Origin of the sequence: Salinivibrio sp. EAGSL, from assembly GCF_013366455.1 — a bacterium.
GTDB lineage: Bacteria > Pseudomonadota > Gammaproteobacteria > Enterobacterales > Vibrionaceae > Salinivibrio > Salinivibrio costicola.
Genome location: NZ_JABWMG010000001.1, coordinates 225,299 through 282,969, shown reverse-complemented (window position 1 = coordinate 282,969; position 57,671 = coordinate 225,299). Strand labels below are relative to the sequence as shown.

Annotated in this window: 44 protein-coding genes, 1 pseudogene and 1 riboswitch (1 of these 46 cut by a window edge); of the genes and pseudogenes, 27 read left to right on the top strand and 18 right to left on the bottom strand. The window is 49.8% G+C overall.

Going from position 1 to position 57,671, the window contains the following annotated elements; translation table 11 throughout:
* Positions 1 to 263, top strand: partial view of a DEAD/DEAH box helicase gene (locus tag HLG76_RS01235; RefSeq protein WP_175992926.1) — the 3' portion only. Its footprint begins 1,063 nt before the window's first position; 263 of the gene's 1,326 nt are visible here — the last part of the coding sequence; the start codon falls outside the window, past its left edge; its stop codon occupies positions 261 to 263.
* Between the two features lie 126 nt (positions 264 to 389).
* Here the strand turns inward: HLG76_RS01235 and HLG76_RS01230 are convergent, their stop codons facing one another.
* From HLG76_RS01230 to HLG76_RS01220, 3 genes are all read right to left on the bottom strand, one after another.
* The gene (locus tag HLG76_RS01230) at positions 390 to 1,262 is read right to left on the bottom strand and encodes a peptidoglycan binding protein CsiV (protein ID WP_175992925.1); all 873 of its coding nucleotides are present in this window, start codon (positions 1,260 to 1,262) and stop codon (positions 390 to 392) included.
* Between the two features lie 64 nt (positions 1,263 to 1,326).
* Positions 1,327 to 4,791, bottom strand: a complete 3,465-nt coding sequence (gene mfd / locus HLG76_RS01225; RefSeq protein WP_175992924.1) for a transcription-repair coupling factor — start codon at positions 4,789 to 4,791, stop codon at positions 1,327 to 1,329.
* Between the two features lie 4 nt (positions 4,792 to 4,795).
* Positions 4,796 to 5,389 (bottom strand): hypothetical protein, encoded by a 594-nt coding sequence (locus HLG76_RS01220; protein ID WP_021022817.1) that lies wholly within the window; start codon positions 5,387 to 5,389, stop codon positions 4,796 to 4,798.
* Positions 5,390 to 5,584: 195 nt separating this feature from the next.
* Between HLG76_RS01220 and HLG76_RS01215 the strand changes: the two genes are divergently transcribed.
* From HLG76_RS01215 to lolE, 3 genes are read left to right on the top strand one after another with little or no spacing between them, the layout of a single operon-like run.
* Positions 5,585 to 6,772, top strand: a complete 1,188-nt coding sequence (locus HLG76_RS01215) for a lipoprotein-releasing ABC transporter permease subunit (protein WP_175992923.1) — start codon at positions 5,585 to 5,587, stop codon at positions 6,770 to 6,772.
* The gene (gene lolD, locus HLG76_RS01210) at positions 6,765 to 7,454 is read left to right on the top strand and encodes a lipoprotein-releasing ABC transporter ATP-binding protein LolD (protein WP_021022815.1); all 690 of its coding nucleotides are present in this window, start codon (positions 6,765 to 6,767) and stop codon (positions 7,452 to 7,454) included. The genes HLG76_RS01215 and lolD overlap by 8 nt, the downstream gene beginning before the upstream one ends.
* Positions 7,448 to 8,689: a lipoprotein-releasing ABC transporter permease subunit LolE gene (gene lolE, locus HLG76_RS01205; protein ID WP_025744329.1), complete on the top strand. Its 1,242-nt coding sequence runs from the start codon at positions 7,448 to 7,450 to the stop codon at positions 8,687 to 8,689. The genes lolD and lolE overlap by 7 nt, the downstream gene beginning before the upstream one ends.
* A 249-nt stretch (positions 8,690 to 8,938) precedes the next feature.
* Here lolE and HLG76_RS01200 read toward each other — a convergent pair whose 3' ends face one another.
* On the bottom strand, positions 8,939 to 9,499 hold the full coding sequence (locus HLG76_RS01200; RefSeq protein ID WP_021022813.1) for a DUF2062 domain-containing protein: 561 nt from the start codon (positions 9,497 to 9,499) through the stop codon (positions 8,939 to 8,941).
* A gap of 29 nt (positions 9,500 to 9,528) precedes the next feature.
* Between HLG76_RS01200 and HLG76_RS01195 the strand changes: the two genes are divergently transcribed.
* The 5 genes from HLG76_RS01195 to kdsB are packed head-to-tail and all read left to right on the top strand — an operon-like array spanning position 9,529 to position 15,581.
* The gene (locus tag HLG76_RS01195) at positions 9,529 to 11,826 is read left to right on the top strand and encodes a DNA internalization-related competence protein ComEC/Rec2 (RefSeq protein WP_175992922.1); all 2,298 of its coding nucleotides are present in this window, start codon (positions 9,529 to 9,531) and stop codon (positions 11,824 to 11,826) included.
* Between the two features lie 43 nt (positions 11,827 to 11,869).
* A complete protein-coding gene (gene msbA / locus HLG76_RS01190) occupies positions 11,870 to 13,624 on the top strand; it encodes a lipid A ABC transporter ATP-binding protein/permease MsbA (protein ID WP_077460627.1) in 1,755 nt (584 codons plus the stop codon).
* Between the two features lie 2 nt (positions 13,625 to 13,626).
* On the top strand, positions 13,627 to 14,619 hold the full coding sequence (gene lpxK / locus HLG76_RS01185; protein WP_175992921.1) for a tetraacyldisaccharide 4'-kinase: 993 nt from the start codon (positions 13,627 to 13,629) through the stop codon (positions 14,617 to 14,619).
* A 12-nt stretch (positions 14,620 to 14,631) separates the two neighbouring features.
* Positions 14,632 to 14,814 carry a Trm112 family protein gene (locus HLG76_RS01180; protein WP_077460625.1) on the top strand — a complete coding sequence of 61 codons (183 nt, stop codon included), beginning with the start codon at positions 14,632 to 14,634 and terminating at the stop codon, positions 14,812 to 14,814.
* Positions 14,811 to 15,581: a 3-deoxy-manno-octulosonate cytidylyltransferase gene (kdsB, locus tag HLG76_RS01175; protein WP_021022809.1), complete on the top strand. Its 771-nt coding sequence runs from the start codon at positions 14,811 to 14,813 to the stop codon at positions 15,579 to 15,581. The genes HLG76_RS01180 and kdsB overlap by 4 nt, the downstream gene beginning before the upstream one ends.
* A 130-nt stretch (positions 15,582 to 15,711) precedes the next feature.
* Here the strand turns inward: kdsB and elyC are convergent, their stop codons facing one another.
* Positions 15,712 to 16,488 carry an envelope biogenesis factor ElyC gene (gene elyC, locus HLG76_RS01170; protein ID WP_021022808.1) on the bottom strand — a complete coding sequence of 259 codons (777 nt, stop codon included), beginning with the start codon at positions 16,486 to 16,488 and terminating at the stop codon, positions 15,712 to 15,714.
* 115 nt (positions 16,489 to 16,603) lie between these two features.
* On the opposite strand from elyC, the gene cmoM reads away from it, so the two are divergent.
* The 5 genes and pseudogenes from cmoM to HLG76_RS01145 all read left to right on the top strand — a co-directional run bounded on the left by cmoM (position 16,604) and on the right by HLG76_RS01145 (position 26,815).
* Positions 16,604 to 17,413, top strand: coding sequence for a tRNA uridine 5-oxyacetic acid(34) methyltransferase CmoM (gene cmoM, locus HLG76_RS01165; RefSeq protein ID WP_025744930.1), 810 nt, complete (start codon positions 16,604 to 16,606; stop codon positions 17,411 to 17,413).
* Positions 17,410 to 18,774 carry a chromosome partition protein MukF gene (mukF, locus tag HLG76_RS01160; RefSeq protein WP_175992920.1) on the top strand — a complete coding sequence of 455 codons (1,365 nt, stop codon included), beginning with the start codon at positions 17,410 to 17,412 and terminating at the stop codon, positions 18,772 to 18,774. Before cmoM ends, mukF begins: the two co-directional genes overlap by 4 nt.
* Positions 18,755 to 19,486, top strand: coding sequence for a chromosome partition protein MukE (mukE, locus tag HLG76_RS01155; RefSeq protein WP_175992919.1), 732 nt, complete (start codon positions 18,755 to 18,757; stop codon positions 19,484 to 19,486). The genes mukF and mukE overlap by 20 nt, the downstream gene beginning before the upstream one ends.
* Entirely contained in the window at positions 19,483 to 23,934 is a 4,452-nt protein-coding gene (gene mukB / locus HLG76_RS01150; RefSeq protein ID WP_175992918.1) for a chromosome partition protein MukB, read from the top strand. The genes mukE and mukB overlap by 4 nt, the downstream gene beginning before the upstream one ends.
* A 319-nt stretch (positions 23,935 to 24,253) precedes the next feature.
* Positions 24,254 to 26,815, top strand: a pseudogene (locus tag HLG76_RS01145) (LysM peptidoglycan-binding domain-containing protein).
* 1,314 nt (positions 26,816 to 28,129) lie between these two features.
* On the opposite strand, the gene HLG76_RS01140 reads toward HLG76_RS01145, so the two are convergent.
* Together HLG76_RS01140 and HLG76_RS01135 are read right to left on the bottom strand one after the other, a co-directional pair.
* The gene (locus HLG76_RS01140; protein ID WP_021023625.1) at positions 28,130 to 30,445 is read right to left on the bottom strand and encodes a methyl-accepting chemotaxis protein; all 2,316 of its coding nucleotides are present in this window, start codon (positions 30,443 to 30,445) and stop codon (positions 28,130 to 28,132) included.
* Positions 30,446 to 30,546: 101 nt separating this feature from the next.
* Entirely contained in the window at positions 30,547 to 31,044 is a 498-nt protein-coding gene (locus HLG76_RS01135) for a GNAT family N-acetyltransferase (RefSeq protein WP_175992917.1), read from the bottom strand.
* A gap of 280 nt (positions 31,045 to 31,324) precedes the next feature.
* Here HLG76_RS01135 and HLG76_RS01130 point away from each other — a divergent pair, with 280 nt between their 5' ends.
* Positions 31,325 to 32,185 carry an aldo/keto reductase family oxidoreductase gene (locus HLG76_RS01130; protein WP_077460668.1) on the top strand — a complete coding sequence of 287 codons (861 nt, stop codon included), beginning with the start codon at positions 31,325 to 31,327 and terminating at the stop codon, positions 32,183 to 32,185.
* Between the two features lie 183 nt (positions 32,186 to 32,368).
* On the opposite strand, the gene HLG76_RS01125 is transcribed toward HLG76_RS01130, so the two are convergent.
* Positions 32,369 to 32,866 (bottom strand): MarR family winged helix-turn-helix transcriptional regulator, encoded by a 498-nt coding sequence (locus tag HLG76_RS01125; protein ID WP_021023622.1) that lies wholly within the window; start codon positions 32,864 to 32,866, stop codon positions 32,369 to 32,371.
* Between the two features lie 412 nt (positions 32,867 to 33,278).
* On the opposite strand from HLG76_RS01125, the gene HLG76_RS01120 reads away from it, so the two are divergent.
* The 5 genes from HLG76_RS01120 (at position 33,279) to HLG76_RS01100 (ending at position 40,043) form a co-directional block, all read left to right on the top strand.
* Positions 33,279 to 34,535 carry an imelysin family protein gene (locus tag HLG76_RS01120; protein WP_077660802.1) on the top strand — a complete coding sequence of 419 codons (1,257 nt, stop codon included), beginning with the start codon at positions 33,279 to 33,281 and terminating at the stop codon, positions 34,533 to 34,535.
* A 95-nt stretch (positions 34,536 to 34,630) separates the two neighbouring features.
* Positions 34,631 to 35,992: a di-heme oxidoredictase family protein gene (locus HLG76_RS01115; protein WP_175992916.1), complete on the top strand. Its 1,362-nt coding sequence runs from the start codon at positions 34,631 to 34,633 to the stop codon at positions 35,990 to 35,992.
* Positions 35,993 to 36,032: 40 nt separating this feature from the next.
* Positions 36,033 to 37,046: an imelysin family protein gene (locus HLG76_RS01110; RefSeq protein ID WP_175992915.1), complete on the top strand. Its 1,014-nt coding sequence runs from the start codon at positions 36,033 to 36,035 to the stop codon at positions 37,044 to 37,046.
* Positions 37,036 to 38,133 (top strand): DUF1513 domain-containing protein, encoded by a 1,098-nt coding sequence (locus HLG76_RS01105; protein ID WP_175992951.1) that lies wholly within the window; start codon positions 37,036 to 37,038, stop codon positions 38,131 to 38,133. The genes HLG76_RS01110 and HLG76_RS01105 overlap by 11 nt, the downstream gene beginning before the upstream one ends.
* A gap of 149 nt (positions 38,134 to 38,282) precedes the next feature.
* A complete protein-coding gene (locus tag HLG76_RS01100; RefSeq protein WP_077676930.1) occupies positions 38,283 to 40,043 on the top strand; it encodes a murein L,D-transpeptidase in 1,761 nt (586 codons plus the stop codon).
* A gap of 132 nt (positions 40,044 to 40,175) precedes the next feature.
* Here the strand turns inward: HLG76_RS01100 and HLG76_RS01095 are convergent, their stop codons facing one another.
* A complete protein-coding gene (locus HLG76_RS01095) occupies positions 40,176 to 41,921 on the bottom strand; it encodes a GNAT family N-acyltransferase (protein ID WP_175992914.1) in 1,746 nt (581 codons plus the stop codon).
* A 185-nt stretch (positions 41,922 to 42,106) separates the two neighbouring features.
* Here HLG76_RS01095 and HLG76_RS01090 point away from each other — a divergent pair, with 185 nt between their 5' ends.
* The gene (locus HLG76_RS01090; RefSeq protein WP_077460613.1) at positions 42,107 to 42,751 is read left to right on the top strand and encodes an MBL fold metallo-hydrolase; all 645 of its coding nucleotides are present in this window, start codon (positions 42,107 to 42,109) and stop codon (positions 42,749 to 42,751) included.
* 143 nt (positions 42,752 to 42,894) lie between these two features.
* Here the strand turns inward: HLG76_RS01090 and HLG76_RS01085 are convergent, their stop codons facing one another.
* The gene (locus HLG76_RS01085; RefSeq protein ID WP_241827360.1) at positions 42,895 to 43,578 is read right to left on the bottom strand and encodes a DUF2982 domain-containing protein; all 684 of its coding nucleotides are present in this window, start codon (positions 43,576 to 43,578) and stop codon (positions 42,895 to 42,897) included.
* A gap of 266 nt (positions 43,579 to 43,844) precedes the next feature.
* Between HLG76_RS01085 and HLG76_RS01080 the strand changes: the two genes are divergently transcribed.
* Positions 43,845 to 44,210: a hypothetical protein gene (locus tag HLG76_RS01080; protein ID WP_021023613.1), complete on the top strand. Its 366-nt coding sequence runs from the start codon at positions 43,845 to 43,847 to the stop codon at positions 44,208 to 44,210.
* 276 nt (positions 44,211 to 44,486) lie between these two features.
* A complete protein-coding gene (locus HLG76_RS01075; protein WP_077676928.1) occupies positions 44,487 to 44,921 on the top strand; it encodes a hypothetical protein in 435 nt (144 codons plus the stop codon).
* Positions 44,922 to 44,929: 8 nt separating this feature from the next.
* Here the strand turns inward: HLG76_RS01075 and HLG76_RS01070 are convergent, their stop codons facing one another.
* Complete coding sequence (locus HLG76_RS01070; RefSeq protein WP_077460610.1) at positions 44,930 to 45,346, bottom strand: hypothetical protein; 417 nt, start codon at positions 45,344 to 45,346, stop codon at positions 44,930 to 44,932.
* Positions 45,347 to 45,534: 188 nt separating this feature from the next.
* On the opposite strand from HLG76_RS01070, the gene HLG76_RS01065 reads away from it, so the two are divergent.
* A complete protein-coding gene (locus HLG76_RS01065; protein WP_077660811.1) occupies positions 45,535 to 46,152 on the top strand; it encodes a thiopurine S-methyltransferase in 618 nt (205 codons plus the stop codon).
* Between the two features lie 43 nt (positions 46,153 to 46,195).
* Here HLG76_RS01065 and HLG76_RS01060 read toward each other — a convergent pair whose 3' ends face one another.
* From HLG76_RS01060 to HLG76_RS01040, 5 genes are all read right to left on the bottom strand, one after another.
* A complete protein-coding gene (locus HLG76_RS01060) occupies positions 46,196 to 47,095 on the bottom strand; it encodes a DMT family transporter (protein ID WP_174566346.1) in 900 nt (299 codons plus the stop codon).
* Between the two features lie 95 nt (positions 47,096 to 47,190).
* On the bottom strand, positions 47,191 to 48,087 hold the full coding sequence (cdd, locus tag HLG76_RS01055) for a cytidine deaminase (RefSeq protein ID WP_021023608.1): 897 nt from the start codon (positions 48,085 to 48,087) through the stop codon (positions 47,191 to 47,193).
* A 309-nt stretch (positions 48,088 to 48,396) separates the two neighbouring features.
* The gene (locus tag HLG76_RS01050) at positions 48,397 to 48,897 is read right to left on the bottom strand and encodes a hypothetical protein (RefSeq protein ID WP_021023606.1); all 501 of its coding nucleotides are present in this window, start codon (positions 48,895 to 48,897) and stop codon (positions 48,397 to 48,399) included.
* Between the two features lie 213 nt (positions 48,898 to 49,110).
* Entirely contained in the window at positions 49,111 to 50,532 is a 1,422-nt protein-coding gene (gene sbcB / locus HLG76_RS01045; protein WP_175992913.1) for an exodeoxyribonuclease I, read from the bottom strand.
* Positions 50,533 to 50,700: 168 nt separating this feature from the next.
* Positions 50,701 to 51,285: an FMN-dependent NADH-azoreductase gene (locus HLG76_RS01040; RefSeq protein ID WP_077660813.1), complete on the bottom strand. Its 585-nt coding sequence runs from the start codon at positions 51,283 to 51,285 to the stop codon at positions 50,701 to 50,703.
* Between the two features lie 307 nt (positions 51,286 to 51,592).
* On the opposite strand from HLG76_RS01040, the gene HLG76_RS01035 reads away from it, so the two are divergent.
* Entirely contained in the window at positions 51,593 to 52,267 is a 675-nt protein-coding gene (locus tag HLG76_RS01035; RefSeq protein WP_021024213.1) for an HAD family hydrolase, read from the top strand.
* Between the two features lie 79 nt (positions 52,268 to 52,346).
* Here HLG76_RS01035 and HLG76_RS01030 read toward each other — a convergent pair whose 3' ends face one another.
* On the bottom strand, positions 52,347 to 53,750 hold the full coding sequence (locus HLG76_RS01030) for a sodium:alanine symporter family protein (protein ID WP_077679610.1): 1,404 nt from the start codon (positions 53,748 to 53,750) through the stop codon (positions 52,347 to 52,349).
* A gap of 72 nt (positions 53,751 to 53,822) precedes the next feature.
* Positions 53,823 to 53,916: riboswitch (glycine riboswitch) on the bottom strand.
* A 358-nt stretch (positions 53,917 to 54,274) separates the two neighbouring features.
* Between HLG76_RS01030 and HLG76_RS01025 the strand changes: the two genes are divergently transcribed.
* The gene (locus tag HLG76_RS01025; RefSeq protein ID WP_175992912.1) at positions 54,275 to 55,444 is read left to right on the top strand and encodes a J domain-containing protein; all 1,170 of its coding nucleotides are present in this window, start codon (positions 54,275 to 54,277) and stop codon (positions 55,442 to 55,444) included.
* Between the two features lie 126 nt (positions 55,445 to 55,570).
* Positions 55,571 to 56,734 carry an amidase family protein gene (locus HLG76_RS01020; RefSeq protein WP_175992911.1) on the top strand — a complete coding sequence of 388 codons (1,164 nt, stop codon included), beginning with the start codon at positions 55,571 to 55,573 and terminating at the stop codon, positions 56,732 to 56,734.
* A gap of 333 nt (positions 56,735 to 57,067) precedes the next feature.
* On the opposite strand, the gene HLG76_RS01015 is transcribed toward HLG76_RS01020, so the two are convergent.
* Positions 57,068 to 57,337 carry a TIGR03643 family protein gene (locus tag HLG76_RS01015; protein ID WP_021023599.1) on the bottom strand — a complete coding sequence of 90 codons (270 nt, stop codon included), beginning with the start codon at positions 57,335 to 57,337 and terminating at the stop codon, positions 57,068 to 57,070.
* Between the last annotated feature and the right edge of the window lie 334 nt (positions 57,338 to 57,671).

The window sequence follows — 57,671 nt, the reverse complement described above, 5'->3', positions numbered from 1 at the left end:
TGTTTGCCATTGAGCGTCTGACTAAACAAGTGTTGCCGCGTCTGAGCCTCGAAGGCTTCCCCGTGGCAAATCCATTGCCGGAGTCACGATTAGATACGCGTCCATTGAAGCCGAAAAAACCGAAGAAGCCAAAGCAGTATCAAGATGGCCAACGTTCGGGTGAAAAAGCGCGTGGGCATAAGCCGATGAGCAAAAACCGTCGTCATACCGACGCAAGTAAGCCAAGCCACCAAGCACGTGGCGCGAAACCGTCATCGTCATAGCTTGATGACACGCTGAGAGTAGGGTGTCAGTCATGATAAAAAAAGCCGGCTTGATGTGCCGGCTTTTTAATGCGATTTTTTCGGTGAGCGGCTTTCAATGAACTGCTTTCAATGAGCGCCTGTCGACTAACCGTTATTGACTTTACGCACCTGAATAATCATTCCCATCATGGGGTTATCCAAATAATGCGTTTCACCACTACGCATACGGCGTTTGTGGGTAAAAGCAAACGGCTGCAAGTAACGTTCAACATGGTATTGTTTTTCGACTTTTTGCAGCCCTGCCACTTGTACATCGTTATTTTGATTTGCGGCAGCGTCGGTGCGCTGCAATGGCATATCAATGATGTCTTCAACCAAAGCGCGACGTTCAGTCGGCTCGCGTAACACCATGTCGGCCTCAACATATAAGTAATGCTGAACATAGACACGTAGTGTGCCGTCAAGTTCATACAATCCTTGCGGTGTCGCGGGCTCGGAGACGCTTTGCTCGTCCCAGTCTTTGCGGCTTAAGCCATCGGTAGAGGCGTCAGCGGCCTTCGGCTCAGGTGCTGCTTTGATCGGCGTACCGTCGGGGTTAAAACTTGCGCGATAGTCTTTTCCCGCCATCACTCGTAGTAAAGGCAGTGCCGCTCGACCACTGTCATCTTGGCGCCATGCCACATGAACCATGGGCGTAAAGCCTGCATGGTTTTTTAATTTGTTGTAGGCATCGTTAAGTTGCCATTGGTTCCGTGACAATGGCGTTAACCCGGCGTCTTGCAACGCGCGTTGATTAGTGACTGGCACGCCGCGGCTCACATTGCTCTCGCTGTCTTGCGATGGCCAGTTTTCTTCTACACTTGCAGGATCTTGGTTGCGCTTAAAAACGATTAATTCGACATCATAAAGCCGTTTAGCCCAGACGGGTTGGCTTAATGACAACAGTAATAACACCACGAGTCCTTTTAGGCCTGCGGCTGAGCGCCAATCTTTCGCGGGACGTTGATGATTTCTCACTGGTTACTCCATTGGTAATGAGAGGCGACGTTGTCAGCCGCCTTTCATTGGGTTTGTTGACGCGCTAGGCGACTAACTGATGGCTCGCAAATTGAGTCAACAGCTCATCAATAAAGTTCATCCGCTCGCGTCGGTCGGTGAGCGTTTCGACAAACTTGATCTTAGTTGGCCCGTCAAACTTAAACTTATCTGGGCGAGATTGTAACAGTCCCACTAAAAATCCGGGATCAATTTGCGCGTTTTCATGAAACTCCACTAAGCCACCCCGTTCACTGGCCTCGATCTTTTTCACGCCTAGGCTCGCGGCACGTATTTTCAGTTGCTGAATGTGGAGGAGATTCTTCGCCGCATCGGGCAGTAATCCAAAGCGGTCAATCAGCTCGACTTGCAGCTCGTTCATGTCGTCGTTGGACTTGGCGCTGGCAATGCGTTTATACATCGATAGGCGCATATTAATGTCCGGAATATAGTCATCGGGTAACAGGGCAGGTAGCCGTAATTCAATGTCGGTCTGTTCATTGAGCAGGGCATCGAGGCTTGGCTCTTTGCCCTCTTTTAAGGCTTCAACCGCTTGCTCTAACATATCCATGTAGAGGGTAAAGCCAATTGATTGAATTTGGCCGCTCTGCTCATCGCCCAATAACTCGCCCGCCCCACGAATTTCCAAATCTTGCGTTGCGAGGGTAAAACCGGCCCCCAAATCTTCCAGCGCGGCGATGGCGTCGAGGCGTTTGACTGCATCTTTGGTCATGCGTTTTGGGTGTGGCGTGAGCAGATAGGCATAGGCTTGGTGGTGTGAGCGTCCAACACGGCCACGCAACTGATGAAGCTGCGCCAAGCCAAAGTGATCGGCGCGATCAATAATAATGGTGTTGGCTGAGGGAATATCGATGCCGGTTTCGATGATGGTGGTACACACCAATACATTGTACTTTTGGTGATAGAAATCACTCATGATTTTTTCTAGCTCACGCTCGCGCATTTGCCCATGCGCCACGGTCACGCGAGCTTCAGGGATCATGTCACTGATTTCATTCGCAGTTTTTTCTATTGTCTCGATATCGTTGTGCAAAAAGTACACTTGCCCCCCGCGCATGATTTCGCGTAAGAGCGATTCTTTGATCAAGTTGTCTTCGCGCTCGCGGACAAAAGTCTTCACCGCTAAGCGTCGTGAGGGCGGGGTCGCAATAATCGACAGATCACGCATGCCACTCATGGCCATATTGAGTGTCCGGGGAATCGGTGTGGCGGTGAGCGTGAGAATATCAACATTGGCACGCATGGCTTTGATTTTCTCTTTTTGACGTACCCCAAAGCGGTGTTCTTCGTCGACAATCAGTAAGCCTAAATCCCGTACTTTGACATCGGATTGCAGTAGCTTATGGGTGCCGATCAGTATGTCGACTTTGCCGGCTTCGCAATCGGCCATGATCGCTTTTTGCTCTTTGGCGGATTTAAAACGTGAGAGCACTTCAACCCGCACTGGCAGGTTAGCGAATCGATCGCGGAAGTTTTCAAAGTGCTGTTGCGCGAGCAAGGTGGTTGGCACTAATACAGCAACTTGCTTACTGTTGTTTACGGCGAGGAACGTCGCCCGCATTGCCACTTCCGTTTTGCCGAAGCCAACATCGCCGCAGACCAGGCGATCCATGGCGATCGGGCGGCACATGTCGGATAACACCGCATTAATCGCTTGAGACTGATCTGCGGTCTCTTCAAACGGGAAGGTGGCCCGAAACGTTTGATAGGCCTCTTTGTCGTGAGTAAAGGTAAAGCCTGGCTTAGTTTCGCGTTTGGCATAGACATCCAAAAGCTCTGCGGCGACATCACGGACTTTTTCGGCCGCACGGCGACGGGCTTTTTCCCACGCTTCGCCGCCTAATTTATGGATAGGTGCGGTGTCTTCCGCTCCGCCAGAGTAACGGCTAATTAAATGCAATGCGCCGACAGGCACATACAGTTTGGCTCCTTGCTGGTATTCGAGCGTCATGTATTCGGTTTTTAAGCCGCCGGCCTCTAAGGTCTGCAAACCTTGATAGCGGCCAATACCGTGCTCAAGGTGAACCACTGCTTGTCCCGGTTTGAGCTCTGCCAAGCTGCGGATCACCGCATCATTACTGACGGTTTGTTTGCGTTTTTCGCGTCGGCGTTGTTGCACGGCGCGCTCGCCGAACATGTCACTTTCGCAGATTAGGGCAAATTGGCGCGGGTTATCAATAAAGCCTTGGTCTACCGGACCGATGATTAAACCAAAACGACCGGGTTGTGATAGGGCTTCGGATAAGCCATCTGCGACCATAGGACGGATTTTCGCTTGGCTAAGTAAATCCAACAATGCTTCGCGTCGACCTTCCGATTCGACCGAGAAAATCACCTTACCGCTATACACTTCGCTGAATTGACGCAATGCGGCCAACGGCTCTTTCGCTTGGTGGTTAACGGTCAGTGACGGCAGTGGCGAGATGTCCAGATTCTCGCGTCCGGCTTTTTCTGTGACGCTGTCACTTTCAAGCTTAAGCCGAGGGTACTGTTTGAGTGTCGCAAACAGGGTGTCTTTGCTCAGCCATAGTGCATCGGGAGGAAGCAGTGGACGCAGCGGATCAACACGGCGTTGATCATAGCGGTTGGCGACATCTGCTTCAAAGTGGCTGATCGCCGCATCGATATCGCCGACCGATAAGATAAGTGTGTTGTCAGGCAAATAATCGAACAAGGTTTCGGTTTGCTCGAAAAATAGCGGCAGCCAATACTCGATCCCCGCTGGCCAGGTTTTTTTGCTGACTTGCTGATAAATCGACTCAGGCTCTCGGCGCGCTTCAAAGTGTTCACGAAAACGGCCGCGAAAGTATTCGACGGCGGCATCATCAGTAGGAAACTCATGAGCCGGCAGTAATTGGATCTGAGTCAGTTCGCCGGTTGAGCGCTGGTTTTCCGGATCAAATTGACGAATGGTATCGACTTCATCATCAAAAAAGTCAATGCGATAGGGTTCGTCACTGCCCATTGGGAATAAATCAAGAATGGAGCCGCGGCTGGCGAATTCACCATGTTCCATCACCTGATCAACATGGCGGTAGCCGGCATCGGTGAGTTGGTCACGCAGCTTTTCAAGCGAAAGAATATCGCCTTTTTTCACCATCAACGCATGTTGGTGCAAAAACTGTCTTGGTGTGACGCGTTGCAGTGCCGTACTGGCCGGTGCGATTAATACTCCCGTTTTCTGGTGCGGCAGTTGATACAAGCAAGATAGGCGTGCCGAGATAATGTCTTGGTGGGGCGAAAAACTGTCGTACGGCAGCGTTTCCCAATCCGGAAAAAGATCGCACTCACCTTGGGTGAACTGGCGAATGGCCGGCTGTAATCGCACCGCGGTTTGGTTATCCGGGACCAATAGAAAAACCGGGCCCGCATGCTGTTGGGTTAAGGTTGCAATCGCTAGCGGAAGCGCGGCCCCTGCTAGGTTACCAAGGTGTTTAACGTCGCCGGGGCCCGTGGGCAGAGTGAAAGCGTAGAGCGGTTGTTGGGTCATGAGTTTAACTGCTTGATTGTTTTCGGTCGCGTGCGCGTTTTTTTAAGAGTTTTTGCTGATGATACAACGCGGCACGAATGAGAGTGTCTTGGTCTTCTTCCAATAACCGTGTGTACTGGATTTGGATCAAATAGTGAGGCTGATTGCCATCGTCTTCTTGGTGATGCTCGCAATCGGTCACCACGCCGTAGCAATAAATGGCTGTGGGTGGATGATCAAGGAACAGCTTGACGCGTGCATGTACCCCAAGTGCTAACGGCGATGGACTCAGGTACGAAAAACGACTCGCCCCAAAGGTATGGGTGATAAAGCGGTGAGAAGGCTGATCTTCATGGCTGAGCATGTAGCCCATCATCAGTGTGAGCTTTTCGTTTTGAGTCTGCAAAATGCGGAACAATGCTGACGCGTCATTAGGGTCAATCGACTGTAAATCCTTTTCCACGTCAGCATCAAGCTGGCCGCATTGGCTCGCCAAGCGAAATGGCGCGGGGATCTCCGCGATGAAGCCATCCGCGTCCGGTTGCGGTTGATTGTCGGCGAGAGGCTCCACATTTATCCGCATGGCCGCTCGCACAGAGAAGTATTCGTCTTGGCTCATCACTGTGCCTTTACATTGCTGTTGTATTCATGATTATCACGCACCCTTACCGAGAGGTAAAGGTTAGCGATACTTTCTCGCCCTAAAGGCATGGATTTGTATCATCCAGAGGGGGTTAAATGCGGCGGATAACTTGGCGAGCCTGACTTGGACAGGTATGCTTGCAGCGAATCAAAACAATAAGCTAGGTGTGCTATGTATCAACCTTTGTCGGTGTTTATTGGCCTGCGCTATTTGCGTGGCCGTTCAGCCGACCGCTTTGGGCGTTTTGTCTCGTCGATGTCTACCGCGGGGATCGCGATCGGTGTATTGGCGTTGATTACGGTGTCATCGGTGATGAATGGATTTGAAGCCCAACTCAAAGGCCGTATTTTAGGGGTGTTGCCCCATGCGATTATCGCCAATGGCCAGTTAGGATCGACACCATCGACCATAGAGCAGTGGCCGCATGTGGTCGATACCGCGCCGATAAAAACCACCGATGCGGTGATTCAAAGCCGTAATGGCCTTAGTGCCGGTTTACTTGAAGGGATTGATCCGAAGGCGACAGAGCCGCTGGCGTCCCACCTTTTGCAAGGTGAGATGTCGGCACTGCGTCCGGGACGCTATCAAGTGATGATAGGGCGCGCGATGGCATCTGAGTTGCAATTACGGGTCGGAGATTCGGTCCGAGTCATGGTCACCAGTGCTAGTCGTTTTACGCCCATCGGTCGGATCCCTGCGCAACGTTTATTTACCGTAGGTGGGATTTTTCATACTGGCACGGATGTCGATAACCAGTTGATGCTGGCCAACATTGAAGATGTCGCAAAACTGAGTGGTATTTCCCCAAACCAAGCGAGCGACTTACGGTTATTTTTAGATGATCCATTTGCGATTACCCAGCTTAAACCCAAGGCCGATCCTGCCACCTGGACCGATTGGCGACGTTGGCGTGGTGAGCTCTTTCAAGCGGTGAAAATGGAAAAAAACATGATGAGTTTGATGCTGAGTCTGATCATTGTGGTGGCGGCATTTAACATCATTTCCGCGCTGATCATGGTGGTGATGGAAAAACAATCCGAGGTCGCGATTTTAAAAACACTGGGCATGAAAGATAGAGACATTGTGGCTGTCTTTATCGCTCAAGGCAGTTTAAGTGGTCTGGTTGGTGCTGCCATTGGGGGCGTGCTTGGTGTATTGATTGCATCATCCATCAACGAAATCATGGCGATATTCGGCGTGAGTCTATTGGGTAACGGCTTAGCGTTGCCTGTGGTTGTTAATCCGTTTCAAGTTGCCATGATACTCGGCTTAGCCGTTGTGCTAAGCGTGTTGGCAACCTTATTCCCTGCATTTAAAGCGGCATCTGTTCACCCTGCTGAGGCACTGCGTTATGAGTAAATCTTTGTTGTCCTGCCACCGTGTCAGTAAAACCTATCAAGAAGGTGGGCAATCAACCTGTGTGTTAAACCAGGTATCAATGACAATAGCCCCGGGCGAGCTGGTGGCGATTGTAGGGTCATCCGGCTCGGGGAAAAGTACGCTATTGCACACGCTTGGCACGCTTGATGCGCCGAGCGAGGGCGATGTTTGGATTGAGGATGCATTGGTGAGTGCGATGTCGGCGTCACAACAGGCGACACTGCGCAATCAAACCTTAGGATTTGTTTATCAGTTTCATCATTTGTTGGCCGACTTCACCGCGCTCGAAAACGTGATGATGCCTTTGCTGATCAACAAAGTTAGTCACAAAGCGGCAGCAAAACAAGCCACTGCGATCTTGAACGCGGTTGGGGTTGGGCATCGACTCAAACATCGGCCCTCGGAGTTATCGGGGGGGGAGCGCCAACGTGTGGCGATTGCACGTGCCTTAGTCAATGAGCCGAAGTTGGTATTGGCCGACGAACCGACAGGCAATTTGGATCACGCCACGGCGTTAGAGATCTACGATTTGATGCGACAACTGAATGCGAAACATGGCACGGCGTTTTTAGTGGTCACTCATGATAGTGAGCTGGCAGCAAAACTGGATCGCCAAGTGATGATGCAAGATGGCCACTTGGTTGTGCAGGAGGCATCATGAAACCGTTATCCTTGGCGATAGGCCGGCGCTTTAGTCGTGCTCGGCAGCGAAATCGCTTGGTCTCCTTTATTTCTCTTTCCTCGGTCATTGGTATCGCGGTGGGCGTCATGGTGATCATTGTGGGTTTATCGGCCATGAACGGGTTTGAGCGAGAGTTGAATCAACGCGTGCTGTCGGTGGTGCCTCATGGGCAGGTGTTTGGGGTCAATGGTCCGATTGAAAACTGGCAACAGGTGCAAGCGCAAAGTGAACGGCACCCACAGGTGGAAGCGGCGGCGCCTTATGTCGAGCTTACGGCATTGATGGAACATGGCACTCGCTTACAGCCCGCACAAATTCGCGCGGTGGATCCCACCTCAGAGCGCACGGTTAGCCGGATTGGTGATTATATCGATGGTGGATGGGAAAGCTTGCCAGCGGGGCAGTCTCGCCTTGTCTTAGGGCAAGGCATTGCTTCTCAGCTCGGTGTTAGCAAGGGTGACTGGATCACGGTCATGGTGCCGGCGACAGACAGTAGCCTTAACCTACGGGCACCGAAGCGGGTGCGAATGCAGGTTGCTGGCCTGTTGCAGTTAGGCGGACAAATCGACCATTCGCTGGCATTAATGCGTCTCCAAGATGCCCAAGCTCTGATGGGAATGGATGAGGCGGTGACCGGCGTCTCGCTTAAGGTTTCGCCGGTACTCGACGCGCGAAAAATCGTACAAGAAGTAGGGCAAACCTTATCTACTTATGTGTACTTAAAAGATTGGACGGGCGATTTCGGGTATTTATATCGCGATATCCAGTTGGTCAGAGCCATTATGTATTTGGTGATGGTGCTGGTGATTGGCGTGGCGTGTTTTAATGTGGTGTCAACCTTGATGATGTCGGTAAAAGATAGAGCTGCGGACATTGCGATTTTACGCACAATGGGCGCGAATGATCGCCTGATTCGACGCATATTTATCTGGTACGGATTGTTCTCTGGGGCGTTAGGCAGCGCAATTGGCAGTGTGTTGGGCGTGGCGATTGCCAGTCATCTCACCGCGATCTTGTCTCAGATTGAGGCTTGGGTCGGGCATCGTTTTTTATCAGGTGATGTGTATTTTGTCAACTTTCTCCCCAGTGAGTTACATGCCACAGACGTAGTACTTGTTAGTATCACGGCGATACTTCTGAGCTTGCTGGCGGCTTGGTACCCAGCACGTCGTGCTTGCCAGCTTCAACCCGCTGCAGTGCTCAGTGCCAAATAGCGTGAATACCAGATAGCTTTAATACCAGAGAGCTCTAAAACTAGATAGCTTTAATACAAAATAGCTTTAATACAAAATAGCCTGCATAAAAGACAGCGACAAAAAGAGCCCGTTACGACGGGCTCTTTTTGATCTGTCTCGCTCAAGGGTGTTAACGATTGTATAACGACCAACAGCTATTCCATCTCACTCGCACCTTCTCGGGTTCACTCTTGCGCAAGATGCACCGAGCGCTACGCTACGTGCTCACTAAGATGACGGTTTGGTCGGCTTTGGGAGTACTTGTTTGATTTTCTTAGGCAAGCGAAGTTTGCGCTTTTGCCAGCTTCTCACCACCGAGTAGCGCCAAATACCGCGCACACTGAAATAACCAATCACCGCGAAGACGAGCCCACTAGTGATACACCCTAATAAAAAAGGTGGGCCAATATGGCTCATTTGCTCGGCAAGGTAATGCCATGAAAGCTCAAAGTGAAAGGGGATAGGTGCCGTATTAAGCATCCAGGTCCCGAGTTTGTAAGCGAGATAAAACATCACCGGCATGGTGATTGGATTGCTTACCCACACCAAAGCCACGGCCAGTGGCAGATTCACGCCGAACATAATGGCCAGGCCAGCGGCCATGATCATTTGGCTAGGAAGCGGGACAAATGCCATAAACAGCCCCACCGCAAAGGCCCCTGATGCCGAGCGCCGGTTAAGGCACCACAGATTGGGATCCTGCAACAGGCTACCAAATACGCGTAGCGCCTTATTGTCGCGCAACGCCTCCCGCTTTGGCATATAGCGTTGAAAAAACTTCTTGGGCATACCTGTTTACATTACCTGGAAATTACGCGATGAAGCTAACCTTTACGATAACCGCGGCACTGACTTTGCTATCACTACCATGGTGGCCTGTATTACCGCCGTTTTGGGTCTGCTCCATTACCTGTATTGTCTTTTTTTTCGGGGTGAAAATACGTTGGTGGTGGCTTGCAGGGAGCGCGCTGGGGCTCACTTGGGCTGTATTATCCGCAAACCTGTATCAAGCCAACGTGATCCACATCATTTCAAACCAAAAGGATACTACAATCACGGGCACTGTGGGCACCCTTTTTAGCGATAAAGCCGGCGCGCAAGCGATTATTTTTGATGTCGATAAAATTAATCAATCGAGATTGGCGCCTTTTCGTTCAGCGCGTGTACGTGTGTACTGGCAATCGGCACCTTTTCCTAAGCAGGGCGAGCGTTGGCAGCTGACTGTACGGCTTAAACCACCGTATGGCCGACTCAATGAAACCGGCTTTGATGCGGAAAAATATTATGTGGCTCGGCGAATACACGCCAAAGCCAGTTTAAAACAGGCCACACAATTAACCGATACCATTACTTGGCGTCAGCAGCTGCTTGATACCTTAACACCGACTTTATCACCACTTCGGTTTGGCCCTCACCTTTTAGCATTGAGTTTGGGCGAGCGATCGTGGCTGACTGCCGCCCATTGGGACACATTGACACAAAGTGGTTTGGCCCACTTGATGGCGATTTCAGGGTTACACATTGGCTTGGCTTATGGCATGGGGTGGCAACTTGGCCGTTGGGCGCGTGTTTGGCTGCCAGAGCAGCGTTTATTTACATGGTTGCCGCTCTATGTGGCACTCGGTGTCGCGATAGTCTATGCCGCACTAGCGGGATTTGCACTGCCAACCCAACGGGCATTGATTGCGCTGTTATTGGTGTCGGTGGCAAAGCGTCTTGGTGCCAGCGTCTCACCGCTTAATCTTTTGCAACTCACCGTGTTATTGGTACTTGCGCGTGATCCGTTAGCCGGCTTCTCGGTCAGCTTTTGGTTATCATTTTCGGCGGTCGGTGCCTTATGTCTTGCGCATTATGGCTTTTCGCGCTCATCCGGTTGGGGACAAGCGCCCCGGCGCTGGCACTGGCTGCGGCCGTTGAAGCAGTTGTTGGTCGTCCAACTTGTACTGCTGATTGGTATGTTACCGCTGCAACTCAGTTTTTTTTCTGGAGTGAGTGCGGCGGCAACGCCTATTAATCTGGTTGCGGTCCCGTGGGTGGGAATGATAACGGTACCGTTAGTTTTTATGGCCCTTTTTTTGTCAACGACTGGATTAGGGGGCGTGTTATGTTGGCAGTGGGCCAATATCAGTCTGATCCCGGTGATGGCACTGGCTGAAAATGCCTCAGCGAGTTGGTTGACTGTACCGGTGGCATCAATCGGATGGGCGTTTACTGTGATAGCGTTAGCGATAGGATTATATGGTTGGCGGTGCCATCGATGCAGCGGCTTGGTCATTGTGTTTATCGTCGCGTTAATCACCTGGCGCGCGCCGAAAGCGGTGAGCTGGCAAGTGGATGTGTTGGATGTTGGCCATGGTCTTGCGGTGCTGGTGAGTAAAAATGGAAAGGCCATCCTTTATGATACCGGCAATCGTTGGCAAGTGGGCGGCATTGCACAGGCGGTCATCGCGCCTATTTTAGAAAGTCGACACATTGAGCGTCTGGACGGTCTTATTCTCAGCCATGGCGACAGTGATCACGATGGCGGTGCCGATTTTATTGTCGCTCAATATTCACCGCGTTGGCGCCGTGCCAGTGAGGTACGCTCTGGCTATCAAACGTGTGTGGCAGGGCAGCGCTGGCAGTGGCAAGGATTAGACTTCGCCGCCTTATGGCCGCCAGAGGCAACGGCACCTGCAGACAATAATGACTCTTGCGTCATACGCATCTCTGACGGGGAATACAGCGTGTTACTGACCGGAGACATTGAGAGAAAGGGAGAAGCAAATTTGCTTGCATCCTTGGGCGATCAAACGCAGCTGGACAGCGATATTATGCTGGTGCCGCACCATGGCAGTCGTTCTTCTTCTTCGCCTTCTTTTATTGGTGCGGTGAATCCTTCTTGGGCGGTGGCATCGACGGGGTTACTCAATCCTTGGCGGTTGCCCGCGCAACAGGTACGGGCCGCCTATGAGCACGCCGATGTGACGTGGTTAGATACCGCAGCCAATGGTCAAGTTCGTTGGCAGCGTGTCGACACGGGTTGGCAGTTAACGCGTTGGCGCCAAGATCGTCGTGCGGCTTGGTATCGTCAGATGTTTAAACGTCGGCCAGTAAATTTGGACGCAGACCGGTAAAAGAGTAGAATGCCGGTCTGTTTTACCCATCAAAACGATTTTAATGAGCGAATATCAAGATAAAACGACCTGGCAGACGTTTAAGCAACTCTGGCCCTATATTGCTAATTACAAACTAGGGTTAATCGTTGCCATTGTCGCCTTGGTAATGAACGCCGCCAGTGACACCCTGATGCTTTCCATGCTCGGCCCACTGCTTGATCAAGGCTTTTCTTACGATGACGTTGAGGGCGATTTCCTTAAATGGATGCCACTTTACCTCGTGATATTAATGTTGGTGCGTGGCTTATCAAGCTTTGTCTCTGCTTATTGCTTATCTTGGGTGTCGGGTAATGTGGTAATGACCATGCGTCGTCGCATGTTTAATCACTTTATGAAAATGCCCGTGAGCTTTTTCGACCAAGAGTCGTCAGGGGCGCTGTTGTCGCGTATTACCTATGACTCCGAACAAGTGGCGTCTGCAACCAGTGGCGCATTAGTGAGCTTGGTGAGAGAGGGCGCATCGATTCTTGGCTTGATGATCTTAATGTTTTGGTCAAGTTGGCAGTTATCCGCCATTCTTTTGGTTATTGCGCCGGTTGTCGCGATTTCCATTCAAGTGGTCTCTAAACGTTTCCGCCGTATTTCGTCGAATATGCAAGATGCAATGGGCTCGGTCACCAGCTCCGCGGAGCAAATGCTCAAAGGCCATAAAGTGGTCTTAAGCTATGGTGGCCAAGACGTCGAGAAAAAACGGTTTGAAAAAGTCAGTAACCGTATGCGTCAGCAAACCATGAAGCTGGTTTCGGCCCAGGCGATTGCCAACCCTGTGATTCAGCTTATCGCGTCAATGGCGCTGGTGGTGGTGCTGATTCTCGCCAACACCGAAGCCATTCGGTCAGAGCTAACGGCAGGGACCTTTGCGGTGGTATTCGGTGCCATGTTCGGTTTGATGCGGCCACTGAAATCGTTAACCAACGTGACGTCGCAATTTCAGCGCGGGATGGCAGCGTGTCATAGCTTGTTTAACTTAATGGAACTTGAGACCGAGAAAGATACCGGCACCCATGAGGCCGAGCAGATTAACGGCGACATTAAAGTTGAAGACGTGGTTTTTACCTATCCATCACGAGAAGCGCCGGCACTGAATCATGTGAGTTTTGAGGTGCCCGCGGGGAAAACGCTGGCACTGGTGGGGCGGTCAGGTTCAGGGAAAAGTACCATTGCCAACCTTTTAACCCGTTTTTACGAGATAGACAGCGGTTCAATTACCTTAGATGGGATGCCGATTGAGCAATATACGTTGAGTAATTTGCGCCAACAGGTTGCGGTGGTGTCGCAAAATGTCCACCTGTTCAACGATACGGTGGCTAACAATATAGCCTACGCCGCGGCCGATCAATATAGCCTTGAGCAAATTAAGCATGCCGCTAAGTTGGCCTACGCAGACGACTTTATTCGCGGTATGGATGAGGGCTACGACACCATGATTGGTGAAAATGGCGTGAGTTTGTCGGGTGGACAGCGTCAGCGTATCGCCATTGCCCGCGCGCTGTTACGTAATGCGCCTGTTTTAATCCTGGATGAAGCAACCTCGGCCCTGGATACAGAGTCAGAGCGCGCGATTCAAGCTGCTTTGGATGAGCTGCAAAAAGATCGCACCGTACTGGTGATTGCTCACCGTCTATCTACCATTGAAGATGCCGATCAAATTTTGGTGGTGGATGAAGGTGAGATTGTTGAGCGAGGTAGCCATCAAGCATTGCTCGCGCACAACGGTGCCTACGCTCAACTCCATCGTATTCAGTTTGGTGACTAAGTATGCTGGATCAACTTTGGTTTGGCCATCAAGGATCCTTTTGGACGGCGCTATTACGGCCGTTTAGTGCTTTATTTGGTTTGATTGCTCGTCATCGGCGCCACCAATATTTGCGCGGAAGATCGCCTTGTTATCGTGCGCCAGTTCCTGTGGTGGTTGTCGGTAATATCATGGTGGGGGGAAACGGTAAAACTCCCTTCGTGATCTGGCTAGTGGAGCAACTGAAAGCGCAAGGCTATCGTCCAGGCGTGGTCTCCCGTGGATATGGCGGTAAATCAGACCAATACCCGTTACTGTTGACGCAAACGACATCGCCGAGAGCCGCCGGTGATGAGCCGGTATTAATCGCTCGCCGCACTCAGGTACCAGTGTGCGTTGACCCTGACCGCAGTGAAGCAGTGAAGCGCTTATTGCAAGAGGGCGTCGATATCGTGGTGACGGACGATGGCATGCAGCATTACCGTTTAGACCGTGATCTTGAAATCGTGATCATTGATGGTCAGCGCCGCTTTGGTAATGGTCATTACTTACCCCTTGGACCCTTGCGTGAATCGGTCGATCGCCTCGACAGTGTCGACATGCTGATTAATAACGGCGGCACCACCCAGGGGCAAGAGTGGCCTATGCATTTGGTGGCCGGGCAAGCCACTAACCTTCGAACCGGTCAGGCTTGCCCTGCATCTATGTTACCGGGTGTGGTTGCCGTGGCAGGGATTGGTCATCCGCCGCGCTTTTTTGCTACGTTGCAACAAATGGGCGTGACGCCACTGTACAGCCAAGGGATCAATGATCACCAAACCCTCAGCGCCGAGGAACTGGACAGGTTGGCAAAGAAGGGGCAACATTTACTCATGACCGAAAAAGATGCGGTAAAATACCAAGGCATCGCACAAGATAACTGGTGGTATTTGCCGGTAGAAGCGAGTTTGCCGGAGGCTGCGGCCCAGGCTTTACTCGCCAAGATCGAACGTTTGACCAAAAACGCGAACAAATAAAAAAGGAACGCTATGGATCACCGCCTGCTTGAAATCGTGGCCTGCCCATCATGCCAGGGCAAATTGTTTTATAACCGAGATAATAACGAGCTGATTTGTAAATTCGATCGGGTTGCTTATCCTATTGTCGATGGAATTCCGGTACTGCTCGCGTCGGAAGCGCGCGATTTATCCTTGGAAGAGGTGCAAGGATGAGTCCGTTTTATGTGGTGATCCCAGCACGGTTTGGTTCAAGCCGTCTGCCAGGAAAGCCATTGGCTGAGATCGCGGGCAAACCGATGATCCAACATGTGTATGAGCGCGCGCAAGCCGCAGGGGCCAGTAAGGTCATTGTTGCAACAGACGACAAACGCATTGAGACTGCGGTACGTGACTTTGGCGGCGACGTATGCCTAACACGTGCTGACCATGAGTCAGGGACTGAACGCTTGGCGGAAGTGGTGGCACAATACGGTTTTGCTGATGATGACATCATTGTCAACGTGCAAGGCGATGAGCCTTTAATTCCGTCTGCAGTGATTGGGCAAGTGGCGGCGAATTTGAATCAGTACCCGCAAGCCCCGATGGCGACCTTAGCCGTTGCGATTGATAACAGTGAGCAAGTATTCAACCCCAACGTAGTCAAAGTCGTCACGGATCAGCAAGGGTTTGCGTTGTATTTTAGTCGCGCCACTATTCCCTGGGATCGCACTCATTTCGAGGCTGAATCTCCCGATATTCCAGACGCTTTACTCCGTCATGTTGGCATTTATGGCTACCGTGCGGGGTTTATTAGTCGCTACATTCATTGGACGCCAAGTCCGTTGGAAAAGATTGAGTCGCTTGAGCAGCTCAGAGTGCTTTGGCATGGTGAAAAAATTCATGTTGCGGTTGCCGCCGAAACGCCACCGCATGGGGTCGATACCCAGGCTGATCTCGAGGCGGTACGTGCGCATATCGCCGCCAATGGTGCAAGCGAGTGACGTTAACAGCCATCAGGTCGTAATCTCCTCGCTTGTCATGGCAATAAACGATAAAAAAGCCGCGAATGTTATCGCGGCTTTTTTCTTTTTTACCCGTTACCTTTTCTTGTTATCCGTTGTCTCTTCGCTGTTACTTGGATGCCGGCTGTGCGATCAAATCACGAAGGCGTTGCCAGGCTTGACCGAGCCGCTCGTGCCAATAGCGCTCAAATTGCTCCAAGTATTGGGCGCGAGGGCTGTATTTAATCCATGGCTGTTTGATCTCTTTTTGCGCCATGAAGTTGGTCGGTGCAGGGATGGGATTAAGGCCTGCGCTTTGAAACTCATACACCGCACGCTCCATATGTGCGGCTGATGTGACTAACACCAGATTACGACTCCCCACCACAGACGCTGCTTGATACGCCTCCTCCCAGGTATCTTTTGCTGTTTCCAGTAACAAGATACTGTTTTTGTTGACACCCAGCGCCATCGCGACACGTGCCAACATGCGGGCGTGGCTCACCTCATAGCCGTGGTCATAGCCCGATAATATTAGTTTGGATGTCGGATACATCCGGTGAATTCGGATCCCCTCGGTCAGACGCATGAGCGCTGCACGCGAGAGTTCAGACGTTGGTGGTAATGCGTCATCTACCACATGACTGTTTCCAAGTACCATTACAAAGTCCACCGGTTTCTCTGTCGGGAGAAAAGCGGTGTATTGACGCTCAAGAGGGCGAAGTAACCCAGAGGCGACCGGTTGAAACGCAGTGAGAAAAATCCCAGCAAACGCGATGAAAATAACAAAAGATGCCAGCCTTTTACGCTGAGAGAACCAAAGCAGGCATAGCCCGAAAAGACCCAAGAGCAACAGCGCGGGCAAGGGCATTATCAAGGTTGAGATAAGTTTTTTTAATTCAAACATGCAATGTCGCCCGAAATATAGTCAAACGAGGCACAAATAATGCCATAAACCTTTATTAACGTAAGGCTTGTGACAGAATAAGCCTTCATACCACTCAATGATAACGAATGCCATTGTGACTGAGGATAAAAATTTCGACGACATCGCCCACAAATTTGTTAAAAACATTTATGGATCGGGCAAAGGCGAAATCCGTCAAGCGGTAATTTGGCACGACATCGAGCAGATGTTGCAGTGCTTTCCGCCGGATCAACCACTCCATATTTTGGATGCGGGTGGCGGCGTTGCACCGATTTCACAACCGCTGGCCGCTCGAGGTCACAGGGTCACTTTGTGTGATCTTTCTTCACAAATGCTCGAGTTGGCGCGTCAGGAGATTGAACAACAGGACTTACTTGCGCAGTATCAGCTGGTCCACTCCTCGGTGCAGTCCATTGGTGAGCATTTGGCGTCACCCCCGGATGTGATTTTATTTCACGCGGTATTGGAGTGGGTCGCCGCTCCTGAGCAAGTGCTAAAAGATTTGCTCAGCCATGTACGGCCGGGTGGCGTCGTATCCGTGATGTTTTATAACCAAACCGGATTGCTGTTTAAAAACCTCGTCTGTGGCAACTTGACCCATGTTGAACAGGGAATGCCGCACCGTAAACGGTTTAAACTGCAACCGCCCAAAGGGTTGCAGCCAGACAGTGTCTATCAATGGATGCAAGACAGTGGCATTAGCCTCAAAGGTAAAACCGGGGTGCGCACGTTTCATGACTACATGCGCGATACCAATATTGGTGATTTTACCTTTGAGCAGGTGCTGGCGTTGGAACAGCAACTTTGCCGCCAAGAGCCGTTTGTGTCTCTAGGGCGATATATTCATGTATGGGGGCAACATAATGCCTCCAGTCATCAAGATGAAAACAAGGACAACCGATGAGTGATCAGGCTCAGTCTTCTCAGCATGGGGAAGGCGACGCTCAGACCGTACCGGAATTGGTCAGTTGGGTTAAACACAATAACTTTGCACTTCAGCTGCCGCCCGAGCGCTTGGCATTTTTGCTGGCAATGGCGGTGATGAGCCAAGAGCGCTTAGACGATGAACTGAGCGAACATGAATTAGTCGATGTTTTTCGGCTAGTGAGTGAACAGTTCATGAATGACGAAGGTGGCAGCGTCGGCAACATCGCTTTTCGTGCCAACAATGCCATCAATGAAATGGTGCAAGCGCGCTTATTAAGCCGTTTTACCAGTGAAATGACCGAGGGCGATAGCATTTATCGTCTGACGCCGCTCGCCCTGGGCATTGCGGATTATTATGCGCGCCACCGTGAATACTCGACGTTAAAGTTGTCTGTACAGCTTTCAATGGTCGCGGATGAAATCGCTAAGGCACGCGGTGCGGCAGAGGAAGATGGCGATGCCGCCTTTTGGCGTCACAATGTGTATGGGGTATTAAAATACTCGGTGGCCGATATCTTTGACCGTATCGATCTTAACCAGCGGGTGATGGATGAGCAGCAACAGCAAGTTAAAGACGATATTGCCGCCTTACTTACCCAAGACTGGCAAGCCGCTATCGCTAACTGTGAGCACTTGTTAAATGAAACATCCAATACGTTGCAAGAGCTGCAAGAAACGCTGCAAGCGGCGGGAGATGAGTTACAAAGCCAACTGTTAGAGATCCAGGAAGTGGTGCGACAACGCGACGAGCTCGAGTTTGTCGATGCCATGGTTTATCGACTGCAGATGAAACTGGATCGGATCGTGAACTGGGGTCAGCAAGCGATTGATTTATGGATAGGTTACGATCGCCATGTGCATAAATTTATTCGAACCGCGATTGATATGGATAAAAACCGTGCGTTTAGTCAGCGTCTGCGTCAATCGGTCTCGGACTATTTGGATGCGCCGTGGTTTTTGACCTATGCGGATGCCGAGCGTTTACGCGACACCCGTGATGAAGCCTTGGTGTTACGTGATGATGAAGTCACCGGCGATATGCCAGAAGAAGTGACGTTTGAGCAGTTGGCTGTAGTTGATGACACCTTGTCACAGAAAGTTTCACAGATGCTCAACCGTCACCGAGAAACCGGACAAGCGATCGATCTCGGTCGTGTTCTTAAAGACTACTTAGCCGAGCACCCCCAAGCTCGCCATTTTGATCTCGCGCGCTTAGTGATTAATCAAGCGGTTCGGATGGGCTATTCCCAATCTGATCTCAACGCGATTCAGCCTGATTGGCAGGCGATTAACGACTTCGGAGCGAAGGTACAAGCGAATGTCATCGATAAATACTGAACAGCCAATGCCAGAGGAGCTGGCCAAAGCCATTGCTAACCCTTTATTTCCGGCGTTGGATAGTGCATTACGCGCTGGCCGCCATGTTGCCAGTGACGATTTAGATAACCACGCCTTGCTGATTGAATTTGAGCAAGCGTTAAATATTTTTTATCAGCGCTATAACGCGGAGTTAGTGCGTGCGCCAGAAGGCTTTTTCTATCTGCGTCCGCGTTCCACCAGCCTTATCCGCCGCAGTGTCTTGTCGGAGCTTGATATGCTGGTCGGCAAAGTGCTGTGCTTTTTGTATTTGAGCCCAGAGCGCTTGGCCCAAGAAGGGATCTTCACCACGCAAGAATTGTTCGACGAGCTGATGGCATTGGCCGACGAGAAAAAACTGATGAAGCTGGTCACCCACCGTGCCACAGGCTCCGATCTCGACCGCGAGAAGCTGTTTGATAAGGTGAAAACCTCGCTGCGTCGCCTGCGTCGTTTGGGAATGATCTTGCCGATTGGTGATGGCAATAAGTTTCGCGTTAGTGAAGCCACTTTCCGTTTTGGCGCCGATGTACGCACGGGCGATGATCCGCAAGAAGCGCAGTTACGCTTAATCCGAGATGGCGAAGCTGTGGTCCATAGCCAAGAACATATTCAATCTAGCTTGCTTGATGATGCGTTTGATCAGGAAGCTGAGACGTCCGCAACACAACACACGGAGGAGCCGACAGCATGAGCCAGCGCGGTAAGTATCAATCACTCACCATGGTGAACTGGAACGGCTTTTTTGCGCGGACCTTTGATATCGATTCACTGGTCACCACGTTATCGGGTGGCAATGGCGCCGGTAAATCCACCACTATGGCGGCTTTTATTACTTCATTGATCCCCGATCAAACCTTACTGCACTTTCGCAATACCACGGAAGCAGGCAGCTCGAGTGCATCTCGGGACAAAGGTTTGCACGGTAAATTGCAACCAGGCGCCTGTTATGCGGCATTAGACGTGGTGAACTCGCGTCAACAGCGCGTGTTATTTGGCGTACGCCTACAGCAAGTCGCCGGTCGAGATAAAAAAGTCGATATCAAGCCATTTATCTTGCAAGGGTTACCGTCCTCCGTCTCACCTACTGATGTCTTGGTGGAAACCTTAAATAACGGCCAAGCACGAGTGCGTCAGTTGAACGAAGTGAAAGACGCGGCCGGTGCGTATGAAACCGCGCATTTTAAAGCGTTTAGTTCGGTCACTGACTATCATGCGCAAATGTTTGAATTTGGAGTGTTACCTAAAAAGCTGCGTACGCAACAAGATCGTGGCAAATTCTACCGTCTGATCGAAGCGTCTTTGTATGGCGGTATTTCCAGTGCCATTACTAAGTCACTTCGTGAGTACTTATTGCCACAAAATGGCGGGGTTAAAAAAGCCTTCCAAGACATGGAAGTGGCGCTAAAAGAAAACCGCATGACGCTGGAGGCGATTAAAGTTACCCAGCGCGATCGGGATTTGTTTAAGCACCTGATCACCGAGGCGACCCATTATGTGGCTTCAGATTACATGCGCCATGCTAACGAACGTCGTACCAAGCTCGAACAGGCTTTGTCTTTGCGGGCTGAATTAAACGCCGCGCAGCAAACCTTGCAGCAAAAACAGCAGCACGCTGAGGCCATGCGTGCCGAATTAAGTGAGTTGGAAGCCGGACAAGATCATCTTGAGCAAGACCATCAAGCCGCGGCGGACCACTTACAACTGGTGCAATCGGCGATGCGTCAGCAAGAAAAAATCCAGCGTTATGAAGAAGACTTGCTTGAATTGTCTGAGCGACTGGAAGAGCAAATCATGGTGGTGGAAGAAGCCACGGAACAGCTCACCGAGGCCGAGTTACGGGCGGCACAAAGCGAAGAAGAAGTCGATAGCCTGAAAACGCAACTGGCGGACTATCAGCAAGCGCTAAATACTCAGCAAACGCGATCTTTGCAATATCAGCAAGCTGTAACGGCGCTTGAAACAGCCAGACGTCTCACCGACGATGACGCCTTAACCGTCGATGAGGTAGGGGCCTGCTTGCAAAGGCTCAAAACCGAAGAATCAGAGCAAACGGATCGCGTCTTGTCGCTTAAACACAAGCGGGATCTGGCATCGGCAACGGCCAATCAGTTTGCGCAAGGATTAAGCTTATTACAACGCATTGACCCGTCAGTGGCCCGGTCCGAGGCAGGAGAAAAAGCCAAGTATTGGGTAGAGCAGAGCCGCACCCGTCGCTATCTCGCCGACAGCCTCTCACAACGCCAATATGAACATCGCGAATTAACCCAACGTGTTGAGCAGCAGCAAAAGGCTAGCCACCTGGTGTTAGACTATCAGGCGTTAACCGGGGAGCGCCTGGCTGATAGTGATGCCGTGGAGCAAGCTGTTGCCTTGCAACAAGAAAAACGAGAGACCTTACAGCAAGAAAAAGAGGCTCAAGCCGAGCGGCTGCGCGAGTTGTCACGTACCGAGGCAGCGATTGATGCGGACATTCGCGAGCTTGAAGGCAAAGCGCCCCGTTGGTTTGCCGCCAATGAGGCGTTGACCAAACTCGAAACCCAGACCGAGCAAACCTTGGCGGATAGCCAAGCGGTGATGGACGCCATGCATGCCACACATGAGTCAGTGCGTCAGCAGACCCATCATCAAGAGCAGCTTGCCCGCCAAAAAGCCGAGATAGAGCGGGCGATTGAACAGCTGGCGCAACCTGGTGGCAGTGAAGATTCGCAATTACAAGGACTGGCAGAGACGCTTGGCGGAACCCTGCTCTCTGAGATTTACGACGATATTACCTTAGAAGATGCCCCGTATTTTAGCGCTCTGTATGGTCCAGCGCGTCATGCGATTGTGGTGCCGGATCTGAAAGGCGTAAAGGAGAAGCTGGCTTCGCTTGACGCGTGCCCAGATGATCTTTACATCATTGAAGGCGATGCGGACGCATTTGATGATCGCGTGTTTGATGCTCAAGAGCTGGGCGGTGCGGTATGTGTGCACCTGAATGATCGGCAAATGCGCTATTCACGCTTCCCAGAGACCCCGCTATTTGGCCGTGCGGCTCGTGAGCATCGGCTTGAGCAGCTCAGAGCACAACGTGATGCACTGGTAGAAGATTACGCGAAGGCCTCGTTTGATGTGCAAAAGTGGCAGCGTTTATCGCAAGCGTTTAGCCAATTTATTGCGGAGCACCTAACCGTTGCCTTTACTCCCGATCCCGAGCAAGCGATAGCGCGCTGCCGTGAAAAACGCGTGCAAACCCAGCGTGCGATAACTGAGAGTAAACAGACGCTGACGCAGCATGAGGCTGAGGTTTCACGTTGTCAGCAAGCCCTGCAATGCCTTGATAAGCTGCGTTACTGTGCCGACGCCCTAGCAGAATCCGAACTTGATGTTCGCTTGCAAACCGCGAATGACAACCTGCACGCGGCGAAACAGGCCAAAACGTTTATCCAGCAGCATGGAGAGACGTTGGCGTCCCTAGAAGGATACTTGGCCACATTGGAGAGTGATCCTGAGCAGTTTGATAAGTTGGAGCAAGCCTATCAAGAAGCGGATGAAGCCTTACAAGCGATTAAGCAACAGCTATTTGCCGTCGCCGACTTAGCGGAGCGCCGTACTCATTTTGCCTATCAAGATGCGGCAGAGATGCTGACGCAAAGCAGTGAGTTAAACGAGCAACTGAAGGCCAAACTAAAAGACGCAGAGCAAGTTCGCCAACGTGAGCGTGATGCGCTAAAGCAGGTACAGGGGCAAAATAGCCAGTATCAGCAGCTGCTCGCATCGCTTAAAAGTGCCCATCAGTCCAAGCAAGAGACGTTGAACGAGTTTAAACGTGAATTTGCCGAGTTAGGTGTACAAGCGGACGAAGAAGCTTTGATGCGCGCGCAGCATCGTCGCGATACCTTGTATGAGCAAATGCACCAAGCGCGACAGCGACATAGTGAGCTGTCACGCGGGATCACCTCGTTAGAGATGGAAACCAAGTCGCTGACCAAAGAGCTGCGTAAATCGCTCAAGCAGTATAAAGAACTGCGTCAGTTTGTGGTCAATGCCAAAGCAGGCTGGTGCAGTGTATTACGGATTGCGCGTGATAACGGCGTTGAAAAGCAACTGAACCGCCGAGAAATGGCGTATATGTCTGCCGAGGAATTGCGCTCACTGTCGGATAAGTCGTTGGGTGCCTTGCGCCTTGCCGTGGCCGATAATGAAATTTTGCGTGATGCTTTACGCGCGTCAGAAGATATCGGTCGGCCTGAGCGTAAAGTGTTGTTTTACGTTGCGGTTTATCAACATCTGCGCGAGCGGATCCGCCACGACATTATTCGCACCGACGATCCGGTTGAAGCGATTGAAGAGATGGAAGTGGAGCTTGCGCGCCTGACCGAAGAACTCACGCAGCGTGAGCAGCGGTTAGCGATTAGCTCAGAGTCGGTCGCTAATATTATTCGTAAAACGATTCAGCGTGAACAAAACCGGATCCGCATGCTCAACCAAGGGTTGCAAAGTGTCGGGTTTGGTCAGGTTAAAGGCGTGCGTCTCAATGTCTCGATTCGTGACACTCATGCGCAGCTACTGATGGGCTTGGCCGAGCATGCCGATCAACACCAAGACTTGTTCGGCAATCCAAACCTAACCTTCTCAGAAGCGATGGCGAAGTTATTCCAACGCCTGAATCCGCATATCGACATGGGGCAGCGTTCACCACAGACCTTAGGCGAAGAGTTGTTAGATTATCGCAATTTCCTCGAATTAGGTATTGAGGTGAATCGTGGTACCGACGGCTGGCTTAAAGCGGAATCCGGTGCGTTGTCGACAGGGGAGGCCATTGGTACCGGCCAAGCCATTTTGCTGATGGTAATTCAAAGCTGGGAAGAGGAATCACGGCGGTTACGCGGTAAAGACGTGATCCCATGTCGCTTGCTGTTCCTTGATGAAGCCGCGCGTTTGGATGCTAAATCGATCTCGACCTTGTTTGAGTTGTGTCATCGTTTGGATATGCAGCTGTTGATTGCCGCACCGGAAAACATCAGCCCAGAGCAAGGCACCACCTATAAATTAGTGCGCAAGATCTTTAACGATCGTGAGCATGTGCATGTGGTTGGCTTACGCGGTTTTGGTGAAGAGAAGCGTCAAGCGCTTGCGCAAGAGCTCGTTCTTGAGTAGCACCGAGAACTCGTCTCTCTGATCTGGAAAGGAAGGCCAGCATCAAACGCTGGCCTTATCAGTGATAGAGCATATTGAAGTCTGTTCGAAGCCTCAATTGGCGCTATTGATTTTGGTGATATAAGTCCAGTGTGGTATCGGATTTAAACCGATAAATGACATGATCAACCCCTAAGATTCGTTTTCTCAATACTCAGGATAGCGATAACTATTTCTTGCACGCAATTCACAGTTTAGCCAGTGCTAACCTAACGATGACAACAAACCTATCCAAAAATCTGGTCTCTTCAGTAGAATACACCGCCATGGTTCTTGATTGGTGGACAATGCGGTGGGATATAAACTCGTTAGGCTGACCGAGCTCATGGCGTATGAGTTTGGGCGAGTAGAGGGCGATATTGAGGCGCTTAATGAGCGAGACCTTGGTAATGTAATGCCTGATGGGGGGAGCTTTTCACAATTTAAAGAAAAGCTTGATAGCGGTGAATTTGCCCTGTTGACTGATACCCCAATGCGGCCCGCGATGGTGCATGATAATACGAATAAGCTCTGGTCCCTCTCGGCAGACACTGAAACGACCCTCTCACCACAAGCCCGTTCAGCACTTGCCGCTAGAGCTAATCAATCTGGCAGTGTGGCCGGCGGCGCTGGTGGTAGCAGTCACAGTGCGCATGCTGCAATCAATATCGAAGACACCTATGTGCCCGAGCCGGTAAAACCTGACCGCTCTAATGCGCCACCGCCACTTAAATACGAGTATTGTTTTGAGATTGCTAGCTCGGATAAGATATTTAGCAAAACGGTGGGGTGTAAGTTTCAATTAGCCACAACACAGCAAGAAGGCGTGAAGGATGATTGGCAAACCGCGCGCACTGAGCATGGCACCAAGTACACCACTTATATCGCATTCAACGAGCCCAAAAAGCTTATCGCTAAAGTTGCATCGGCCTCAATGGGCATTAGCGTGCCCGAGCCCGTGCAGGTAAAGTCGATTGGCTCTGGTATCATCCAAGAAGCCTTTATTCCTGTGACACCTTCTGTTCAACTCGGCGAGCGACTGGGCCTACCCACCGAAGGCTATTACTACCATTTTTACCAAAAGCGCTTAGTGCAGGAGTACAAGCTGCTGGGTGATGGCAAATGGCAGTTTTACGCCACGCGCTCTAGACATGACAGACTCAACCAGGCGCAAGGTTTTAATCGTTATCAAAGCGCCATTCTGGTGTACTGGAAGATTGGCGGCAAAGAGGTCGAAGACCAATATCTTGTCTATCTCAAAGCACCGATCACGCGTGACTTGCTTGATAATCTAGACGATGAATGGCTGGAAGAAAACGGCATTAAACTGTCTATCAATGAATTACTCGCCGCGCCCAAGCAAGCTATCGCCAAACGAGATGAACCTTCATCTGAAAAAGATACCGATAAGCGTGATGAGACAAAACAGCCGACAACCCACACGGTCAAAACAGATCCGACCACCCGCCAACGTGAATCATGGCCAGCTATTGCCGAACAGTATGGCTTATCCGCCAAGCAGCTATTGGATCTAAATCCAAAGTATGACGCCGATCCGATGGCTTTAGCCGTGGGTGATAGCCTAACGGTCAGTCAGCCGGCGGCGAAAAAAGAAAGGCAATCAATAACGCGTAATTTACCACCAGAAAAACCACAGAAATATAACCTTGCTGCTAATACCCACTACACATTTGATGGCATTTTGCAGGGGACGTCGGTCAAACCAATAAATCGTGACAAAATGCTGAGCGCTGAAATTTCAGTTGTCAATTTAACTTAGCTATCCCCTCAAGACGTTGATGATGTGTATCTTGTTTTTGCTGACAAACGAATGAGCATGGAGGATTTTGCGCTTGAAACATATTTATCAAATCAAGAACATATAATCGAGCATGTTCTTAATTCAAATCCTCATTTGAGACGTAGTTTTAGCCAGATTATTGAAGGAATGCCCCTTGTCGTGTCGCCTTGGTCTGAAGTCCATCCGGATGAAGAGTTTGCCATCAAACAGGCTAACGACTTAATGACTGAGTTCCTCACCCTTTCAAGTGAACAGAAAAAGTGGTTCGCAGAGCATCACGAAACAACAACGAATGCGCTACTTTTGAGTGCAACATCTGGCCTAGATATTCACCAGCAGGACGCAAACACATCTATGCTGGCCGAGCTAGATCTTAACCACCTTTTGGCTGGCTCTGGCGCTGTGATTGCCGGCGCTCAGGTCCAAGGTGACAAAATAAGTAAAAAAATGAAGTCCTTTGCAGACTACTCTCGTCACATAGCTTCTCGAACGGAGGGGCTGTCAGGACCAAAGCTATACTCTCACCCTGACTACAAAGCATGGAGAAAAGAAGCCCGCACATTTCAGCAAGAGATGAAGTTAATACTGACGGAGATTGGAAAGCCAGGATATATTAGAAACATACAGACAAAGCGTATCAATAACTACCTAAATGTCGGTAAACGTCAACTTTACCGAGCAAGAGACTTTTCTAAAGCAATTTCTGGTATTGAAATGACCGCGTTGTATAAACAGGCGATGTCATTTAGCCGCTCATTAGGTATCGCTAACGGTCTCGTAATTGGAGCCGGGTTATATGGAAACGCTACTGATGTGGTAACTACATGTAATAGTAGTGGCTGGTTTGAGGAAACCTGCAATCGAAGTGTTGTTAGAAATAGTACGTCAGGTCTGACAAATGTTTTGGGGGGACTTGCTATAGGATGGGGCATCGCTCTTATACCTGCAACTGGAGGATTATCAATTGCATTGGTTGCTGGTGGTTCTTTTATGTGGGGAATGTATGGTGGAGAACTTTCGAACGAAACAGGGAAAGTTATAGAGGAAATGATCTTTGATTGATTTAGTGATTAAAGCCGGAGTGTTACTGCTAGTAGTAGGCGGATTCCCATATTTGATCTTGAATATCTACCTATCAATAAAGCTTCGGAAGAGAAAGTACGAGATCCTTCATTGCATTGTGAATAGTGCTCCATCTAAGTTTAGAGAGCGAGCTAAATTTATTTTAGAGAGTAATCTTTCATGGGTATTTGCTAGCTCTACAAGTCACATATGGTACGCATACCTCATGCTTAGATACGGTTGGCGAATACCGAAGGCAGAGATTCAAGAGTGGCGTCAAAGCATCCAATCTATTTATGGCTCTGATTACCTTATATATAGACTGTCAACTTTATTGGCTAATGTGTGGCTAACAGGCCTCCCTGTTTTATTATTAATCGCTTTTCGTGGATAAAGTTTTTCACAGCTAACATATTCAGCCAGTGCATTGAGACAAAAAAGAATGTGGGGCCAGGATAAAACCTAAGCATAACTTGAGTTCAACGAGCGAAAACAAAATCAGTAGTCTGGGAGGCAACAAGAGGATTACGCGTCGGTGTAGGTATCGAGCCAGTCGCCGTAGAAAGCATCGCCGATAGCAACGGCGAGTCCTCCCCGAATCCTTTTTCTGCTTCTGACTCTTCATCATCAGAAAAGCGTAAAAAAAGCGAGTGAATCTGAGTAGGGTAAGAGATGACACAAGCCCCAGCACAATGATAGATAGGTGCACATTGTAAACGGGCGCCAGTTGCTCTGCGCCATGCAATAGGCGCCTGTAACGATCGGGGTTAATCGTTGGCTTTGATGTCGGATGGCGCGCGGCCCACATCGTGATAATGATTGGCATCGCACTGGCGCTTATACCGACCTACGCGTATTTTAACGTCGGTGGTGCCATTGGCGACGATGACACAAGCCCCAGCGCGATGATGGATAGGTGCACTATGCCGCCTGGGCGCCTGTCACGATCGGGGTCAAATTTGCCCCGGATGTCGGAGGCGCGCTTCGGCTTGGGTATACACGACTAACACCGCACTGGCGCTTGTCCGACCTACGCCTGATTCGAGAACTTGAATACAGATCGCTTCGCTTACGGAGTACGGAAAGAGCAGGACTGTGTGCGTATTGAGGCGCTTGCTCTTTCTGTACTCTGTATTCTGTATTCCGTTTTCCGTGTCGCTTGTAACATTCGATGCCAACATTTGACACCGATGTCGGAGGCGCGCTTCGGCCTCGATGTGCAAGATTGCTAAGTGCCCCCGGCGCTTTTTCGGCCTACGAGTTTGATAGTCAGGGAGGCAATATGCCTCCCTCTACACATCATGGTGGGATATATTATTCGGTTTTGAAATGTCCGATGGTATCCGCCAATCGCGCAGAACGTTGGCTTAAGCCGGTGACGGTTTCTGCCGTGTCATGCGTACGTTGCGAGACAGTCTCTGCTGATTGTGCAATGTCTGTGATGCTTTCGCTAATCTCCGTTGTGACTTGCGTTTGCTGCTGTGTGGCATTGGCGATGTGTGAGGTCATTTGATTAATTTCGGTGACCATGTTGGCAATATCCACCAAGGCGGCGTTGTTTTGCTGACAGTGGTTCACACAAACTTCCACGGTTTGGCTGGTGGTATCCATATCCGCCACCGCTGACTGCGTCTCTTGGCGCAATGCGGCAATTTTATCGCGAATACTTTCGGTGGAGTCCTGGGTACGAGAGGCAAGGGTACGTACTTCTTCAGCGACCACGCTGAATCCACGGCCTTGTTCGCCGGCACGGGCGGCCTCGATAGCAGCATTCAATGCCAACAAGTTTGTTTGCTCGGCAATCGCTTGGATCACATCGAGCACGGTGCCAATTTCCTCACTTTGCTGCGATAAGCGGCTCATGGTCGCCGTGGCGGCGTCCATACTCGATGACAACGTGCGGATCTGTTCCACCAGATCGTCACCAATTTGCGAGCCTTTATTCACCGCTTGGGTGATATCGTCTGACGCGGTTGAGGCTTGATCGGCGTATTGCGCGACATCCGTGACCGATGTAGCCATTTCCGTCGCCGCTGAGGCCACTTGATGGGTATGCTTGACCTGGTCGGTAACGCGATCGTGCATGGTGACTACGTCTTGGTTAATATCGTTAGCGGCTTGCCCAAGTAATCCAGATGCTTGATGCGCTTCTTGGATCACGGTTTGGAAGCTGGCAAACATCTGATTGAGCGAACGGCCGAGCAGCGCCATTTCATCTTTACCTTTATCCGGCAGCCGTTGAGTTAAATCCTTGTCTTCGGCGATCGTCTTAATCCGTGTGGTCACCGCAATCATGGGTTTAGCAATATTGCCACCCAATACATAACCAATCAGTATCGCGACACCCACCAGAACCAGCGATGTGAGCACGGTGGCGTTTAAAATAGTGTCTTTCATGGTCGTCACTTGGGCAAGCGCTTCTTGTTGACTAATTTGATTCACCAACGCCCAGCGCTTTCCAAATACATCAATCGGCGCATAAGCGGTATAAACGGTTTGGTTGCGGTAGCTTTTTTCTTCCCCCGTGCCTGTTTGGCCCGCGAGCGCCTGGGCCACACTTGGAGAATCGATTGGCATTTGTCCAGCCGCGGTGTCAGTGAAGTCGATGCGGTTAATCAAACCGGGTTTTACGCCATTGGTGCGCAACAAATTTAAATAGGCCGATTTATCTTCTTGTAACGCGCGTGCCTCGGTACGGAGAACCTTGTCTGGCCCCACCATAAACATTTCGCCCGTCTCACCAAATCCGGCAGATTGCCAGTGCCCTTGGCCACTTATGACACCGCTTAATCGTGCGATAGGCAGTTTAAAGATCAGCACCCCTTGGGTTTCGCCGTTTTCAACAATAGGGGTAGCGATAAATGAAGCTGGCTCGTCATAGCTGGGAAAATAGGGGCGATAATCAACAAAACTAATGTCGCCTGCTTGCGCGTCGATAGCCTCTAAAAACGCATCTCCCATCCCGCTGGTGGCGTAGGGACCGGCAAACAAACTGGTGCCAAAATCGATTTCTTTCGCCACCGAATAAACGATACGACCGTTCGCATCCGCTAATAAAATATCTTGGTAGCCAAAGGTTTCGGCAAAACGGTGATAGTTGGGATGGTACTGGGTGTGAACGTTATCATAGGTTGACCCGTCATTAGTGGTAACTAACTTGTCTTTCTCGCCCAAAGGGTGCGGGTTACCACTGATGTAAAATTGTTGCAGTGTACGCGTGGCGGGGGCGAGCGCGGCGAGGTTGGAACGAGCGTTGGCATTCGTATCGTTAAGCGCCTGGTAGGCATCACCAAAGGTGTCGGTATAGTAATCCTGCAGGGCGCGGCGTGACGCGCGGTCGGTCCGTACTTCACGGCTGTAGCGTAAATAGGCCTGACTAAATGCGTTAACGGCATTTTCAGTCATGGTTGAATCGGCCATTGATGTCAACTGTTGACCGATAAATGAAAAATAACTGCTTAGCTCTGATTGTTTAGCTTCACGGACTGCTTTGAGCTGGCTAATGGCTTGATCTTGCATCTGGTCGCCAAACAATGCAGTGGTGCGGTTGGCGAGCACTGCTGCGGTGGCGAGAATACAGATAACACAGGCGGAGATGATTGCCGCAGATACCTTTGTGCGAACTTTCATACTACTAAACTCCTGAACGTCGTGACGACGGTATCAAATGAGGGCACTGTAACGGTGCATGGTGAAGAGGGTGGGGCTTATTCAACAGGCCAACAGCATGCTCAAATGGTCAGATCACACTCGAGCATGGCGACACTATGGTATTGGCCGAACTTTTCACCGACATCGTTAAGTTGGCCAACTTGCTGAAAGCCAAAACGACGATGAAGCGCCAGTGAAGAGGGGTTGGGGAGTGTGATCAGCGAGTAAGCACGGCGAAGATCTTGCTCTCGCATCCCCTCGAGCAAAGTGCGCATCAATTGTGAGCCGATACCGCGACCGCCGGCATCAGGCGCGGCGTAAATCGTGATCTCTGAGGCGATATGAAAAGCCTGTTTAGCGTTGAACGGCGTGTTATAAGCAAACCCAACGATTTGTTGATCTTGCTCTGCCACCCAAGCTTGATAGCGGGAGGACGGATCAAATTGCGCAAACCAATGTTCACGCTCTTGCTTTTGCCAAGGGGCTAAATCGAACGTGATCGCAGTGTGGGTGATGTAATAGTTATAAATGGTATTGATCGCGTCACAATCACGCAACTCCATGCGTCGAATAAGCATTTTCGCTTCCTTTTTGCTTTTTTGCGGCGCATAAGATACCGAAGTTCGTCCCATTCGCCAAGTATTGATGACAAATTGCTCATCTTTCGTTCAAACGCGTGGTACGCAAAAAATCAAAAATTGAGAGAAAACAAACTATCTCGTTATATTAATAAAAAAGGGATTGTGACGTGAAATTGATCGGACTAGCATGAGATCTTCACTTCTCGGCATATAAGGACGCGTTTTGTCAGAGTTTAAAGCGACATCCATTTCTCCGGTCGGCCCGTTTTTCTCGCCTATGGTGCAGGGATACTGGCGATTAGATGATTGGCAGATGACCCCGCAGCAGCGGCTCAGTTTTCTCAAATCCCATATTGATTTGGGAATTACAACGGTTGATCATGCTGATATCTATGGAGATTATCGCTGTGAAACCTTGTTTGGACAAGCGGTAAAATTGGATCCGAGTGTGAGAAAATCGATCCAAGTTGTCTCCAAGTGCGACATTAAGTTGGTCAGCGAGGCGGCCCCTAATCGTAAAATTAATCATTATGACACCAGCTATCATCACATCCTGGAGTCGGTGGATCATTCACTGAAGCGTTTAGGGGTGGAAAAGCTCGACGTGTTATTGTTGCATCGCCCTGATGCATTGATGGACGCGGATGAAGTGGCAGAGGCGTTTACAACGCTTCGCTATCACGGAAAAGTCGCGCACTTCGGGGTATCAAACTTTACGCCGTCACAATTTGATTTATTGCAATCTCGTTGGGACGAATCGCTCGTCACCAACCAGGTTGAAATCAACCCGCTACGTTTTGATGTGATCCACGATGGCACGCTTGATCAGCTTCAGCGTCTTCAGATAAAACCGATGGCGTGGTCATGCCTTGCTGGCGGTGAATTATTGACGGGTGAGTCACAACAGGCTGTCCGTGTGCGCGAAACGCTTAGCACTATTGGTGAGGAGTTAGGCGGCGCGAGTATCGATCAAGTGATTTATGCTTGGGTGATGCGGCATCCATCGAAACCATTACCCATTATAGGCTCGGGGAACATTGAGCGAGTGAAAACCGCTAAACAGGCTTATGATCTTAAATTAACGCGTGAGCAGTGGTATCGCATATGGGTCGCTTCGAAAGGGCATAACGTGCCTTAGAGCGAAGGTGTTGGTCATTCGTGCGAAGGCGTTGATCAAGGGAAAAATCAACAGACGGTACGTGGTGCCGTCTTTTTATTTTCAGATGAGCAATGGCGACAAAAAGCGTTCAATCCATGGCTTTTCTGGCGCCTTGCTGGCAGGTTGACCGGTGGAGACGTCCTGTTTACCCGCCGGTAGCTGCTATTTTTTAGCCTGAGACATGGAGTGATGCGAGGTAAGCGCAGACACCTCTAGCATCGGTGCGGCATCAATATCGTCTGCATTCATCATTGATGAGATACGTTGGACAGAGGACAGCAGCAGAGATTGTTCCCATTCTTCTAGGTTTTGAAAGCGTGAGATAAAGTTCTCCTGCAGTGGCTTAGGGGCTTGTTCCAATGCCGCTTCCCCTTGTTCGGTCAGGTGTGCGTGCACTTTACGCTTATCAAGCTCGCTCCGGACACGCAAAATCAGCCCACGCTTTTCTAAGCGGTCCAAAATGGTGGTTGCTGTGGCCTGGCTCATGTTGGTATGGACAGATAACTTACGAATCGTCACTTGACCAAGCTCCTTAATCGCACGCATCAGTACCAATTGGGGGCCAGTGATCCCCGATACTTTGTTAAGCTTTCGTGAATGCAAATCGATTGCGCGTATAATTTGCCGCAATGCGACCAGTACTTCTTCGTGTTTTTCCATTACCTCACCTCCACCAGAAAAAATTGCCCCCGAAACTTACAATACCCGCGGTTGTAGTGCAAAGACATCGAGAGAAAAATCGATGATTTATGTTTGTTTCAACGAGAAAATAATCGACGTGCTTTCAGTCTATTATAACCATTAGAGTTCAAATTAAATCTAATTTATTGTTATTTTTGACTGTTTCAGTGAGTAAATGCAAAAAATGGCCTTTAGTCATCGGTTTACCTAAACAACAGGTCGGATGTGCATTGCAACGTATTGCCGTCAACCTTACACATAGCATAGCCATCACACTTCGCGTAATGAGAAAAATTCTTTGTTGCATTTCGTAACATTATGCTTAGAATTCTTTCGTACAAACGATAATGGTTATCATAACCGTTCATATAAGGCGAAGGACAACACGACTATGGAATTGACACCGTTTAAGCGCAACCTGATTGCGCTCTCACTATTTGCGGCCCCATTTGGCGCTAATGCGGCGACCCAACAAGAGGTCGTGGCACATTATGCAGACATTGCTCACGCCGTTTTTGCTGATGCTCACACAACCGCGGTTGAACTCGACAGTGCACTGAACGCTTTTGTTGCCGAACCTTCTGAAACAACCCTTCAGGCAGCTAAAAAGGCGTGGCTAGATGCACGTGTGCCTTACCAACAGTCAGAAGTTTTTCGCTTTGGTAATGCCATTGTCGATGACTGGGAAGGACAGCTCAATGCTTGGCCTTTGGACGAGGGGTTAATTGATTATGTCGCGGATGGCTATCAGGCAGAACTCGGTAATGCCGGAGCGACAGCTAACATTATTGCGAATCAACGCATTCAGATTGGCGCCACCGATCTTGATGTTACTGACATCACGCCAACACTGCTCGCAAGTTTAAATGAAGTGGGCGGCTCAGAAGCCAATGTGGCATCGGGCTACCATGCCATCGAGTTCCTGTTGTGGGGGCAAGATTTAAACGGCACCAACGCAGGAGCCGGTGAGCGCCCTTATACCGATTTCGCCTATGGTGAAGCGTGTACCCATGACCATTGTGATCGTCGTCGTGATTACTTGAAAGCGGCTGCTGATCTATTGGTTGATGATCTGGCGTGGATGCGTGATCAATGGGCCGAGGGTAACAAAGATAATTACCGTGCGAGTCTGCTTGCCGATTCAAGTGAGAATGGCCTACGCAAAATGCTATTTGGTATGGGATCACTGTCGTTAGGTGAACTGGCGGGGGAGCGAATGAAAGTCGCGCTAGAAGCCAACTCAACCGAAGATGAGCATGACTGTTTTTCTGACAATACGCACAATTCGCATTTTTATAACGAGCAGGGCATTTACAATGTCATGACGGGGACATATCAGCGCGTGAATGGTAATACCTTATCGGGACCGTCAGTCCTTGATTTGGTTAGAGATAAAAATGCCGATGCCGCAGAGGCAATTAAAGCCAGCTTTGATCAAGCGCAGCAGCAAGTTAAAACCTTGGTTGTTTCTGCGGAGGACAACAACGTGTATTTTGATCAGCTGATTGCTGCTGGTAATAACGAAGGGAATCAACTGGTCAACGCATCTATCGCGGCGCTGGTGGATCAGACCAAGCATATTGAACAAGCGGCGCAAGTGATTGGTATTGATAACCTGAATCCAGACACCGCTGATCACCAATTCTAAACGACATATTATTCTAGTTAGCCCCGTGGTACGGGGCTTTTTGCCTTGTCAGGACACACTATGAAGCCCAATGTCATTGCTTACCTCAACGTGACATGTCTTACTTTTTGGTGACCACCTCCGCACTTGCGTTCGAGCGCACATCCGGTGGGGGAACAACCGTTATCAAGGAAGGACCGAACGCCTTTTCCCAACCTGCCGCTAACCTGCCGATGAGTGAGCGCATTGATTTCAGTGTCGGTAATAGCTTTTTTCGTAATCCTTGGGTCAGTTCACCGGCATCAACGGATGCCCGTGACGGCCTTGGCCCATTATTTAATACTAATGGCTGCCAAAATTGCCATATCAAAGATGGGCGAGGTCATCCTCCATCGCCAGGTGATATCAATGCCGTTTCCATGTTGGTTCGGCTGAGTGTGCCAGCGATGAGTGAAGCGGAAAAACAAAAGCTGATCCAATATGGCAATATTCCAGAGCCCAATTATGGCGGTCAACTTCAAGATTTTTCCTTACCAGGCGTCAAGCCAGAGGGCAAAATAGCAATCAGCTATCGCGAAGTACCGGTGACCTTTGAAGACGGTGAGACTGTGACATTACGCCAGCCAAACTTAGCTATTACAGACCTTAATTATGGTCCGATGGCAGAGAATGTGCAGCTGTCAGCGCGGATTGCACCACCGATGATAGGTCTTGGGCTACTCGAGTCGATCCCCGCTGAGGCGATCTATGCGTACGCCGATCCTGAGGATGCCAATGGCGACGGTATTTCCGGGCGCCCCAACCAAGTGTGGGATATCGACACACAGCGTACCGCACTGGGGCGGTTTGGGTGGAAAGCCGGATTACCCAACGTGAATCAACAAAATGCAGCCGCTTTTAATGGCGATATCGGGCTAACAACCTCGATGTTCCCTCATCATAACTGTATGCCGTCGCAGTCGGTGTGCGACGATATGCCCAATGGCGGCGATCCCGAAGTGAGTGATAATATTCTCGACTTTGTTGAATTTTATGCTCGCCATCTCGCGGTTCCCGCGCGTCGTAACATCCAAGACTCGCAAGTCCAACGAGGGCAAGAGATGTTTGTTAATGCTGGATGTAACGCTTGTCACGTTGAGTCGTTCACAACAGCAAAACGTCCTGATCTGGCGGCACTGAGTGAACAAGAAATTCACCCCTATACCGACTTACTGTTACACGATATGGGAGAAGGACTAGCGGATCACCGTGGTGAGTTTATTGCGAACGGCCGAGAATGGCGAACGGCACCACTTTGGGGTATTGGTTACACCAAAGAGGTTAATGCTGATGGTACCTACTTACATGACGGCCGCGCCCGAACGTTGATGGAAGCCGTTTTATGGCATGGTGGCGAAGCCGATGGCGCCAAACAGCGTGTACTGGCGATGCCAAAAGCGGACCGTGATGCGCTGATTGCATTTTTACGTTCATTATAAAAACACTTATTATAAAAACACCATGCTGGAGTCTTGTGGTATGCGTTTTCGATTTAATCCTATTGTGGCGCTTACGCTCAGCGCCACTGTGTTGCTCGGCGGATGTTTGTCTCAAGCTGAGACAGGGCCTAATCATGGCCTTTGGCAACTACAAAAACAAAGAAGCGAACAGTTTCTCTCTGCAACCAAGGCGCTTGCGCAGACCACGCAATCGGTTTGCTCGCAGGGCACGGATGTGGATAAGGCGCGTCAAGCATGGAAGAAGGTTATGACCGCTTGGATGCCTTTACAAGGCGTAGAAAAGGGCTCAGAGCAAGCCTTGGCACAAAGTTGGCGGATTCAGTTTTATCCTGACAAAAAGAATACCACCGGACGGAAAATGAATGCCTTGCTGGCCAGTGATACTACCTGGACCGCGGATGCATTAGCGGATCAAAGTGTGGCCGTGCAAGGTGTCGGCGCGATGGAATGGTTGTTGTATGATCACCAAGCGGATTTAACTCAGCCAAAACACTGCGAAGTAGCCATGGCCGTCAGTGGGCGTTTGCAGCAAAGTGCAACGGCATTAACCCTAGCGTGGCAGAAAAACCCGTGGTTAGGGATGCCATCTTCGATGGCCACGGCAGAAAAACTTGGCGCACTGACACATCAGCTCGATTATGTGCTTAAAAAGCTTGCCGGCCCTTTGGGCAAACCTGGTTTTCCTAACCCCTACCAAGGAGAAGCCTGGCGATCGCGGCACTCTCTAACACTATTAAGCGAGAGCATTCAAGCGATGCAAGTTCAATATCACGCTGAAGGTGGTATCGAGCAAGCGCTACGCGAGCGAGGCAACCATCAGGTGGCCGATCGTGTTAGCCAGCATTGGCAACTCGCCTATGACAGTGTGCCCAAAGACGGCGAGCCGCTGTTTGATAGGCTCAACAGCGTACCGGGTTATCGTGACATGCTCACCGTCTATAACAATCTGGAATATCTAAAACTCGTGTTGGGTGGTCAAGTCGCACAAGATTTAGGCATTGTTGTGGGGTTTAATGCAACCGATGGCGATTAGTCAGAAACGCCGCCGTTTACTCAAGGCGGTGCTAATGGGCGCGGCTTTACCCACCGTCGTAAATACATTGAGTGGTTGTCGTGGTAATACCGCAGCAGCGCGGTGTGAGTTACTGGGCTGTGCGCTGAGTCGTGATGGCTCTTTCGCGGTGGTTGGCGCTGATCCGTCTGGGCAACCCGTTTTCCGCCTACCATTGCCCGATCGGGGTCATGGTGTCGCTGCTCAGCGACGAGAGGTTGGAACGCTAGGGGTGGCATTTGCGCGCCGGCCTGGTGATTTTATGCAGGTGTTTGACTACCAACGTGGAGTGACGTTGTCACGAGTAAGGGCCGCCTCCGATCGTTATTTTTATGGACACGGCGCCATTTCTGATGATGGAAAATGGTTATATACCACCGAGGGTAAACGGCAAACCAGCGAAGGTGTGATCGGTGTTTACCAATTAACCGCGCAGGGGCAGGTAAAAAAAGTGCGTGAAATAAGCGGCTTTGGCATTGGTCCTCATGAGTTAGCGCTGGTGGATACTAACACGTTAGTCGTGGGTGTCGGCGGCATGCATACTGATGGACGCACAGTGTTAAACATTGACGCTATGTCACCGGCACTGGTCTATATCGATATCGACAGTGGCAAAGTGATCGAGCGCGCTGAGCTTGCAAATAAGAAGCTCAGTATTCGCCATTTGATGGTGTCAGATAAGGGTTATGTGGTGACAGGTCAGCAATACCATGGTGCTGATAACGCCCCCCTTGTCGCGATTCATCGCCGTGGTGAGCCGATGAAAATGCTTGATGCTTCACCAGAGCAGTGGTCGCGTTTTAATAACTATGTTGCCAGTATTGCTACCCTCAATGGTTGGATTGTCGCCACGTCGCCCCGTGGCAATTGTTATGGTATTTGGTCGTTAAATAGTGGCGAGTTACTTGGACTGCATCCGCTGATAGATGCTTCTGGCGCGAGTCGCGATGGTGATGTGATTAACCTCAGTGCGGGTAGCGGTAAAATGGTGACGCTAAATAATGCACACCATCCGGATTATAAAATGACGCCAGTCCGATGGGATAATCACTGGATAACCTTAGTGTAATGAATCCATGATAATGTTCTAAACGGCAGTCAATTTTGGCTGCCGTTTTTGTTTCAATACCTTGCGTTGTGATGAGGAAAAACAGACGTTAATTTTGCTTCTTTGCAGTAAAACTTTGCCATAATCATAACAGGGGTGAGGAGGGGCGTATGATGAGAAGGCACGATGCCTGGTTGGCTAACCTTCTGATAGTGTTTTGCTTTTTGGTAAAGCCAGTGATGGCCAATAACGCCAGTGAAACGGGTGGAGTACGGTTACTGACTGAACCGCAGATCTCGGGGAAAAGAGTGCCTGATGATCAAACTGTATCGGCGGATGTTCATCGCCAGCGAGCCTACCAGTATGCGCGCGATTGGCTTGAATCGGCGGCACCGGATGCGACCGTATTGGCCTATCCCCAAGCGCTGACTCAAGACTACCTGGATAATGGATTTTCGTTGATTTGGACACAAGATGCGGCGCGAGATGAGTTAGAAACGCAAGTGAATGTGATTTCACTGGCTGGCTTTAGTCCTGAGTTTGAATGGCGAGCATGGCAATTGCGGCAACTTCGTCAGCAGCCCAGCGATGCGGCCTATGATATTTTTGCTACCGATACCGCCTATGCGCTGCTTCGCTATTTAAGTGTGATCCCCGATAAAGGAATGCAATGGTTTTTTGGCGCGTCTCATCGCACCCCCTTGCCAGCTCCCTCATCGCAAAGGCGTGCTGCTTTATTTAAGGCAGGACTTAACGGGTCACTGGCTCCGTTTTTGCAGCAGCGGCGTCCACAACACTCGCAATACGATGCATTAGTAAAACAAATTGTTCGCTTACAAGAGCAGGCGCAGTCGGTTTGGCCAACGATTCAGGCTGAGAACGTCATATACCCGGACCAAGCGATTGCGACAACGTTAGCGCTTAACTTGGTGGATAATCTGAGGCTACAGGGCTTTTGGGGCAGCTCTGAGCGCTTGGAAGCGATAAATGGCGATACTGTGCGCTACGGTGGTGACTTGCTTCGCGCAGTTGAACGCTTTCAGCAACAGCATGGTTTATCCATGGATGGCATTATCGGCCCAGCAACCGCGAAGTGGTTAAATTTGGACCCACAAGCACGGGTTCGGTTATTGGCACTTAATGCAGAACGGCTGCGGTTGTGGCCTAACGATAACCCCAATCGAATTGTGGTGAACATTCCCGATTATCGCATGCATGTATGGCATGACGATCAAAATGTATTCGAAAGTAAAGTGGTCGTTGGTCGACAATCAAGGCGTACGCCGCTGTTTACGTCGCAACTTGATTCGGTAGTGCTGAACCCCAGCTGGAATGTACCTCGTAGCATTGTGCAAAAAGATATCTTGCCCAAACTGGCGGATGACCAGCAGTATTTGTCTCGCAATCAGTATCGCATTTTGCCTAACTGGCAAAGCAACATCGCTATCGACCCGAGTACGATTAATTGGCAAACCGTGAACGACGACGGCTTCCCTTATCGATTGCAACAGGCACCGGGCCAAGGCAATGCATTAGGAAAGTACAAGTTTAACACCCCAAACAGAAACGCCATTTATTTACATGACACGCCGGCACAAAGCTTATTTAGTCGCTCGCGCCGCGCGTTTAGTTCTGGGTGTATTCGGGTGGAGCAGGCCGAGCAGTTGGCGGATTTGGTGCTGGATTTGTCCGGGAAACAGTTGGCTAACTACCAAGGGTATTTGGATAAAACACAAACTAAGTGGGTGTCGTTGCAAACGCGCCTTTCCGTACAAACCATTTACCAAACAGCATGGGTCACTGAAGACGGCAAGCTCGCGTTTCGCGATGATGTATATGCCTATGATAGTCATGCCGAACGACAAATCACCACTCAGGAGCCGAGCTACTTAACCCAGCAACGTGATATATCCTCATCACGGTCACAGTAGTCTCAATCACGATCACAAGAGTTGACAGTCATAGCCCCGCGCCATCAAGACAGAGAGCGCGGGGCTTTGTTTGTTCACCGCGACGCTTATTCACCGCGACGCTTATTCACTGCAAGGTACTCACAGCGAGGTTTAGTCACAAGTAGAGGTTGGGGGAGTGGTTAGATGTGGCGCAATATAGCGTTGGTAGCGCTTGGGTTTTAAACGCTTGAGGTCGACTAAAACCAGTCCATCAATGCAGTCGGCGAAATCAGGATCAACACCAAAGTCTAAGAATTGTACGCCGCCAGGCTCACATAGCTCACTGTACTGCTTATAAAGCGTTGGGATCCCGACGCCAAGGTGATCGAGTAACATTTTTAGCTTTTTCAGATCGCGCGCATAGTCGTTGCCACAAAAGTGGTCGAGCAACTCGCTTTGTTTACTTTCGGCGAGTTGATACGGTCGTTTCGATCGCGCACAGCGGTTGTCGCCACGAAAGTAGGTGCGATAAAAGAAGATCAGTAGCTCTTTAGCGGGTTGTGGTATCGCGTTGCTGATAGTGACAGGCCCGAATAAATAACGGTACTGTGGGCGATTAGCGAGTAGGGCGCCAATGCCTAACCATAAATAATCCAGGCTTCGTTTTCCCCAATATTTGGGCTGAACAAAACTACGGCCTAGCTCTAAGCCTTGGTCAAGAAAAGGCTGCATCCCTTGTTCATAATCGAACAAGCTTGCGCTATAGATCCCTCCAAGCCCTTGATGAGCGAGAGTGGCTTGGGTATCACATAAGCGGTATGCGCCGACGATATCGAGCTCAATCGGATCCCACAAGACCAAATGCCAATAGTATTGGTCGTATTTATCAAGATCACGCCGCTGTCCGGTGCCTTCCCCAACAGCGCGGAACGCGACCTCACGTAAACGACCTATTTCGCGCATCACCGGCGAATCGGCTTGATAATCAAGTAAATAAATGAGTTTACCATCGGGTGTCTGTCCGAGTTGCTCGCCGAGTGTAATTGCATGCTTGAGCGCCAGTCGTGGCTCCGGTGAGGCAATCGCAGTTTCGGTGGGAAATAAGCCTTGCTTACGCTTGGCGATCCGGTAGAGGTGTTTACGAAAGAGTTTAACCCGTGTTTTTACCGGAAGGTTCGCGCTGGCACTGTAACTGTGGTGTGGGATCATTTCGCCCACAGTGAAGGCGATGGTGTTGTTCTCTTGTCGAAACATCTCTTCAACCAGTAACAAAGTCGACAAAGGTTTATAGACCATTGACGCACCATAAAAACGGGCAGAATTTCGCCCGTCGACATGAATCGGCAAAATAGGGGCGTTTGATTTACTCGCCATACGTAAGAAGCCAGAGTGCCAAACACCGTCTCGAATTCCTGTTGGTGCGACGCGCGAAACCTCACCGGCTGGAAAGATAATCAAAGCGCCATCACGCTCTAGCCACTGTGTGATTTGTTGTAGATTTTGTTTAGGCGTTCGGCCTCCCATATTGTTGACTGGCAACAGACAACTGTGAAGTGGGCCGACTTGCATGAGTAATTCATTGGCAATAACTTTAACGTCTGGACGCACTGAGCGTACGAGTTTAAGCAGCGCCAAGCCATCCAGTGATCCGATTGGATGATTGGCGATAATCACCACCCGTCCAGATTCCGGGATCCGCTCTTTTTCTCTATCGCTGACCCGATAGCTAAAGTTAAAATAATCCAGCACCTGTTCAACAAACTCGAATCCTTGTAGATGCGGGTAGCGTTCAGCAAACGCTTGAAACTCCTGCTCATGAAGTAAACGCTTTAACGTTTTACTGACGGGGCGCATGAGCCAACCGCGCTGTTCTAACCGGGGGTAATGCGACGATAATACTTTATCAATATCTAACATAAGCAGCCCTGCATACAATAAAGCGCACCTGAAAGGTATCCAGGTATCCTTATCTCAGCCTAGAGCGTGAAGGTGACATCTCCTTGGCAGCACAGTTGCAAACTGATGACAGCATGGCATAGTGAGGCCCGTATTTACGTCGTTATCGGCGGCTACCGCACTTATACAAAAGGAAGGCTAACTGTATGGCGTTGCATTATGAGATTGTGCCGGTCACGGCATTTCAACAAAACTGCTCGATTATTTGGTGCGATCAAACTCAAGACGCAGCGATCGTCGACCCAGGTGGTGACGTGGCTAAAATTCGCCAAGTGATTCATTCACTCAATGTCACCGTGACGAAAATCCTTCTTACTCACGGCCATTTAGATCACGTGGGTGGCACAGTAGAATTGGCTAACGCGCTTGATATTCCGGTGATTGGTCCGCACAAAGAAGATGCATTTTGGTTACAAGCCTTACCGGCGCAGGCACAAATGTTTGGTTTTGCCCACGCCGAGCCGTTCGAGCCGGATCAGTGGTTAGTGCAAGGTGATACGGTCACCGTCGGCAAGCATACTTTGTCGGTCTTATTTACCCCCGGGCATACGCCAGGACATATTGTCTTTGTGGATGAAGAAAGCCGTACCGCATGGGTAGGCGATGTGTTATTTAACGGTGGTATTGGCCGTACCGACTTTCCAAAAGGCGATCACGCGACCTTGATTGACGCCATCAAGAACACGCTGCTTCCGGTGGGAGATGATGTGACTTTTATTCCCGGCCACGGACCCACCTCAACGCTGGGCCATGAGCGTAAAACCAATCCTTTTCTTACCGGTGCTTTCTAACCCTTTTCACTAAACTGGCTTGTACTCAGAGTACGGGCCAGCTTGTTTGTTTAGAGCCTGTTTGTTTAGAGCCTGTTTGTTTAGAGCTTGTTTGTTTAGAGCTTGTTTGTTTTGTTTAGAAGAGCCTATTTGTCCCAAGACCATTATTGCGTACTGGCAGCAGCCAGATAGCGTCTTGTCACCCCGATAAAGTCTTCTAGGGGGCGATCGAGTAAGTCTTCGCTGATAAAAATGTCATAACCTAACAATTCGCGCATATATCGCATACGATTGGCCAACATCGCCATCAGACCTTTATAAAGCACACCATTGGCACCACGATATGGGGTGTCATCAAACATCATATCTTCCAATGGCTTACTGGGTTTGCTTCCCGCACGACGGTAAGCTGTAATCAGTAATGCCCGTTGAGTCATGATGATATGAGTCACCATTCTCAAGCTAATACCATCTAATAATGCATCATAGTGTTTGATTTTAATCCCCATCCAAGGCAGTGGCTCGCCAAGGCCTTGCGGATAGATTTGAGGGATCCCTATCGTGTCAATATGGCGCCATTTGAGTGCCCAACCGCCACGAAAGCTGTGATGCTGTATATGCATAAATGAGAGCGAAAACGACAGTTGTACGCGCTGCAGAAGTTTATGTATGGCATATAAAATTGCGCCGATAGCGATCAGGCCGATAATGCCTTGCCCAAGTGACAAGGAGGGTTGGATTAAAAAAAAGCATACCAATGCAAATGCGACAACCATTGCGATTAGCATGCTCCATCGCGCCGCTTCAAATTGGGGCGGGTAGATTTTTATTGTCTTGAGTGCATCCATAATCTTCCATTCCACGCCATAGATAAAGCGGCGAGTACAAGCGTTTAGCCAGGATTTACCTTGTAAGTGTACGATGAAAGTGTCTGATTAGTTTGCCTAAAAAACACCGAATAGGTAAACATTTGTCGCTGAATGTCACGAACTTTGCACCGACTAAGGGACGCTTACCTACAAAAGTGAGCTGAAATTTGGTATAACACGCGCTTTGTTTTTCACCCGCTGCTTTCAGCGAGCCTGAACGTAGTGCGTCTGAGTAGGATGATTGAATGAAAATTTCTCACAAACGTAAAGTACAAGGTAAACTCAACAAGCGTGTTAAGGCATCGTCGCCAGCGCGTCAACGTCCCGTAAAAGCGAAACCCGCGGTAGCGGCTAAACCGGCGGTAGACTCTGCAGCAAAAGCGCCCGTTGTGGATACCGTTTCGTCATTCACCCCTAAGCAGCAGCAAGTATTAGACATCGTTAAAGCCAATCCTGAAGGGATCAACCCGAAAGGCATTGGTCTGGCTGCAGGACAAGAAGACAGTAAAGCCGCTTCTTGGGCGACAGGTGCGTTGAAAAAATTGACCGAAGAGGGCGCAGTCGAGCGTGTTCAAATGGCCGCCAACAAGGTGATTTACAAAGCATCTTGATCAGTGTTTGCTCATCCGCTTAAGTCGTATGATTTGTCTTTGTACTTAAGCGGGTGTTCGATAACACCGCCTCTCAGTTACTTCATTTTGCACATGCTAAGAAAATCGGTTTCTTTTCAACTATTTGTTTTCTTTGTGTTAAAAAAGCTTTTCGAAATAATCGTGTTACGTGTATAAAGCATGATCGAGTGCAAAATACTGTATAATCTTCCAGACATCTGTTTAAAACTGCTTATAGTGGGTGTATCCGCTTAGGTTTTAGTCTGGAGGTAAGCCATGGATGCGCTGTCAACCCAGCTGAAAACACCCACAGAGGTTGTTTTCGATTACACGCATTTTTTGTGTGAAAGTCAGCAGCCCAATTGGACTTTTTTCGATATTTTTCGAAGCTTGTTGCCCATGTTTAATACTGTGCTTGAGTATCAAGCGGGTGGCGATCAATCACCACTAACCGCTCAAGAGCGCCTACAGCAAGACGCTGCGCGTGTGATGTCAGTGCGTCATACCGATACATCTAATTTGGTTCAACTGGCCGGTTTGGCTCGTGCGCAAGGAATTAAAGAACTCACTGTATTGATGCCTTATGCTTTAGAGTATCGGCAAATGGAGTCGATAAGCCACCAAACAGGCGCACAGCTTGAATACAGTAATGAAAACCGCGAGTGGGTTAGATTTACTTTCATCTCTGACGCGGATACTTGCCTGCACTGAGGCGCGTACTAATGACGTTGTGCCAATGTTGGATCGACGCGTGCAATCCACTGCTGATTGTGTTCGTAACAGGTTAAACGTGTCAATGTGGGTGTAAACGCAATGATCGCACATGACGTATCTGCGGCCATTGCGGCGTCAATCAGTGCTTCATCGTCAAACCCATGCCGACGATAAATCATCCTGACCTGATTGGTATTAATTCCCCAATGACTAAGCTGCTCGGCGTTCAATGAGCGGGGTGGATTAATGATCGTGATCCACTTTTGCTGTCGTGCTTTGAATGCTAACGCCTGTAACATCGACAGCCAATGGGCATTGATGGGTGTCTGTGCGTTCAACGCAGAAGAATAATAGCTTCCGTCACGCATCTGTACTGACGTTTGCGTCGTTGCTTGATTTGACTCATTAGACATCGCGTACATAAAGCACCTGTATATATGATCATTACTGTATGTATAAACAGTACTTGTTTGTGGACTGCCTCGCAAGTTACTCTTTGACTAATTTGTGATCAAGATCGTGAACAATTTCCACCCGTTTTAAGCAATTGCTAATGAGATTGATTTAATAACTTGCTAAACTGGCCGCTTTTCATCTTCTCGGAGAAACCATGGAACAAGAATTTTGGCATCAGCGTTGGGCTGAAAATCAAATAGGGTTTCATCGGGACAGTGTGCACCCAATGCTTATGCGTTACTGGTCAACACTTTGTCCAATGCCCGATGAGACAGTACTGGTGCCTTTGTGTGGCAAATCCATCGATTTAAACTGGCTTGCGGAAAAACACGAACATGTGATTGGTGTAGAACTGAGTGATATCGCGGTACGGGCCTTTTTTTCAGAAAACCTGTATACCCCGCAAGTTCACCGTGCGCCGTCGGGTCATACACATTATTGTTTCGATGAGTTGGAGTTGATCAGTGGTGACTTTTTTACTGCACGTTTGAGCCCGACTTCGCTGATCTACGATCGTGCCGCTTTGGTGGCGATGCCACCGTCGATGCGGGATCAGTATGTGCATCGTGTGCGTGATCTTTTAGCGCCGGGAGGCCGCCTATTACTGATCACCTTGTTTTATCCGCAGGCCGATGATAATCCGCCGTTTTCCATCGATACGTCAATAGTGGAAGAGGCGTTTTCAGGGCTCGATATTAGGTTGTTAGAGACGCAAACCGAGCCAGAGGGTGACCGAGGTGAGCAAGTCTGGTTGATAAAAGCCAACGCTTAGTGCTCGGTTTGGTAGAGCCATGCTCGGATAGCGCCGTTTTGCGCTAGACGGTTTTGACTCGAGGTTGATTAGACTGTCGTGATTCCCAGTGGGTAATAAAGAAAACGGCTGCGATAATAATTCCTGCGCCGAGCCATAGCCGGCCAGGTGGAACCCAGCTGAATACCAGCCAACCAAAGAGGACGTTCAGCGGCAGTTTAGCGTGATCAAACGGCTGAACAAACGAGGCATCTGACGCGGCATAGGCTTTGGCTATTGCCCACTGTGCGAGTGCGGTGAGCATTCCAGCACCGAACAGCATCCACCATGCCATTGCAGATGACGGCAGTGTCCAGTCAGGCACGGCCAAGAGTAGATTAAATGGGGTGATCAACAAAAGGAGGTAAACGACCATCGTGGTCGGTGGATCGTAGGCTGATAACCGTTTCACCATTAATGAATAGGTCGCCCAAAAGAAAGCGGCGCCTATCGGCAGTAACGTTGCCCATGTAAAACCATTTGACCAAGGTTCTAGGATAATCATCGCGCCACAAAAACCCGCAAGTGTGGCCAAGCTACGTGCAATACCAACCCGTTCACGAAGAAATAGCCCCGATCCTATGGTTGCAAACAGCGGTGATGTCATTAGTAGGGCTATGCCTTGCCAAATGGGAACCGGATAAGCGAGCGCCCATAGCCAAAGTTGGATCCCAATAACAGAAATAAACACCCGCAAACAATGTTGCCCAAGGTGCTGGGTTTTTAAAGATTGACGAATCCCCAGTTGCTTTAACCAGGGGATCATGGCCACTAAGGCAATGGCATATTGAATAAAAGCAACGGTCGTCGAAGGCAAGCCCAACTTGAAGCTAACATATTGAGAAAGGCTGTTGACTAATGCGAAGCATAAGCCTGCAGTGAGCATCCAGGCCGCGCCTTGGAGGGGATGATGAACTTGTTTCATTACCGTGACAATCCGAAAAAAGACGTACGGATAGTAGCGCAAATTAGGCCTCAGAGCGATCAGAAATCCCCGCTGAGGCCAAGCGTATCATGTGGTTAAGTTGAAAGGGTCGAATAGACGAAAGGAATATCAGGATCCATCGCGTCCAATGTGGCTTGGGTATCGGTCAGATGGCTCACCGTACTGTTTGTCATCTCGGCCAGCGCCACCGACCGAATGTCGTCCCAGTGATAGCCGGCCATATTGGTCGCAATGAGCGCCACTTGAAGCGGGGGTAAACTCGGGTTAAACGCCGCATTTTCGGCATACATCCCAGAGAAAACCGCCCCATCAGATGTTTCAACGGCCACGCCGCTGTAGTTACCCGAATACGGTGCATGACTTCGGTTCGCTGCATCGGCGGCAGCTTTGAGTAGTGGAATATCAATATCGTCTGTGGGTAACTGGTGTGGCGCGTCAGTTAATAAACGTGATTCAACCCCTAAATCGGCAGGACCAAAGGAATCAGGTAAATACGCATGTAACGGTTTGGGATCCGTTTTTGGTAGCTGAATGGTGAGTGATTCTGCACCGTTTAGCTCATTCATAAACTGACGGCAATGACCACATGGGCTGTAGTTGATTGTGATATCGGTTAAGCGAGTTGCCCCTTTGGTCCACGCATGGGCAATCGCGCATTGCTCGGCGTGAATGGTTTGGCCTAGTTGCACCCCTGTGAACTCAATATTGGCTCCCAAGTATAGGGTGCCATCTTCGCCACGAACGATGGCGCCAACGTTAAACGTTGATATCGGAGTCACCGCATAAGCCGCCGCTATTGGCAATAGAGTAAGACGCAATGCGGCGCCAGATAGGCCACTTTCGGCTTCCATTTGCGCCACTTGCTCTGGTGAAAATGTCGCACCAAAGTGTGTGTCAGTTATCCAATCAGAGACAACGCGTTGTAATGCGTCGGGCAATTGTGTCAGTGCATCGGTTAGTGCAGTTCGCATAGCATCACTTCTTAGTCATTAACGGAGGCTCAGTGTAGGGAAGCACTCCTGATAATTATGTGATAAAAGTCACGCATAATATGCAAAACTGATTTCGTTGCTGAAAGTTAGAGTGACATCAATGTTTTTTCGCCTTCTAATTTTGCCAACGCTAACGCTGCAAAAGCCAATGTTGCCAGCGCGAAGGTCACCGGATCCACGATCATTAGAGATAAGACAAAGTCAGATAAAACATCAACGATCTGAGCTCACAACGCGAATAGTGTGAGTGTGAGCTCGAAAGTACTCGGATTTCGCGTCGACGAACAGCTACTGCGTTAATAACGCAGTAATGCCAATAATGAGGCTCGCGGTCGCAATCAACACAATAAGCGGTTTTGTAATGCTAAAAGAGGGATCCCCTAATGCCGGTGATTGCGTTGCCGGGGATGGGGTGAGATCAGGTTGATTTTCCGCCGGCGTGGTTGGCCGTTGCGCAAAGGTTTGTTGGGGTAAAGCAACACGAAAACCAAACTCGCCAACCACGTCAAAGGGCAAGCACTTTTTACCGTTGCGGTAAGACTTAGCCATGAGCGAAGTGACCACACTTTGGTGTTGCGCAAAAGAACTGTCGGGTAATGCGACTTGTTTAAACAAGGTGCGACTTGACAACACCTCGCCTGCGTAATAACAAAGCATTTCGAGCATTCGTGATTCTTCATACGACAAAACCGTGATTGCCTGATCCGTCCAATACAGTGTGCGGCTCTCTGGCTCAAAATCTACTTCAGGAAAACGGTAACAGCGTGTATTTACTTTTGTTGTCATCATCAAGCCCACTCCAAACGACAGCTTTTATAAAAGTGTGGACTCAAATCACAGAACTGCAACTCGTTAGCATGTCTTTTTTGGGTCTAGTTATGCAGGCATGATGTTGAATTTTCTGATTTTATAAGGAATAACAATAGATTAAAAAAAGCACAACCGCTATGTCGCCATAACGGTTGTTGAACCTATCGAAAAACACGACATCGTCTATCGAGGCTAACCGACTAATGATTCGACGTAATGGTAGACCGCTTTCAAGATACGGACCTTGTGCTCATCCGCCTGATGATGATCCGCCAGTTGCTGTAGGTTGTCCATGTACGTGGGAAGGTGTGTTTCAAAATAATCGCGGCGGTGCATAAACCACTGTTTTTGTTCATCGTCAGTAAGTGTCCACGGATAGTTGCGGGCACGATAACGAAACAACAGAGGTTTGATGCGCCAATCGTCGACACTCAAGTCAATCCCGGCAAGGTTTTCTGGATCTTGCGCGCGGATAATGTCCATCGCGCTGCGATCACTTTTTGAAAAAAAGCCAGCATACAGTGCGTTATCAACATCTTGATTGTCAAAGGGCTTGGATTGCGCGAAGACAGCCACCAGCTTCTCTCGGATTTCGGGCGCCGCCTTTAGTGCTTTAAGATGTTGAAGACATGCTTCTCTATCCACGCCAAGACGCGCGGCATCGTCAGGACGAAGTACTTTGGCATCGGCTAAGACCGGGCATTTATTGATATGGATAAGCTTTAATGGTGCCGGCAATTGGTCGTCACTCAATGCTTGACGAGGAGTATATAAACGCTCACGGAGGGCATCGGCATCAAGCGCGAATAAAGGTGAAGGATCGCGGGCAAGATCAACGGTGATCACGGCATTGGGGTTGTCAGGATGCCATGCCACTGGCACAACCCAACTGGTGTTGCCTCGCTCGGTGCCAAACATACCTGAGACATGTACCAGTGGTGTCATGTTGACCACGTCAATCAGGTGCTTAATTTTATTCTTATGGCGGTGAGTGAGAAGGTAATCAAACAACCGGGGTTGCGCGGCTTTCACTTTTTTCGCTAACTCAATGGTCGCGTGCACATCCGCCATGGCGTCATGCGCATCACTGTGTTCAATGCCATTGGCGACGGATAAGTTTTCTAACTTAAAACTGGGCTTACCGTTTTCGTCATGTGGCCATTCAACCCCTTCAGGCCGCAACGCATAACAGGCGCGCATCACATCGAGTAAATCCCAGCGCGAGTTTCCGTTTTGCCAGCTCCACCCATATGGGTCAAAAAAGTTACGATATAAGGTATACCGTGTCACTTCGTCATCAAATCGAACATTGTTATAGCCAATTACACAGGTGTTCGGTTGAGACAGAGCCGCATGGATTTGGGCAATAAACTCCGGTTCGGGCAGCCCTTTTTTCAGTGCGAGTTGCGGGGTAATGCCTGTGACCAAACAAGCTTCTGGGGCCGGCAAGTAATCATTGGGGGGCTGACAAAATAGCACCAGAGGCTCGCCAATAATATTAAAATCACTGTCGGTGCGAACGCCAGCAAATTGGCAAGGCCTGTCTTTACCCGGATGGGTACCGAACGTCTCAAAGTCGTAAATAAAAAAGGTTGGCTGGTCCGCGTCTGTCACAATCGAATCCAATTTGATCAAACAAAAGAAAGCAGAGTCAATACCCTGCGATAAGTGCTCATGGTAACACTGGCAAGACGTATCACCAATCCTGTCGGTGGTAAGATCAAATGCGTCAAAGCCTGCAACTAAGCAGGCTCTGATCGATCATCTACAAACAAAGGCGCATTAAGAGGCAAGGCGCTTCAGTGTTTGCTTCGCCTCGTCGATGGCTTTTGTCGCGCTTTCTTCGCCCATAGCGAGGCCTTCTGCATAGACAAACTCGACATCTGTGATCCCAATAAAGCCAAGCACCGTTTGCATATATCCGGTGACATGATCCGTGTCTCCTCCTTTATGCATCCCCCCTCGTGTGGTGACCACAATGGCGCGCTTACCGGTTAGCAGGCCTTCAGGCCCGTTTTCGGTATAGCGGAACGTTACCCCTGCACGGGCAACCAGATCAATCCATGCTTTTAACTGCACGGGGATGGTAAAGTTATACATAGGTGCCGCGATCACTAGAGTATCGCTTTGTTGTATTTCTTCAATCAGTTGGTCCGATGCTTGTTGCACCTGTTGTTGCGGCTCAGTGAGCTCGTCTGCGCCACGCAAACCACCGACGTTATTTCCTGTTAGCGTAGGCAAAGGAGTCGCCGCCAGGTCACGCTCAATCAGCGTCTCTGGAGACAGGGAATCCACTACACTGTCAATGACTGCGTTTGAGCTAGAGTAGGGGCCGAGAATGCTTGATTTTAAGACCAGCGCTTTCATATATTTCTCCTTAAAATGGGTTGGCGTGATTCAGCACACGTTAGAGTGTAGAGAAACGACACGGTAAAACCAGCGTATAAATTCGTTAAACTTGTTCAAAATTTTTGTTGGGCCCGGTTATTTCTCACGGTAGCGTTGCGCTGAGTGAATAGGGGCGTATGATGTCGCCCGATAGTCGTCCAGAAAGTAAAAATAATGTTATAATGCTCGTTGTGTTGATAAAAAACGAAGATCAAGAACGGCAAAGCGCCCGATCAAATCACAAGTCGGTCACTTGTGGGACACAACGGGATTTGAGGAAATGTGCGTGAAAAACTTATTTATGTTAGACGTGGACGGTACGCTGGTAGACAGCTGCCAAATGGACCACGAGTGTTTCAGCCAGGCGATTGATGAAGTCACAGGTTTAGCGGTTCCAGATAATTGGGGAAGCTACACCAATGTGACCGATGCGGGGATCATCGAAGAGTTAATCGACACCCATGGACTCAACCATGACAAGATCAGGCTGTTTAGAGAGATCAAACAGGTGTTTAGGCAAAAATTGGCGGTTAGGATTGCAGAGAAAGGCTTAGCGCCAATTCCCGGCGCGGTGGAATTTGTAGAACACATGCGCCATGTGCCCTCGGTTGAATTAGCTATTGCCACCGGCGGGTGGGAAGAAACCGCACGGATGAAGTTAAAAGCGGCAGGTTTTAATATCGACGGCATTGTATTTTCATCTTGCTCCGATGCCATGAGCCGGAGTGAAGTCATGGCGTTGGCGGCATTTCGAGCCAAACAAGATTACGGTGTGTATTTTGATCGTCGAATATATTTCGGTGATGGTGTATGGGATAAGCAAGCCACGCAATCACTGAACTATGAATTCGTCGCGGTGGGTGACAAGGTAGAGCACGAGGTGCGGGTGAATCACTTTATCAATCCTCAAGCAATTCTTGGTAAGTTAGGGATTGAGGAAGCTGAGCGTCAATACGCTTAATCTCCCTCGCCCCACATATGCACAACAAGCCGGTTCAGTCTATGAACCGGCTTTTTTGTACAAAGTAACTGGCACGCGATCATGTTGATTGTGAACAGGGTTGCGCTATCTCGCTGGCCTGGTCACTGTCTTGTGACGAAAAATACGCTTGGGTCTCTTCAATCACGACTTTACGCAGCAGTAACAAACCGATGAGGTTGGGGACCGCCATTAAGCCATTAACAATATCGGCAAGAATCCAGATCGTATTCAGTTGAATAAAGGCACCGGATGCAATCAAGCCGATAAAGAATAGTTTATAGATATAAATCGCTTTTTTGCCAAACAAGTACGCGACGCAGCGCTCGCCATAGTAGTGCCAACCTAAAATCGTCGTGAAGGCGAAAAAGAGTAGGCCGATATTCACTAACATAGGGCCAACGCTGCTCTCCATGCCCACGGCAAAGGCATGCGATGTCATTGCTGCTCCCGCTAATTCGCCTGACCATGATTGCGTTAAAATTAACGTTAACCCTGTCATGGTACAAATCACTAAGGTATCGATAAAGGTGCCTGTCATTGATACCAACCCTTGCTCAACGCACGAGTCGGTTTTAGCGGCCGCCGCGGCAATGGGGGCACTCCCTAAGCCAGACTCGTTAGAGAACACACCACGGGCAATCCCTGATTGAATGGCGAGCATCATACCGGCCCCAGCAAAGCCGCCGGTGGCTGCCATGCCGTTAAACGCGGACTCAAACACCAGGCCAACCGCATGGGGTAATTGGGATATATTGGCGCCGAGTACCCACAAGCAGGCAGCGACGTATAATACGGCCATCACAGGAACGATTTTGGCGGCGACGGCCGAAATAGATTTCACGCCTCCGATAGTCACTAACGCCACTAGCACCGTAAGGATAGCGGCGACGGCAACGGTGGGAATATTAAACAAATGGGTCGCGGCGCTACTAATGGCGTTCACCTGTGGGAAAGTGCCAATACCAAAACAAGCCACGCCGATGCCGAATAAGGCAAATAATTTGGCTAATATCGGCTTGCCGGCGCCTTTGGATAGGTACATCATCGGCCCGCCAAGCATATTACCTTTATGATCGGTTTCGCGGTATTTCACCGCCAGTAAACACTCAGCGTATTTGGTCGCCATCCCTAAAAAAGCGGCTAACCACATCCAAAATAGTGCGCCTGGGCCCCCTAACGAAATTGCTGTGGCAACCCCGATAATATTACCGGTACCAATGGTGGCAGATAATGCGGTACATAGCGCGGCAAAACCAGAGACATCGCCTTGGCTGCTTGCATCAGAAGGTTTAAATATTTGCTTGAGCGCAAAGGGCAAACGGCGGAATTGGAGCAAGCCCAAGCGAACGGTAAAAAAGAGCCCGGTACCGGTTAATAACAATAAAAGCGGTGGGCCCCAAATCCAGTCGTCAATGGTGGCAAGAAGCGCGGGTATATCGGGTAGTTGTGAAAAAAATGGCATTAATCCCCCTTTAAACATCAAAGGAGAAGATAGACCACACTAATATTAACAAAAGTGCTACATATTGGGGTGGGTATCTCCTCTGTCCTTTTGCCTGAGAGTTTCACTTGAAAACAAGCTTGCTCCTTCGGCGCCCGAATTAACGGGTCTCTCCAGAGTTTCCTCCAACAGCAGTCCATACAATTAAGTGCCTGAAAGATTTACTTCTTCGGCGGATGGCATTTGCCATCTCTCTCCTGCTGTCTTCATTGGAACGTCGTTATGACGGAAAGTATGATAGATCACAGAAATATGAATGCAATGCAAAATTAAGTGAACAGGGCATTATTCTTCTGAAAAGGTAAAAATTATCGCTTTATAGAAGGTTCTACTGGCTAACGGTGCCGCGTGATATGTGTCAGTTGCCTAAATGTTTCTTGCACTGATTCACGCCAATTTTTAAACGAGGTGGCTCAATGTTATAAGACATTGGCCGATATTATTATTACCATTAATCGGTAACCACTGACTCAACGAGCCCTAGCATGACCACTTGGAACGAACTTTTAGGCGTGAATGCCGGCGAAACGGCCGCGCAGGTTAAACAACGCTATAAGCGACTTTCTAGCCGTGTGCATCCGGATAAAGGTGGCAGCACTGGGTTGATGCAGCTGGTCAGTGAAGCATACCAGGCCGTTAAATCAGGGAAGGGCGACGATAGCGCTTTAGGGCAAACGCAAAACGAGGGAAGTCAGGCGGCGTTACGCAGCCAGGTTGCACGCCTGCAAAAAGAGTTAGCGGTGTTGCAGCAAGAAAACCGCACCCTCAAATCTCGTCAGGCCGGCCAACAAATTCCGGCACACCTCACGGCTAAAATTGCCAAACTTGAGTTTGATAACCGCCAGTGGCGAGAGCAGTACCAAAAACTTGAGCGTCAGCACCAATCATTAGACGGACAACATGCGCGCCTGACACGTGAGCACGACAAAGAAAAAAAAGAGGCCACACAACGCAACCGTGAGCTTAAAGATGCGTTAACGCGCGTGGAACAGCTAGAAACGGAGCTGACGCATAAAGCCACTCCAGTCACTTTAAAACCGGCTAAACCTGGGCTGGCTTGGCGTTGGGTATTGGCCTCGTGGTGCGCCATTGCGCTGGTAATGGTGCCTTTTGGGCAATGGCAACGGTGGATTGCCCCACTTATCGGTGACAGCCAGCCTGATACCGCGCAACGTGTACGTATCATTAATCCCAAGCCACCAGCCTCTGAGCCGGTTGATACTGTTGCCGCCACTCAGTCGCCCGCAGCACCGCCACCGAGTTTACCGGCCGCGCCGATGATTGAACTCAACCCGACGGCAGAAAAATGGCATATCAATCAATATACTGATATCGCCCAGCCGTATCTCGCGCTGCGTAGTCAACAAGGCTCATACATAGTGGCAAATTGCGTGGGCGATTTTTACATCTATTTGAACCGCAGTTATCAACCGTTGCGCGTGCCACCTAATCTCGATTACGTCGCACAGCGGCAGCATTTTCATGTGTATGCGATTCCTTATGGCCAAGGGGCATCTATCGATAGTTGGCAATTAGCACGTAAGGTACAAATATTCGATGACACCTTTGTGAGTGCTGATCTAACCCCGAAGTTAAGGGCGTTTGAACAATCGTGCCGACAAACACCGGATCTTACTGCGGTGAACCGTGAGTAGGCAGCGTTACCGCGAGTGTTCTCGGTTAAAGATGGCAACCGTCAGATAGAAGGAATTTCAACTCAGTATCGCCTGAATGTATTACACTGATCAATAAGCAATAACACTTATTTGAGGCCAGTCACTATGCTCGATCAAGCGATGTTCGCGCACCAATTTGAGCCACCGCGGCAAGACAGTGCAAGCGGCGTATTTCGGCGCCACAAGATAGCGGTGTCGCATTCGGTATCGCTCGAAGCGTGTGTGTCAGGGATAGGCATTCCGGCTTGGTCGGAAACGCGCACAGCCGCAAGCCAAGATGCGGGCGTGGTGAAAACGATGATGGCGCAGGGTGCCAGTGTGATCGGCCAGGTGCAAATCGATCCGCTCGGCTTTAGTATCACCGGATTTAATCCTTTTTACGCCGAACTTCGCAACCCCCACTATCGTCAATACCGTGTGGGTGGTGCCAATGCCGGTATCGCAGTCGCAGTGGCGAAAAAACTGGCGGATCTGGGTTTAGGCAATGATGCGTTCGGGGGCGTGCGGATCCCCGCCGCGCATTGCGGCCTCTATGGCTATCGGCCCACGCCTGGTTTGGTCGATACTACCGGGATAATCGCCATGGCTGATACCTTTGATAACATTGGCGTGTGCAGTGCGAGTCTCGGACATTTAAGCCAGTTTCAAGAGCTGGTGGCAAAGCCCTCAACCGCGGTCACCAATATTCAAGGCGTGGTCATTGCTGAGCCAATTTTTGCCTTGTTTTACTCGGATGAGGCAATGAAGCAGGTCTACCAACACCTCGAACAGCTTCATCTTCCCCAAGAAACCACCTTAGCGATGAATAAATTGGTGCTTACTCGGGTAGAGAAAACCCAAGTTGCGATTGCCAGTCAAGAATTTTTACTGATGTATCAAGCTTGGCTAGACAGCGCCGAACTCGACTTACCTACCTCAACCCAAGGCTACCTTGAACGGCTGCGGGAAGTGGATTACAAAGCCCATTATCAGGCCAAGAAAACGCGCAAGCAGCTACGCGATACCATTACCGCCATGTGGCCGAGTGACAAGGTATTGATTATGCCTTCAACACCAGGCGCGATTTTGCCCCGTGATGCAGACCAACCCGCCAGTGATACCTTTAATCTCGCCCAGCGCCGTCTTATGGCGTTAGCCGATGTGTGTGGAGTACCACAACTAACAATGCCTTTATTCACTCACGATAACGTGCCCTATGGGATAACGTTACTTGCTCATCCCTATAAAGATAAGTTGTTGATGGAAGTTGCGCGTCGATGGTTAAACTAAAGGATGGATTGCTTCCTTATCCTCAGCGTCGTCAAGAAATTTCTATAAAAAACCTTTTTGCCTCGGTAAATTCATGATTTATATGTTTTAAATAAGTTTTATGTTGTGCATTTACTATCAACAGAAACTGTGGATAACTGGTTGGATTAGTCGGTGTTTAACTTTTTAACTGCCTGATATTTAAGAGGTTAACTTAGTGCTTTATGAGGTTTGGCACGCAGGCCTCGTGGTATAAGAAAGTGACAAATTGGCTGTCACTTTCCCGTAACGTTTCGGAGACGCCCAATTAACGCATCCACGTTATTCACAAAACACGATCTATCGCTAAACCTATCACTTTTTGGCGGATTTTATTTTGTATTGCGTCTTGCAATGGCTACGTAAGACGTGCTCTGAACGTAGGGCCTGATGCTTGGTTTTACGCCCGCGCGTCCGCTCACGCCATACCTTAAAGCTGCGTGGTTTTAACTCGCGCCGCATCAAAGCGATGACGTCATCCTGACGCAAGCCATACAGCGTCTCAATCGCCTCAAACGGGGTTCTATCTTCCCACGCCATTTCAATGATCCGGTCAATGTCTCCCGGTTGCTCGTTCAATGCCATATCGGTCTCCTTGCTCTAGTGGCAAACAGTACGCGTCGAGCATGAAAGACCGATCAGCGTGAGCCCTCAGACTGAGCAATGCTTTTACCCTTGTTTTTGGGATGTTTAGAAATAAATAGCGAATACAGTCAGTTACGACTGGGCGTTTTAAATAAGGGTAAAAAACGATTTTTATCCTAACGGCCTGTTGTCACAGGCTATTATTTCGTTATTCTATAGTTCACTGCCGCACAGGCAGCTTAGAAAAGATTAACGACCTGGCCGTCTGTCACGATCAGGGGTTAATCGTTGGCCTCGATGTCGGAGGCGCGCAGTCCGCTTGGGTAATACATGA

Excerpts from the sequence above, each read along its gene's own strand:
- mukB (WP_175992918.1), top strand. The coding sequence starts at position 19,483 with ATGAGCCAGCGCGGTAAGTATCAATCACTCACCATGGTGAACTGGAAC.
- HLG76_RS01180 (WP_077460625.1), top strand. The coding sequence starts at position 14,632 with ATGGATCACCGCCTGCTTGAAATCGTGGCCTGCCCATCATGCCAGGGC.
- msbA (WP_077460627.1), top strand. The coding sequence starts at position 11,870 with ATGAGCGAATATCAAGATAAAACGACCTGGCAGACGTTTAAGCAACTC.
- HLG76_RS01135 (WP_175992917.1), bottom strand. The coding sequence starts at position 31,044 with ATGCTTATTCGACGCATGGAGTTGCGTGATTGTGACGCGATCAATACC.
- HLG76_RS01095 (WP_175992914.1), bottom strand. The coding sequence starts at position 41,921 with ATGTTAGATATTGATAAAGTATTATCGTCGCATTACCCCCGGTTAGAA.
- elyC (WP_021022808.1), bottom strand. The coding sequence starts at position 16,488 with ATGTTTGAATTAAAAAAACTTATCTCAACCTTGATAATGCCCTTGCCC.
- HLG76_RS01085 (WP_241827360.1), bottom strand. The coding sequence starts at position 43,578 with ATGGATGCACTCAAGACAATAAAAATCTACCCGCCCCAATTTGAAGCG.
- cdd (WP_021023608.1), bottom strand. The coding sequence starts at position 48,087 with ATGCGAACTGCACTAACCGATGCACTGACACAATTGCCCGACGCATTA.
- HLG76_RS01080 (WP_021023613.1), top strand. The coding sequence starts at position 43,845 with ATGAAAATTTCTCACAAACGTAAAGTACAAGGTAAACTCAACAAGCGT.
- HLG76_RS01100 (WP_077676930.1), top strand. The coding sequence starts at position 38,283 with ATGATGAGAAGGCACGATGCCTGGTTGGCTAACCTTCTGATAGTGTTT.
- kdsB (WP_021022809.1), top strand. The coding sequence starts at position 14,811 with ATGAGTCCGTTTTATGTGGTGATCCCAGCACGGTTTGGTTCAAGCCGT.
- HLG76_RS01125 (WP_021023622.1), bottom strand. The coding sequence starts at position 32,866 with ATGGAAAAACACGAAGAAGTACTGGTCGCATTGCGGCAAATTATACGC.
- HLG76_RS01025 (WP_175992912.1), top strand. The coding sequence starts at position 54,275 with ATGACCACTTGGAACGAACTTTTAGGCGTGAATGCCGGCGAAACGGCC.
- HLG76_RS01200 (WP_021022813.1), bottom strand. The coding sequence starts at position 9,499 with ATGCCCAAGAAGTTTTTTCAACGCTATATGCCAAAGCGGGAGGCGTTG.
- HLG76_RS01065 (WP_077660811.1), top strand. The coding sequence starts at position 45,535 with ATGGAACAAGAATTTTGGCATCAGCGTTGGGCTGAAAATCAAATAGGG.
- lpxK (WP_175992921.1), top strand. The coding sequence starts at position 13,627 with ATGCTGGATCAACTTTGGTTTGGCCATCAAGGATCCTTTTGGACGGCG.
- HLG76_RS01015 (WP_021023599.1), bottom strand. The coding sequence starts at position 57,337 with ATGGCATTGAACGAGCAACCGGGAGACATTGACCGGATCATTGAAATG.
- mukF (WP_175992920.1), top strand. The coding sequence starts at position 17,410 with ATGAGTGATCAGGCTCAGTCTTCTCAGCATGGGGAAGGCGACGCTCAG.
- HLG76_RS01115 (WP_175992916.1), top strand. The coding sequence starts at position 34,631 with ATGTCTTACTTTTTGGTGACCACCTCCGCACTTGCGTTCGAGCGCACA.
- HLG76_RS01070 (WP_077460610.1), bottom strand. The coding sequence starts at position 45,346 with ATGTACGCGATGTCTAATGAGTCAAATCAAGCAACGACGCAAACGTCA.
- HLG76_RS01110 (WP_175992915.1), top strand. The coding sequence starts at position 36,033 with ATGCGTTTTCGATTTAATCCTATTGTGGCGCTTACGCTCAGCGCCACT.
- HLG76_RS01040 (WP_077660813.1), bottom strand. The coding sequence starts at position 51,285 with ATGAAAGCGCTGGTCTTAAAATCAAGCATTCTCGGCCCCTACTCTAGC.
- HLG76_RS01215 (WP_175992923.1), top strand. The coding sequence starts at position 5,585 with ATGTATCAACCTTTGTCGGTGTTTATTGGCCTGCGCTATTTGCGTGGC.
- HLG76_RS01060 (WP_174566346.1), bottom strand. The coding sequence starts at position 47,095 with ATGAAACAAGTTCATCATCCCCTCCAAGGCGCGGCCTGGATGCTCACT.
- HLG76_RS01220 (WP_021022817.1), bottom strand. The coding sequence starts at position 5,389 with ATGAGCCAAGACGAATACTTCTCTGTGCGAGCGGCCATGCGGATAAAT.
- HLG76_RS01105 (WP_175992951.1), top strand. The coding sequence starts at position 37,036 with ATGGCGATTAGTCAGAAACGCCGCCGTTTACTCAAGGCGGTGCTAATG.
- HLG76_RS01050 (WP_021023606.1), bottom strand. The coding sequence starts at position 48,897 with ATGATGACAACAAAAGTAAATACACGCTGTTACCGTTTTCCTGAAGTA.
- HLG76_RS01120 (WP_077660802.1), top strand. The coding sequence starts at position 33,279 with ATGGAATTGACACCGTTTAAGCGCAACCTGATTGCGCTCTCACTATTT.
- lolD (WP_021022815.1), top strand. The coding sequence starts at position 6,765 with ATGAGTAAATCTTTGTTGTCCTGCCACCGTGTCAGTAAAACCTATCAA.
- HLG76_RS01195 (WP_175992922.1), top strand. The coding sequence starts at position 9,529 with ATGAAGCTAACCTTTACGATAACCGCGGCACTGACTTTGCTATCACTA.
- HLG76_RS01030 (WP_077679610.1), bottom strand. The coding sequence starts at position 53,750 with ATGCCATTTTTTTCACAACTACCCGATATACCCGCGCTTCTTGCCACC.
- HLG76_RS01090 (WP_077460613.1), top strand. The coding sequence starts at position 42,107 with ATGGCGTTGCATTATGAGATTGTGCCGGTCACGGCATTTCAACAAAAC.
- HLG76_RS01020 (WP_175992911.1), top strand. The coding sequence starts at position 55,571 with ATGCTCGATCAAGCGATGTTCGCGCACCAATTTGAGCCACCGCGGCAA.
- HLG76_RS01140 (WP_021023625.1), bottom strand. The coding sequence starts at position 30,445 with ATGAAAGTTCGCACAAAGGTATCTGCGGCAATCATCTCCGCCTGTGTT.
- HLG76_RS01130 (WP_077460668.1), top strand. The coding sequence starts at position 31,325 with ATGGTGCAGGGATACTGGCGATTAGATGATTGGCAGATGACCCCGCAG.
- mukE (WP_175992919.1), top strand. The coding sequence starts at position 18,755 with ATGTCATCGATAAATACTGAACAGCCAATGCCAGAGGAGCTGGCCAAA.
- mfd (WP_175992924.1), bottom strand. The coding sequence starts at position 4,791 with ATGACCCAACAACCGCTCTACGCTTTCACTCTGCCCACGGGCCCCGGC.
- HLG76_RS01075 (WP_077676928.1), top strand. The coding sequence starts at position 44,487 with ATGGATGCGCTGTCAACCCAGCTGAAAACACCCACAGAGGTTGTTTTC.